This window comes from Wolbachia endosymbiont (group B) of Eupithecia inturbata (assembly GCF_964030915.1).
Taxonomy (GTDB): domain Bacteria; phylum Pseudomonadota; class Alphaproteobacteria; order Rickettsiales; family Anaplasmataceae; genus Wolbachia.
Genome location: NZ_OZ034987.1, coordinates 230,686 through 287,233 on the forward strand (window position 1 = coordinate 230,686; position 56,548 = coordinate 287,233).

The 56,548-nt window shown below is 34.7% G+C and carries 58 protein-coding genes, 7 tRNA genes and 10 pseudogenes (1 of these 75 cut by a window edge); 39 read left to right on the top strand and 36 right to left on the bottom strand.

The features are described 5' to 3' along the window. The 11 genes and pseudogenes from ACQH21_RS01035 to ACQH21_RS01085 all read left to right on the top strand — a co-directional run. On the top strand, positions 1 to 350 hold the 3' portion of the coding sequence (locus tag ACQH21_RS01035) for a head decoration protein (protein ID WP_264376981.1). The gene continues 19 nt to the left of window position 1, outside the view; only the last 350 of its 369 coding nucleotides appear in the window; its start codon lies beyond the left edge, outside the window; its stop codon occupies positions 348 to 350. A 42-nt stretch (positions 351 to 392) separates the two neighbouring features. Further along, on the top strand, positions 393 to 1,397 hold the full coding sequence (locus tag ACQH21_RS01040) for a major capsid protein (RefSeq protein ID WP_264704940.1): 1,005 nt from the start codon (positions 393 to 395) through the stop codon (positions 1,395 to 1,397). Positions 1,398 to 1,414: 17 nt separating this feature from the next. Next, the gene (locus ACQH21_RS01045) at positions 1,415 to 1,708 is read left to right on the top strand and encodes a head-tail joining protein (protein ID WP_425384314.1); all 294 of its coding nucleotides are present in this window, start codon (positions 1,415 to 1,417) and stop codon (positions 1,706 to 1,708) included. A gap of 19 nt (positions 1,709 to 1,727) precedes the next feature. Beyond that, entirely contained in the window at positions 1,728 to 2,210 is a 483-nt protein-coding gene (locus tag ACQH21_RS01050; RefSeq protein WP_425384557.1) for a phage tail protein, read from the top strand. Continuing rightward, the gene (locus tag ACQH21_RS01055) at positions 2,207 to 2,683 is read left to right on the top strand and encodes a hypothetical protein (protein WP_264704942.1); all 477 of its coding nucleotides are present in this window, start codon (positions 2,207 to 2,209) and stop codon (positions 2,681 to 2,683) included. The genes ACQH21_RS01050 and ACQH21_RS01055 overlap by 4 nt, the downstream gene beginning before the upstream one ends. Next, positions 2,670 to 3,134 (top strand): phage baseplate assembly protein V, encoded by a 465-nt coding sequence (locus ACQH21_RS01060; protein WP_425384315.1) that lies wholly within the window; start codon positions 2,670 to 2,672, stop codon positions 3,132 to 3,134. The genes ACQH21_RS01055 and ACQH21_RS01060 overlap by 14 nt, the downstream gene beginning before the upstream one ends. Then, positions 3,131 to 3,385 (top strand): PAAR domain-containing protein, encoded by a 255-nt coding sequence (locus ACQH21_RS01065; RefSeq protein WP_264375431.1) that lies wholly within the window; start codon positions 3,131 to 3,133, stop codon positions 3,383 to 3,385. The genes ACQH21_RS01060 and ACQH21_RS01065 overlap by 4 nt, the downstream gene beginning before the upstream one ends. A 2-nt stretch (positions 3,386 to 3,387) precedes the next feature. Further along, positions 3,388 to 3,723, top strand: coding sequence for a GPW/gp25 family protein (locus tag ACQH21_RS01070; protein WP_264375260.1), 336 nt, complete (start codon positions 3,388 to 3,390; stop codon positions 3,721 to 3,723). A 2-nt stretch (positions 3,724 to 3,725) separates the two neighbouring features. Continuing rightward, complete coding sequence (locus ACQH21_RS01075) at positions 3,726 to 4,526, top strand: baseplate assembly protein (protein ID WP_425384316.1); 801 nt, start codon at positions 3,726 to 3,728, stop codon at positions 4,524 to 4,526. After that, a pseudogene (locus ACQH21_RS01080) lies at positions 4,526 to 5,128 on the top strand (phage tail protein); the annotation flags it as partial. The gene ACQH21_RS01075 and the pseudogene ACQH21_RS01080, both read left to right, overlap by 1 nt. Positions 5,129 to 5,191: 63 nt before the next feature. Beyond that, a pseudogene (locus tag ACQH21_RS01085) lies at positions 5,192 to 5,305 on the top strand (helix-turn-helix domain-containing protein); the annotation flags it as partial. A gap of 14 nt (positions 5,306 to 5,319) precedes the next feature. On the opposite strand, the pseudogene ACQH21_RS01090 reads toward ACQH21_RS01085, so the two are convergent. The 4 genes and pseudogenes from ACQH21_RS01090 to ACQH21_RS01105 all read right to left on the bottom strand — a co-directional run. Next, positions 5,320 to 5,415 (bottom strand): annotated as a pseudogene (locus ACQH21_RS01090) (IS982 family transposase); the annotation flags it as partial. A 34-nt stretch (positions 5,416 to 5,449) separates the two neighbouring features. Next, positions 5,450 to 6,680 (bottom strand): annotated as a pseudogene (locus ACQH21_RS01095) (IS256 family transposase). A gap of 35 nt (positions 6,681 to 6,715) precedes the next feature. Continuing rightward, entirely contained in the window at positions 6,716 to 7,471 is a 756-nt protein-coding gene (gene surE, locus ACQH21_RS01100; RefSeq protein ID WP_425384317.1) for a 5'/3'-nucleotidase SurE, read from the bottom strand. Positions 7,472 to 7,673: 202 nt separating this feature from the next. After that, complete coding sequence (locus tag ACQH21_RS01105) at positions 7,674 to 9,113, bottom strand: hypothetical protein (protein ID WP_425384318.1); 1,440 nt, start codon at positions 9,111 to 9,113, stop codon at positions 7,674 to 7,676. A 145-nt stretch (positions 9,114 to 9,258) separates the two neighbouring features. On the opposite strand from ACQH21_RS01105, the gene ACQH21_RS01110 reads away from it, so the two are divergent. Both ACQH21_RS01110 and ACQH21_RS01115 read left to right on the top strand, forming a co-directional pair. Further along, entirely contained in the window at positions 9,259 to 10,533 is a 1,275-nt protein-coding gene (locus ACQH21_RS01110) for an APC family permease (protein ID WP_425384319.1), read from the top strand. A gap of 70 nt (positions 10,534 to 10,603) precedes the next feature. Further along, positions 10,604 to 11,890, top strand: a complete 1,287-nt coding sequence (locus ACQH21_RS01115; protein WP_264377489.1) for an APC family permease — start codon at positions 10,604 to 10,606, stop codon at positions 11,888 to 11,890. Positions 11,891 to 11,918: 28 nt separating this feature from the next. On the opposite strand, the gene ACQH21_RS01120 is transcribed toward ACQH21_RS01115, so the two are convergent. After that, positions 11,919 to 12,344: a hypothetical protein gene (locus tag ACQH21_RS01120; RefSeq protein ID WP_264375113.1), complete on the bottom strand. Its 426-nt coding sequence runs from the start codon at positions 12,342 to 12,344 to the stop codon at positions 11,919 to 11,921. Positions 12,345 to 12,482: 138 nt separating this feature from the next. On the opposite strand from ACQH21_RS01120, the gene ACQH21_RS01125 reads away from it, so the two are divergent. Further along, a complete protein-coding gene (locus ACQH21_RS01125) occupies positions 12,483 to 13,505 on the top strand; it encodes an aspartate-semialdehyde dehydrogenase (RefSeq protein ID WP_425384320.1) in 1,023 nt (340 codons plus the stop codon). Position 13,506: 1 nt separating this feature from the next. Here ACQH21_RS01125 and ACQH21_RS01130 read toward each other — a convergent pair whose 3' ends face one another. Further along, positions 13,507 to 14,583, bottom strand: coding sequence for a 5-(carboxyamino)imidazole ribonucleotide synthase (locus ACQH21_RS01130; protein WP_264375254.1), 1,077 nt, complete (start codon positions 14,581 to 14,583; stop codon positions 13,507 to 13,509). A 106-nt stretch (positions 14,584 to 14,689) separates the two neighbouring features. Between ACQH21_RS01130 and apaG the strand changes: the two genes are divergently transcribed. Continuing rightward, the gene (apaG, locus tag ACQH21_RS01135; protein WP_010402892.1) at positions 14,690 to 15,094 is read left to right on the top strand and encodes a Co2+/Mg2+ efflux protein ApaG; all 405 of its coding nucleotides are present in this window, start codon (positions 14,690 to 14,692) and stop codon (positions 15,092 to 15,094) included. Between the two features lie 202 nt (positions 15,095 to 15,296). Here the strand turns inward: apaG and ACQH21_RS01140 are convergent, their stop codons facing one another. Continuing rightward, positions 15,297 to 16,895 (bottom strand): ABC transporter permease, encoded by a 1,599-nt coding sequence (locus ACQH21_RS01140; RefSeq protein ID WP_425384321.1) that lies wholly within the window; start codon positions 16,893 to 16,895, stop codon positions 15,297 to 15,299. A gap of 130 nt (positions 16,896 to 17,025) precedes the next feature. Between ACQH21_RS01140 and ACQH21_RS01145 the strand changes: the two genes are divergently transcribed. Continuing rightward, on the top strand, positions 17,026 to 17,871 hold the full coding sequence (locus ACQH21_RS01145) for a rhodanese-related sulfurtransferase (RefSeq protein WP_425384322.1): 846 nt from the start codon (positions 17,026 to 17,028) through the stop codon (positions 17,869 to 17,871). Here ACQH21_RS01145 and ACQH21_RS01150 read toward each other — a convergent pair. Further along, positions 17,868 to 18,269, bottom strand: a complete 402-nt coding sequence (locus ACQH21_RS01150) for a hypothetical protein (RefSeq protein WP_353278602.1) — start codon at positions 18,267 to 18,269, stop codon at positions 17,868 to 17,870. The two genes, ACQH21_RS01145 and ACQH21_RS01150, sit on opposite strands and share 4 nt — an antisense overlap. A 138-nt stretch (positions 18,270 to 18,407) precedes the next feature. Between ACQH21_RS01150 and ACQH21_RS01155 the strand changes: the two genes are divergently transcribed. After that, positions 18,408 to 18,566 carry a hypothetical protein gene (locus ACQH21_RS01155; RefSeq protein ID WP_425384323.1) on the top strand — a complete coding sequence of 53 codons (159 nt, stop codon included), beginning with the start codon at positions 18,408 to 18,410 and terminating at the stop codon, positions 18,564 to 18,566. A gap of 297 nt (positions 18,567 to 18,863) precedes the next feature. Here the strand turns inward: ACQH21_RS01155 and ACQH21_RS01160 are convergent, their stop codons facing one another. From ACQH21_RS01160 to ACQH21_RS01175, 4 genes are all read right to left on the bottom strand, one after another. Further along, positions 18,864 to 18,974, bottom strand: a complete 111-nt coding sequence (locus ACQH21_RS01160; protein WP_425384324.1) for a hypothetical protein — start codon at positions 18,972 to 18,974, stop codon at positions 18,864 to 18,866. Between the two features lie 144 nt (positions 18,975 to 19,118). Then, a complete protein-coding gene (locus tag ACQH21_RS01165; protein ID WP_425384325.1) occupies positions 19,119 to 19,361 on the bottom strand; it encodes a hypothetical protein in 243 nt (80 codons plus the stop codon). Between the two features lie 113 nt (positions 19,362 to 19,474). Beyond that, positions 19,475 to 19,750 carry a type II toxin-antitoxin system RelE family toxin gene (locus ACQH21_RS01170; RefSeq protein ID WP_064085396.1) on the bottom strand — a complete coding sequence of 92 codons (276 nt, stop codon included), beginning with the start codon at positions 19,748 to 19,750 and terminating at the stop codon, positions 19,475 to 19,477. Further along, the gene (locus tag ACQH21_RS01175; protein ID WP_425384326.1) at positions 19,741 to 19,956 is read right to left on the bottom strand and encodes a hypothetical protein; all 216 of its coding nucleotides are present in this window, start codon (positions 19,954 to 19,956) and stop codon (positions 19,741 to 19,743) included. The genes ACQH21_RS01170 and ACQH21_RS01175 overlap by 10 nt, the downstream gene beginning before the upstream one ends. A gap of 240 nt (positions 19,957 to 20,196) precedes the next feature. Between ACQH21_RS01175 and ACQH21_RS01180 the strand changes: the two genes are divergently transcribed. Both ACQH21_RS01180 and ACQH21_RS01185 read left to right on the top strand, forming a co-directional pair. Next, positions 20,197 to 20,460, top strand: a complete 264-nt coding sequence (locus ACQH21_RS01180; RefSeq protein ID WP_425384327.1) for a hypothetical protein — start codon at positions 20,197 to 20,199, stop codon at positions 20,458 to 20,460. Between the two features lie 138 nt (positions 20,461 to 20,598). Then, the gene (locus ACQH21_RS01185) at positions 20,599 to 21,246 is read left to right on the top strand and encodes a hypothetical protein (protein WP_425384328.1); all 648 of its coding nucleotides are present in this window, start codon (positions 20,599 to 20,601) and stop codon (positions 21,244 to 21,246) included. 376 nt (positions 21,247 to 21,622) lie between these two features. Here ACQH21_RS01185 and ACQH21_RS01190 read toward each other — a convergent pair. Both ACQH21_RS01190 and ACQH21_RS01195 read right to left on the bottom strand, forming a co-directional pair. After that, positions 21,623 to 21,709: transfer RNA gene (locus ACQH21_RS01190), tRNA-Ser, on the bottom strand. A gap of 31 nt (positions 21,710 to 21,740) precedes the next feature. Then, on the bottom strand, positions 21,741 to 22,538 hold the full coding sequence (locus tag ACQH21_RS01195) for a DUF2163 domain-containing protein (RefSeq protein ID WP_265022228.1): 798 nt from the start codon (positions 22,536 to 22,538) through the stop codon (positions 21,741 to 21,743). Between the two features lie 77 nt (positions 22,539 to 22,615). Here ACQH21_RS01195 and ACQH21_RS01200 point away from each other — a divergent pair, with 77 nt between their 5' ends. Then, a complete protein-coding gene (locus ACQH21_RS01200; protein WP_425384329.1) occupies positions 22,616 to 22,801 on the top strand; it encodes a hypothetical protein in 186 nt (61 codons plus the stop codon). Between the two features lie 120 nt (positions 22,802 to 22,921). On the opposite strand, the gene ACQH21_RS01205 is transcribed toward ACQH21_RS01200, so the two are convergent. After that, positions 22,922 to 24,964: a WD0745 family porin gene (locus ACQH21_RS01205; protein ID WP_425384330.1), complete on the bottom strand. Its 2,043-nt coding sequence runs from the start codon at positions 24,962 to 24,964 to the stop codon at positions 22,922 to 22,924. A 328-nt stretch (positions 24,965 to 25,292) separates the two neighbouring features. Here ACQH21_RS01205 and ACQH21_RS01210 point away from each other — a divergent pair, with 328 nt between their 5' ends. Next, complete coding sequence (locus tag ACQH21_RS01210; protein WP_425384331.1) at positions 25,293 to 26,132, top strand: lipase family protein; 840 nt, start codon at positions 25,293 to 25,295, stop codon at positions 26,130 to 26,132. Positions 26,133 to 26,267: 135 nt separating this feature from the next. Next, a complete protein-coding gene (locus ACQH21_RS01215) occupies positions 26,268 to 26,606 on the top strand; it encodes a hypothetical protein (protein ID WP_265025279.1) in 339 nt (112 codons plus the stop codon). A 42-nt stretch (positions 26,607 to 26,648) separates the two neighbouring features. Here ACQH21_RS01215 and ACQH21_RS01220 read toward each other — a convergent pair whose 3' ends face one another. From ACQH21_RS01220 to ACQH21_RS01235, 4 genes are all read right to left on the bottom strand, one after another. After that, on the bottom strand, positions 26,649 to 27,476 hold the full coding sequence (locus tag ACQH21_RS01220; RefSeq protein ID WP_425384332.1) for a 3'-5' exonuclease: 828 nt from the start codon (positions 27,474 to 27,476) through the stop codon (positions 26,649 to 26,651). Next, the gene (gene era / locus ACQH21_RS01225; RefSeq protein WP_425384333.1) at positions 27,469 to 28,353 is read right to left on the bottom strand and encodes a GTPase Era; all 885 of its coding nucleotides are present in this window, start codon (positions 28,351 to 28,353) and stop codon (positions 27,469 to 27,471) included. Before era ends, ACQH21_RS01220 begins: the two co-directional genes overlap by 8 nt. 41 nt (positions 28,354 to 28,394) lie before the next feature. Then, the gene (locus ACQH21_RS01230; protein WP_425384334.1) at positions 28,395 to 28,892 is read right to left on the bottom strand and encodes a hypothetical protein; all 498 of its coding nucleotides are present in this window, start codon (positions 28,890 to 28,892) and stop codon (positions 28,395 to 28,397) included. Positions 28,893 to 28,986: 94 nt separating this feature from the next. Then, a tRNA-Gly gene (locus ACQH21_RS01235) sits at positions 28,987 to 29,059 on the bottom strand. A 159-nt stretch (positions 29,060 to 29,218) separates the two neighbouring features. Between ACQH21_RS01235 and ACQH21_RS01240 the strand changes: the two genes are divergently transcribed. The 4 genes from ACQH21_RS01240 (at position 29,219) to ACQH21_RS01255 (ending at position 31,168) form a co-directional block, all read left to right on the top strand. Continuing rightward, the gene (locus tag ACQH21_RS01240) at positions 29,219 to 29,839 is read left to right on the top strand and encodes a ribonuclease D (RefSeq protein WP_425384335.1); all 621 of its coding nucleotides are present in this window, start codon (positions 29,219 to 29,221) and stop codon (positions 29,837 to 29,839) included. Between the two features lie 79 nt (positions 29,840 to 29,918). Then, on the top strand, positions 29,919 to 30,245 hold the full coding sequence (trxA, locus tag ACQH21_RS01245) for a thioredoxin (RefSeq protein ID WP_064085368.1): 327 nt from the start codon (positions 29,919 to 29,921) through the stop codon (positions 30,243 to 30,245). A 39-nt stretch (positions 30,246 to 30,284) separates the two neighbouring features. Further along, a tRNA-Ile gene (locus ACQH21_RS01250) sits at positions 30,285 to 30,361 on the top strand. Between the two features lie 525 nt (positions 30,362 to 30,886). Then, entirely contained in the window at positions 30,887 to 31,168 is a 282-nt protein-coding gene (locus tag ACQH21_RS01255; RefSeq protein WP_425384336.1) for a hypothetical protein, read from the top strand. 15 nt (positions 31,169 to 31,183) lie between these two features. Here ACQH21_RS01255 and ACQH21_RS01260 read toward each other — a convergent pair whose 3' ends face one another. Genes ACQH21_RS01260 through ACQH21_RS01270 form a run of 3 tightly spaced genes read right to left on the bottom strand, consistent with a single transcriptional unit; the run spans position 31,184 to position 33,295 of the window. After that, complete coding sequence (locus ACQH21_RS01260) at positions 31,184 to 31,438, bottom strand: hypothetical protein (protein ID WP_425384337.1); 255 nt, start codon at positions 31,436 to 31,438, stop codon at positions 31,184 to 31,186. A 54-nt stretch (positions 31,439 to 31,492) separates the two neighbouring features. Next, complete coding sequence (locus ACQH21_RS01265) at positions 31,493 to 32,365, bottom strand: IS982 family transposase (RefSeq protein WP_425383942.1); 873 nt, start codon at positions 32,363 to 32,365, stop codon at positions 31,493 to 31,495. Between the two features lie 36 nt (positions 32,366 to 32,401). Beyond that, entirely contained in the window at positions 32,402 to 33,295 is an 894-nt protein-coding gene (locus ACQH21_RS01270) for an alpha/beta hydrolase family protein (protein WP_425384338.1), read from the bottom strand. Between the two features lie 180 nt (positions 33,296 to 33,475). On the opposite strand from ACQH21_RS01270, the gene ACQH21_RS01275 reads away from it, so the two are divergent. The 4 genes from ACQH21_RS01275 to ACQH21_RS01290 are packed head-to-tail and all read left to right on the top strand — an operon-like array spanning position 33,476 to position 36,270. Beyond that, positions 33,476 to 34,135 carry a CADD family putative folate metabolism protein gene (locus ACQH21_RS01275; RefSeq protein ID WP_353281585.1) on the top strand — a complete coding sequence of 220 codons (660 nt, stop codon included), beginning with the start codon at positions 33,476 to 33,478 and terminating at the stop codon, positions 34,133 to 34,135. A 22-nt stretch (positions 34,136 to 34,157) separates the two neighbouring features. Next, the gene (locus ACQH21_RS01280) at positions 34,158 to 34,544 is read left to right on the top strand and encodes a dihydroneopterin aldolase (RefSeq protein ID WP_143689820.1); all 387 of its coding nucleotides are present in this window, start codon (positions 34,158 to 34,160) and stop codon (positions 34,542 to 34,544) included. Next, a complete protein-coding gene (gene folP, locus ACQH21_RS01285; RefSeq protein WP_425384339.1) occupies positions 34,541 to 35,794 on the top strand; it encodes a dihydropteroate synthase in 1,254 nt (417 codons plus the stop codon). Before ACQH21_RS01280 ends, folP begins: the two co-directional genes overlap by 4 nt. After that, positions 35,791 to 36,270, top strand: a complete 480-nt coding sequence (locus tag ACQH21_RS01290; RefSeq protein WP_064085991.1) for a dihydrofolate reductase — start codon at positions 35,791 to 35,793, stop codon at positions 36,268 to 36,270. The genes folP and ACQH21_RS01290 overlap by 4 nt, the downstream gene beginning before the upstream one ends. Positions 36,271 to 36,329: 59 nt before the next feature. On the opposite strand, the pseudogene ACQH21_RS01295 reads toward ACQH21_RS01290, so the two are convergent. Together ACQH21_RS01295 and purF are read right to left on the bottom strand one after the other, a co-directional pair. Continuing rightward, a pseudogene (locus ACQH21_RS01295) lies at positions 36,330 to 36,569 on the bottom strand (transposase); the annotation flags it as partial. A gap of 567 nt (positions 36,570 to 37,136) precedes the next feature. After that, entirely contained in the window at positions 37,137 to 38,522 is a 1,386-nt protein-coding gene (purF, locus tag ACQH21_RS01300) for an amidophosphoribosyltransferase (protein WP_425384340.1), read from the bottom strand. 249 nt (positions 38,523 to 38,771) lie between these two features. Between purF and ACQH21_RS01305 the strand changes: the two genes are divergently transcribed. Then, positions 38,772 to 40,004 carry a hypothetical protein gene (locus ACQH21_RS01305; RefSeq protein WP_425384341.1) on the top strand — a complete coding sequence of 411 codons (1,233 nt, stop codon included), beginning with the start codon at positions 38,772 to 38,774 and terminating at the stop codon, positions 40,002 to 40,004. Positions 40,005 to 40,135: 131 nt separating this feature from the next. Here ACQH21_RS01305 and ACQH21_RS01310 read toward each other — a convergent pair whose 3' ends face one another. Next, on the bottom strand, positions 40,136 to 40,663 hold the full coding sequence (locus ACQH21_RS01310) for a demethoxyubiquinone hydroxylase family protein (protein ID WP_007302313.1): 528 nt from the start codon (positions 40,661 to 40,663) through the stop codon (positions 40,136 to 40,138). A 197-nt stretch (positions 40,664 to 40,860) separates the two neighbouring features. Here ACQH21_RS01310 and ACQH21_RS01315 point away from each other — a divergent pair. Further along, a pseudogene (locus ACQH21_RS01315) lies at positions 40,861 to 42,014 on the top strand (IS3 family transposase). 235 nt (positions 42,015 to 42,249) lie between these two features. On the opposite strand, the gene ACQH21_RS01320 reads toward ACQH21_RS01315, so the two are convergent. Further along, positions 42,250 to 43,023, bottom strand: coding sequence for a uracil-DNA glycosylase (locus tag ACQH21_RS01320; RefSeq protein WP_064085643.1), 774 nt, complete (start codon positions 43,021 to 43,023; stop codon positions 42,250 to 42,252). Next, positions 43,013 to 43,552, bottom strand: coding sequence for a peptide deformylase (def, locus tag ACQH21_RS01325; RefSeq protein WP_064085644.1), 540 nt, complete (start codon positions 43,550 to 43,552; stop codon positions 43,013 to 43,015). The genes ACQH21_RS01320 and def overlap by 11 nt, the downstream gene beginning before the upstream one ends. 137 nt (positions 43,553 to 43,689) lie before the next feature. Here def and ftsA point away from each other — a divergent pair, with 137 nt between their 5' ends. Next, entirely contained in the window at positions 43,690 to 44,928 is a 1,239-nt protein-coding gene (gene ftsA, locus ACQH21_RS01330; protein ID WP_010403853.1) for a cell division protein FtsA, read from the top strand. A 296-nt stretch (positions 44,929 to 45,224) separates the two neighbouring features. Here ftsA and ACQH21_RS01335 read toward each other — a convergent pair. The 4 genes and pseudogenes from ACQH21_RS01335 to ACQH21_RS01350 all read right to left on the bottom strand — a co-directional run bounded on the left by ACQH21_RS01335 (position 45,225) and on the right by ACQH21_RS01350 (position 46,873). Further along, positions 45,225 to 46,052 (bottom strand): annotated as a pseudogene (locus ACQH21_RS01335) (IS630 family transposase). 29 nt (positions 46,053 to 46,081) lie between these two features. After that, the gene (locus ACQH21_RS01340; protein WP_264376019.1) at positions 46,082 to 46,450 is read right to left on the bottom strand and encodes a hypothetical protein; all 369 of its coding nucleotides are present in this window, start codon (positions 46,448 to 46,450) and stop codon (positions 46,082 to 46,084) included. Between the two features lie 257 nt (positions 46,451 to 46,707). Next, a tRNA-Val gene (locus ACQH21_RS01345) sits at positions 46,708 to 46,780 on the bottom strand. Positions 46,781 to 46,797: 17 nt separating this feature from the next. Continuing rightward, positions 46,798 to 46,873, bottom strand: a tRNA-Ala gene (locus ACQH21_RS01350). Positions 46,874 to 47,172: 299 nt separating this feature from the next. Between ACQH21_RS01350 and ACQH21_RS01355 the strand changes: the two genes are divergently transcribed. Beyond that, a tRNA-Lys gene (locus ACQH21_RS01355) sits at positions 47,173 to 47,245 on the top strand. 17 nt (positions 47,246 to 47,262) lie between these two features. After that, the gene (gene nuoF, locus ACQH21_RS01360; protein WP_064085745.1) at positions 47,263 to 48,516 is read left to right on the top strand and encodes an NADH-quinone oxidoreductase subunit NuoF; all 1,254 of its coding nucleotides are present in this window, start codon (positions 47,263 to 47,265) and stop codon (positions 48,514 to 48,516) included. Positions 48,517 to 48,538: 22 nt separating this feature from the next. On the opposite strand, the gene infC is transcribed toward nuoF, so the two are convergent. The 3 genes from infC to nuoI form a co-directional block, all read right to left on the bottom strand. Beyond that, positions 48,539 to 49,057, bottom strand: a complete 519-nt coding sequence (gene infC / locus ACQH21_RS01365) for a translation initiation factor IF-3 (protein ID WP_010404127.1) — start codon at positions 49,055 to 49,057, stop codon at positions 48,539 to 48,541. An 11-nt stretch (positions 49,058 to 49,068) separates the two neighbouring features. Then, the gene (gene thrS, locus ACQH21_RS01370) at positions 49,069 to 50,970 is read right to left on the bottom strand and encodes a threonine--tRNA ligase (protein WP_425384342.1); all 1,902 of its coding nucleotides are present in this window, start codon (positions 50,968 to 50,970) and stop codon (positions 49,069 to 49,071) included. A gap of 185 nt (positions 50,971 to 51,155) precedes the next feature. Then, the gene (nuoI, locus tag ACQH21_RS01375; RefSeq protein ID WP_264376017.1) at positions 51,156 to 51,638 is read right to left on the bottom strand and encodes an NADH-quinone oxidoreductase subunit NuoI; all 483 of its coding nucleotides are present in this window, start codon (positions 51,636 to 51,638) and stop codon (positions 51,156 to 51,158) included. A 131-nt stretch (positions 51,639 to 51,769) separates the two neighbouring features. On the opposite strand from nuoI, the gene mnmE reads away from it, so the two are divergent. Beyond that, positions 51,770 to 53,098, top strand: coding sequence for a tRNA uridine-5-carboxymethylaminomethyl(34) synthesis GTPase MnmE (gene mnmE / locus ACQH21_RS01380; protein WP_425384343.1), 1,329 nt, complete (start codon positions 51,770 to 51,772; stop codon positions 53,096 to 53,098). Between the two features lie 47 nt (positions 53,099 to 53,145). After that, positions 53,146 to 53,230 (top strand) — tRNA-Ser (locus ACQH21_RS01385). On the opposite strand, the pseudogene ACQH21_RS01390 reads toward ACQH21_RS01385, so the two are convergent. Then, a pseudogene (locus ACQH21_RS01390) lies at positions 53,221 to 53,358 on the bottom strand (Rpn family recombination-promoting nuclease/putative transposase); the annotation flags it as partial. The gene ACQH21_RS01385 and the pseudogene ACQH21_RS01390 sit on opposite strands and share 10 nt — an antisense overlap. After that, a complete protein-coding gene (gene ltrA, locus ACQH21_RS01395) occupies positions 53,355 to 54,650 on the bottom strand; it encodes a group II intron reverse transcriptase/maturase (protein WP_425384558.1) in 1,296 nt (431 codons plus the stop codon). The gene ltrA and the pseudogene ACQH21_RS01390, both read right to left, overlap by 4 nt. Before the next feature lie 66 nt (positions 54,651 to 54,716). Here ltrA and ACQH21_RS01400 point away from each other — a divergent pair. Both ACQH21_RS01400 and ACQH21_RS01405 read left to right on the top strand, forming a co-directional pair. Beyond that, positions 54,717 to 55,870, top strand: a pseudogene (locus ACQH21_RS01400) (IS3 family transposase). A gap of 43 nt (positions 55,871 to 55,913) precedes the next feature. After that, positions 55,914 to 56,504, top strand: a pseudogene (locus ACQH21_RS01405) (transposase); the annotation flags it as partial. Positions 56,505 to 56,548: the final 44 nt, after the last annotated feature.

Genomic DNA, 56,548 nt, shown 5'->3' on the forward strand with positions numbered 1-56,548 from the left:
AAAATAATCTAGGTGACTTATTAAAGTATGAGGCATCAAGTCTATATTCAAGAGATCAAATAACAGTAGCAAAAGGGCAGAACCTAAAGCTTGGTACAGTAGTGGCTCTTGATAAAGATAGCATGGTTAAGATAATAAATCCAACTGCCACAGATGGTACACAAACAGCAATAGGTGCAATAGTAAGTGATGTAAATGCGACAGAAAATGCTAAAGCAGTAATTATTACTCGTGTTGCAATGCTAGCTGATTGTGCGGTTGTGTGGCCAGCAAATATCACTGAAGAGCAGAAAAATGCAGCAATAAAGCAACTTGAAGGACGAGGGATCATTATCCGTAAAGCGGTGTAAAGCTATATTAAACAATAAAAAACACAAAGGGGAAAATAAAAGATGCAAAATCCATTTACAAATACAGCATTTAGTATGACGGCACTAACAAATGCGATGAATATATTGCCGATAAATTATGGACGAGTTGAAAATTTAAATTTGTTTCCAAGTAGGTCAGTAAGATTTAGACATATTACGATAGAAGAACACAACGGAGTGTTAAGTTTACTACCAACGCAAGTACCCGGAGCACCAGCAACAGTAGGAAAAAGAGGAAAAAGAAAGATAAGAACATTTACGATTCCGCACATTCCGCATGATGATGTAGTGCTGCCAGAAGAAGTACAAGGAATAAGGGCATTTGGATCAGAGAGTGAACTGAAAGCGCTTGCAGATGTAATAACTGATCATTTGCAGCTAATGAGAAACAAACATGCAATAACATTAGAGCATTTGCGAATGGGAGCGCTGAAGGGAATTATTCTTGATGCTGACGGGTCAGAATTATTAAATTTGTACAACGAATTTGAAATCACACCAAAAGTAGTAAATTTTGCCCTTGGAACAGCAACAACAGATGTCAAGCGTAAGTGTCTGGAGGTATTGCGACATATCGAAGACAACTTAAGTGGCGAATATATGACCGGAATTCATGCCTTGGTAAGCCCTGAGTTTTTTGATGCACTAACTTCGCATAGTAAAGTGAAAGAAGCATACGAGAGATGGCAAGAAGGAGCAGCGCTTCGAAATGATATGAGGTCAGGATTTACGTTTTGTGGTATAACATTTGAGGAATATAGAGGGCAAGCAACTGATCCTGAAGGAACAGTAAGAAGATTTATAGAAAAAGATACAGGGCACTGTTTTCCACTAGGAACAGCAAGTACATTTACAACATATTTTGCACCAGCAGACTTTAATGAAACAGTAAATACTCTTGGACAGCCACTCTATGCAAAACAAGAGCCAAGAAGATTTGATAGAGGAACTGATTTACATACGCAGTCAAATCCTCTGCCAATGTGCCATCGTCCGGCAGTTTTGGTAAAAATTAGTTCTAGTTGATGAATATAGGAAAATTATTGGAAGATTGTTTTGAGCATCTAGGAGTGGAAGCCATATATTGTAATAAAAATAAGGAGAGTATTCGTAAAATGAAAGTGCTAATTAAACGTCCCGATACTACGTATTCTTTAGGTGCAGATGGAGCATTAACTCAGCAAATTGCTTCTATAGAAATACGTGATCAGGACGTTACTTCCTTTAGCATAGGTAATTATATCAAGATTGAAAAAAGGTTCTACAAGATTTTTGAACCACCATTGAAAGATTCTTCAGGTAAAATATGGAAAATTGAGGCAATAGAAAGTGTTTAATATTAAAACTAGTAACAATATTAATGAAATAATCTCCAATATTGACGGAAAAGAGCAGAAAGTAAAACTGGCAGCTATAAAAGCACTAAATAGAACAGCACTATGGTTAAAAGCGCAAGCAGCTAAGGAAATCAGTGAGGAAAAGAAAAGTTTGATAAGAAAGAGATTAAGAATTTTTAAGGCGAAAACTAGCAGATTAGAAGTGTTAATTAGAGCAAATCTCTATGACATTAGAGCATCGGCAATTGGCAAAATACAAAAAACAAGAAGAGGATCGAAAGTAGGAAAGTATGAGTTTATAGGAGGATTTGCAGCAGTTATGCCAAAAGGAAATAGCGGTATGTTTAAACGTGAAGGAAGAGCAGCATTGCCAATAAAGGAAGTAAAACTACCGCTGGAACCAGAAGGCTCAAGAATAATAAAAGACCTTGTTAATTATGAGAGTGAGAGAGTGTTTGAGAAATACTTTAAGCATGAGCTAAACTATATTTTAAAGATATGACAAAGTTCTGGACAGATTTACATCAAACAATTTGCAGCACACTGAAGAAAGAAATACCGTCTATACAGACATGTGAAATTTATCCAGCAATAAGAAAAGAATTGATAGCGCCAGCGTTATTTGTAGAGCTTGTGAGTTTAGAATCGGGAAAAGATCCTGGAACAGAAGAATTAGCGCTAAAAGCAAGATTTGAAGCAAGGGTTGTAGTTGATGGAACAGTCGAGGATTCCTCGTTAGTTGTAAGGTCATTAGCAGCAGAAGTAGCAAGAGTAGTGAACAAGAATACCTGGGAAAAGAATGTATCTCCGGCTGAATTTCTTTCTGCAGAGCCTGATGGATTTAGACCCGAATTAGATGCATATTTGGTGTGGATGGTTGATTGGAATCATCAGCTTCATTTAGGTAAATCGATATGGACAGAAAATAAGATTAAGCCACATACGATTACAATAGGAGAAAATGTTAGAGAGTAATTTTGCTATTTCAGAGCTGCAAAGAAAATTAGCAAACATTGTACGAATAGGGCTTGTAAAAGAAGTAGATTATGAAAAAGCAAAAGTAAGAATTAAAATAGGCGAATTTTTAACAGATTGGGTGCCATGGATAACAAGCAAAGCAGGAAAAGATAGAAATTGGTCTCCGCCAGATATTGATGAGCAAGTAGTTATACTTTCCCCGCTGGGAGAATTATCTTTAGGAGTAGTACTTCCTGGAATATATCAACAAAAGTACTCTGCACCAGAAAATAAAAAAGAGGTGAGTAGCTTAACATTTCAAGATGGAACAAAGTTGTCATACGATAAAGATAAACATCATTTAGAGATTGAAGTAGTAGACAAAATAACACTGAAAGCTGGGGAATCGAGCATAGAAATGACAAAAAGTGGAATAAAACTGAAAGCAGAAAGGATCGACTTAAATTGAACAAAGGAATAGTAAGGTTAGGAGACTATTGTGGAAAAGCTATACCACATTTCTGCATTAGCGGAAGTAATAATGTTTTTGTAAACGGCAAGTCAATATGTAGGCAAGGAGACAGTTTTAGTGAAGGAAAAGTAATGATTCAAGGATCAAAAATAGTGTTTGCAAATGGTCTTAGTGTAGGAAGAGTAGGAGATATAGTTTCATGTGGGTTTAAAGTAATAAAAGGCAGTGAAAGCGTCTTTGCAAAATAGAAATGAAGGGTATGGATGCTAAAACAGGAAAGACGTTAGAAGGAATAGAGCACTTAAAGCAGTCGATAATTGATATACTGACCACTCCAGTAAACAGTAGAATCATGAGGAGAGATTATGGGTCTAGGCTATTTGAATTAGTGGATAAACCAATCAGTAGAGATTTAACTATGGAAATCTATGCAGCAACAGCAGAAGCTTTGGAAAAATGGGAAAAGAGATTTAAGTTAGAAAAAGTAAAAGTTGAAGGAGTAAAAGAAGGGAGAGTAACATTGAATTTAGAAGGTGTCTATCTTTCAGAAGGTAAGTTCATAAATATTAATGGAGTAGTTGTTTAAAAATGCAGCAGCCAAATATTATCGAACCACTGAACTTTGAAGAGATTTTTGCTCGGATGAAAGAAGAATTAATAAGTCGAGATAAAAGTTTTACAGCACTAATTGAAAGTGACCCAGCGATAAAGGTATTAGAAGTAGCAGCATGGAGAGAGTTGTTACTCAGAGAAAGAATAAATGAAGCTGTAAAAAGTAATTTACTAAAATTTGCAACAGGAGAAGATCTTGGTAATTTAGCTGAGTTTTATGGAGTAGAGAGGCAGAAAGAAGAAGATGATGAACGATTTAGAAAAAGAATTAAAGCAAAGATAGCAGGTTGGTCAACAGGAGGAAGTAAGGAATATTATAAATATCATGCACTGTCAGCAGATAGTAGAGTAAAAGATGCACTAGTGGAATCAACTATACCAGGGAAAGTACAAATTTCAATCTTATCAACACAATTATCCACAACTGGCATAGTGTCAGAAGAGCTACTAGAAATTGTAAAAAAGCAGGTTACTAGAGATGATATAAGGGTTTTAACAGATACAGTAACAGTAATTGGTTGCAATATTACGGAAATAGATATTCACAGCAGAATGAGCATAAGTCCTGTAATATCGAAGGAGGAAATCAAGAAGCAGTTCATCAAGAAGTTTGAAGCAAGTAGAAGGCTGGGATGGAATGTTACAAGATCATGGATAATAGCGAATTTATTTGTAGATGGTGTAGAAAATGTGGAATTAATCGAGCCAAAAGAGGATGTTGTGGTTCTGGGAAATGAATGTGCAAATTTGAGAAATTTAAAGATTGAGTTGAATTAATGTTATTGCCACCAAATGCAACAAAACAGGAAAAAGCGCTAGTAGATGCGATAGATTATAAAGTAGATCCAAGCTGTATCAGGGGATTTAAGTTTAGTCTTAAAGAAGAAACATTACCGTGGATAATAGAAGAATATGGTTTAGAAGAGATACTGCGTTGGGTAAAAGATAGAAGAAAAGCCGTAGTAGAAGGAGTAAAATTTCAAAGACTGAGAGGAACTCCAGCATCACTAAAAATAGCACTAAAATGGGCAAATATAGAAGATATTACAATTATCGAAGAACCACCTGGTAAACATTTTTTCGAGTTGCAAATAGGAATAAAAGATGTTCCAAATGACTTTTTTGTGGATGCAGTAGTAGAACTTGCAAAACTATCGTTACCAGCAAGATCGCGGCTAATGAGGATTTTCAATGATCACTATAACGTTGATAGGTTTATTTTAGATGAAAGTTTATTCGGCAGCTTATTGTCAGACTATTCAGGTAGAAAAGTTGAAAAAGATGGACCAGTACTGTCATTTGGTAGAAAGAACACATTTGAGCTAAAAAGCTTAAATCCAAATTTTAAGTTTAGCACTTTTCGGATTCATTATGAGCAAGTATAGCTCTTCTCATAATAATCCAAACAAGTTAAGATATGGATTTATGGTAGTGGGGTTTGTATGCCAGCAGCGTATAGTTATGACTTAAGGAAAAAAGCAATGGAAGCATTGGATGAAGGAGAAAGTAGAGCAAATATTGCCGAGAGATTTAAAATTGGAAAAACGACTCTATATACCTCAGTTGCGGATTAGCCAACGAAGTAAAGCTTAGAAATGCAGGGCTTTTTCGGCTGCATGGAATATGAAACAAGCGTAGAAAAAATGTGTACCAAAAAATTTATCGGGGGAATGTTCAAAAAAGTGTGTCAAAGCGAATTTTTAGTTCAACTCAATTTTTAACCTATCAGGAAAAAAGATATCAAGTTGAGATATAGTTAGAGCCCAATTAGGCAAAGCCATAGCCCATTTTTGCTCTATCTTTTTTATAGCACAATATACCAATTTGTACAAGGCATTTGTACTGGTAAATGAACCTTTGGTTTTAGTAAATTTTCTGATTTGTCTGTGCAACCCCTCAATTGGATTGGTGGTATAAATTAGCCTTCTAACAGGGCCAGAATACTTAAAATAACTAGACAAATTTTCCCAATTGTTTTGCCACGATTTTATGACTAAAGGATATTTTTCACCCCATTTTTCCTCCAGTTCAAGTAAATAATTTTCGGCGATTTCTCTACTTGTAGCACGGTATATTTTTTTCAAATCATTCATAAAAACTTTTATATCTTTGCTGGATACGTATTTTAGTGAATTTCTTATTTGGTGCACAATGCATAACTGTACCTCAGCATTGGGAAATACGCTATTTATAGCTGTAGGGAAGCTTTTCAGACCGTCAACACAAGCTATCAAAATGTCTTCTACTCCTCTCTCTTTTAAGTCATTTAATACGCCTAGCCAGAAGTTAGCTCCCTCACTTTCTGCTAAGTAAAAACCCAGTACTTCTTTTCTGCCATTTTGGTCTATTCCTAATATATTGTACATGCATTTACTTATGCAATGTCCATTCTCTTTGACCTTAAAAAACATCCCATCCATAAATACTATCGGGTATACTGATTGTAGGGGACGACTCCTCCATTCATTGATTATAGGCAGTAATTTATCTGTAATTCCAGATATCTCTGCTGCAGATATTTTATGGTCATAGATTTCTTCCACATAGGATGCTATATCCCTGTATCCCACACCGCTTGCAAACATGTTCAAGACCTTTGTTTCAAGTTCTGGATGTAAGCTTGTTTGCCTTTTTTTCACTATCTGTGGTTCGAAACTTCCCTCTCTATCTCTTGGTGTCAATAGTTCAAATACTCGTCTTCAAAGTTTTGCCATTCTTTCCGTTTCTTCGATTCTTTTCTTCTCTTTCATTGGATAAATGATGCTCTATTTCACCTTCTAGACTTGCTTCCAGCAGCCTTTTTACAAATGGTGTTAATGCTCCATCTCTCCCCATCAATGGTTTACCTTCCCTTATTGATGACAGTATATTTGCTTCCAGCTCTTTGTAATCTACCAGGCCAGTCGTTCCATTTTCTATTTTGTAACTCATATATCAAACCTCTATTTTTTGTTTCTATTTTATTTTTATTTCTCGGTTTGACACACTTTTTTGAACATTCCCGAATTTTTCATAGCATTTAATATATCATAATCTGTAAAATCTAATTTTATCGGTGTAATAGTAATAAAACCTCCTTTTATTTTATCTACACTACCACTGCCTGAGTGTTCCCGAGACCAATTTAAGCTCAAAGAACCATTTAAGTTTTCAGTAAAAGTTAAATCACCATCAATGTTATATTCACCTTGTTCAGCAAATTCGACCCCTTTCACTTTTTCTGTAGCAGGAAAATTTATACTCATCACTATATCTTTAGGCCAACCAACTTTCATTAGCTTGCTGATAACCTTTGGTGCAAAAACTTTTGTATTGTTCCAGTCTATTTTATCATGATAAACTTGGCTCAGCGCAATAGAAGGTATAGATCTTGCAGCACCTTCCATTGCAGCACCGATTGTGCCTGAATAACAAATATCATCTCCAACATTTGATCCAATATTTACTCCAGATAATATTAAGTCTGGTTTCTTATTCATAATTTTATTTAACGCGATAATAACACAATCTGCGGGAGTACCAGACACACTAAACTCCCTTTCACTATGTTGGTTTATTCTAATAGATTGTTTCACTGGGTAATCAAGAGATCTTGCAGATCCACTCCTGTCAGTATCTGGTGCCACTATCCATACTTCCGATGCAAAATTGTGTGCAATTTCTTTAAGTAGTCTTATTCCTTCACTTTCAAAACCATCATCATTTGTTATCAATATTATCATATGTAATACTCACCTATCAAAGTATACTAATGAGGTTTGAAGTTTCTTTTCATAACCATAACAAAGAATCTGCTACAAATCAATAAGGAAAAATTAGAAGACGGCCAGATTGCCATCGTTTAGTTTGCTGTGAGTTAATTGTAAATACCAATTTTAGCTTCACGCCTAACTCACAATCAAAGCTTAGGCAAGTCTCAGAGCTCTAAGCAGCAGAGAATCTTGTATGCCCTGCAAAAAATGCTTTTACTCTTTCAAGGCAAGTGGATGGTTCTGCAGGTATTGCTACCTCATCTATCTTACCAAATATTGCTGCATCTACGACTTCACCTGTGATTAATTCCCTTAGCTTTTGTTTTATCTGTCCTCTACGAATATGTTCTCCATAGTCATTATAAAACTTCACATATAACTCTTTAAATACAAATTCTTTTATAGCACTTCTCATATGAGAAATTCCATCCTTTACTTCATCATTTGCATTGCTCAAATCCACTTCAGAACCTGGCGAATATAAGTCATCAAAATTTTCTTTTAAAATTTTTATTTTAAAGTAGTGCTTATCTACAGATCTCTCAAGAAATCTTTTAGTAGCATTACCGGCCAATTCTCCTATTATCTGAGGCTCTAGTTGAGCTGCAAAATTATTTTCTGCTTTAAGGCCACTTAATGCATAAATGATACGATTAAGCATTCCAGGGCCACACTGGCGATTACTTTCCTCAAAACGAACCAGCAATATGGATTTCAACAGCTCTACATCTGCATTTTGCTTTGTTGCTGCAATTAAAACTAAATTTGTAGCCTGTGTTAATGTCAATCTGGTTTTAGAATCTACCCACCTTACCCATTCTCCTTCTCTATAATTATCTACCTTCAAATAAGGCGCTATCAGTTCTTTCTGCTGATTTGTCAAACCGCCTATATAGTTTTTAAACTCTTCATTCAGCTCATTTGACGGAGTCCCATATTCTTCCTTTAATTTTTTGGCACACTCAATAACACTTTGCTCAAAACTTCTAGTATGAACATTCTGATTACCAGTACCTACATCACTTACATTAAACAAAAAGCTCATTTGCTTTACACTTAAACCCAGAGGCGAGAAGAGCTTTATTAATGGATACTTTATTAACTCAAGAAGTGCTACTGGGATCAATAATATAGTATTAATAAGCACTAAACATATTCTAAGACCCAACGCTCTACTATTTGATAATGTTCTGCTAAGCTCTGATATCTTCGATGAACAATACAAAAATGGTAATTGGATACAATATATTGAGTATATAGAAAAAAATAAAATCTTATCTTTCAACCCTATTGTCGGGTCATTATATACTTCAGAAAAAATGTTATCATCACTATTTTCATTTTTGAAAGATTGATAGCTACTTGTAATCTTTTCTGTAAAAATAGAACAGAGCTTATGCAGTCCGTAGCACAAAACACAAGTGGCAAGTAAAACTGCAAGTGTTCCAAAAACAGCTAACACCTCACTTGAAGTTTTGGCAAGAAGGAATGCATAAAGCGCATCAATAAAGATCTCAAGTAAGTAGTCAAATAAAAAAATTGCTCCAATAGCAGCACCAACTAATAGAACATACCCACAAACAACCAAAAATGTTTTTAACCTCGGATTCATAAACCACTTCTTAATAACCTATTAATATACTTCTCATTATATGCTTAAATTAAAAAAATGCAAATTTTTATACAAAAAAGATCAATTGAAATTTTCGAGCTTCAGCTATATTGTTAATATATTCAGATAAAAATTAAACATTGTCGTGTCAAATAAAATAGGCTTTTTGGCTATTTTCGCCTTGGTGATCAGTAGCCAAATCGGCTCTGGAATTTTTATGCTCCCAATTAGCCTTGCACCATACGGCGCTTATAGCCTCATAAGCTGGGTTATATCAGGATTTGGTGCTATATCTCTTGCTTTAGTTTTTGCTTCACTCTGCGCAAAATTTCCAGAAACGGGTGGTCCTCATATTTATGTGAAACATGCCTTTGGCTCTACAGCAGCTTTTTTTGTTGGCTGGACATATTGGGTAAGCTCGTGGGTAAGCTCAACAGCTGTGACAATTGCAAGTATCGGTTATTTAGCCCCGCTTTTTCATAATGATATACAAGATATACGTTTGCTTTTAGAAATAACATTAATTTTAGCTATTATGCTAATAAACTTAAGGGGAGTAACTACTGCTGGGCATGTTGAGCTTCTGCTGACCATTGTTAAAATTATTGCACTTCTCGCAATACCTATCGCAGGGTTGTTTTTCTTTGATAAAAATAATTTTATTGTAAGCGAGGAAGTATCAAACTTTACAATATCACAAACTCTTGCTCGTTCTACACTCCTTACTCTATGGTGTTTTATTGGACTTGAATCAGCAACGGCACCTGCAGGATATGTCAATAATCCCTCTAAAACAATACCAAGGGCTATAGTGCTTGGAACAGTCTGTGTTGCTGTGATATATTTCATCAATAGTCTTTCAATTATGGGATTGATAAGTTGTAATGACCTAGCTAGTTCAAAAGCACCATATGTTGATGCGATAAAAATTATGTTTCCAGGTAATTGGCATTTTATTATTTCTGTTGTTGCCTTTATCGTTTCTGTAAGTAATTTAAATGCTTGGTTTTTAGCTGATGGACAGGTCACCTTAGGCCTTGCAAAAGACAAGTTAATGCCGCAATTTTTTGGCAAAAAAAATAAGCATGATGCTCCATTATGGGGAATAATACTCAGTACTTTGGGGGTGTTAGTTTTACTTATCCTAACGTCAAACAAAAGTTTTGCTGAGCAAGTAACTTCAATAATTGATATCTCTGTGGTGTCATTTTTGTTTATCTACTTAGCATGTAGCCTTGCTTTTCTCAAAGTTAATATACAAGACAAAAGCTACTGCAAATTTTTAATTGGAGGTGTGGCTGTATCTTTTTGCTGTTGGGTAATATACGAGACTTCTATAAAAACATTGTTAATATCAAGTCTATTCCCTTTAAGCGGAACACTTATTTATCTACTTTGGTATCATAAACTAAAAACTTAACTTAAATTTTTTATTTGCTAAAATTCTTAAGCTATACTACTGGCTTACATTAATAGAATTAAGAGGTATTGTGTCAAATAAAATAGGTTTTTGGGCTGTTTTTGCTTTAGTCATTAGTAGTCAGATCGGCTCTGGGGTTTTTATGCTTCCAATTAGCCTTGCTCCATATGGCGCTTATAGCCTTATAAGTTGGATGATATCAGGAGCTGGTGCTGTGTCTCTTGCGCTAGTTTTTGCTACGCTATGTGCAAAGTTTCCAGAAACAGGAGGTCCTCACGTTTATGTGAAACATACTTTTGGTCCTGCTGCAGCGTTCTTTGTTGGTTGGACATATTGGGTAATCTCATGGGTTAGTACAACAGCTTTAATAGTTGTGGGTGTTGGCTATCTTACACCATTTTTCCATGAAGATATCAAAAGTATGCGTTTATTTTTAGAGCTGTTGTTATTTACAATCATTACATTAATAAATTTAAGGGGAATAGCTACTGCAGGGCACGTTGAGTTTCTGCTCACGGTTGTGAAGGTTGCTGTATTGCTTGCAATACCTGTAGCAGCGTTGTTTTTTTTCGATAGAAATAATTTTATCATAAGTGAAGAAATATTAAGTCTTACAACATCGCAAATTCTTGCCCGCTCTACACTCCTTACTTTATGGTGTTTTATTGGACTTGAATTGGCAACAGCACCTGCAGGGTCAGTTGATAATCCAGCTAAAACTATACCAAAAGCTGTGGTGCTTGGCACAGTTTGTGTTGCTGTTATATATTTTATCAACAATTTTGCAATTATGGGATTGATCAATGGCAACAATTTAGCAAGTTCAAGAGCACCATATGTTGATGCGATAAAAATTATGTTTTCTGGTAATTGGCATTTAATTGTTTCTATAGTTGCATTCATTTTTTGTGTTGGCAGTCTAAACGCTTGGGTTTTATCTAGTGGACAAGTTGCTTTTGGTCTTGCAGAAGATAGACTAATGCCAAAATTCTTTGCTAAAAGGAACAAGCATGGCTCTCCTTTTTGGGGAATAACAGTTAGTTCAATTGGAACTGCAATTTTACTAATTCTCACTTCAAACAACAATTTTGCCCAGCAGATTACGTCGATTATTGACTTTTCTGTAATTTCATTTTTGTTCGTTTATCTTGCGTGCTGTTTTGCCTTTCTAAAGGTTATTATACAGGAGAGGAGTTGTTATAAGCTTTTAATTGGTAGCATAGCAACAACCTTTTGTTGTTGGGTGATATTAGAAACCCCTGTAGGTACTCTGCTGACTTCGAGCCTGTTCACTGCAAGTGGCATACCCATTTATTTATTTTGGTACTGCAAAACTTCTGTGCAACAAATTCAGTAGTGAGAGATACACTTTAAATGGTTAATATTTATGGGCCAAGATTTTTTTTCTCTTTATCTACTTGTTCAATATTACCATTCTCAAGTTTGCTACCTACTTCTTCTGTGCGTTTATTATCTATGTAGATCTCATTTTTTGCTTTATTAGAAAGACCTATTTGCGATTGCAGTTTTTTATACTCTTCTTTTTCAGGCGTGAAAATTTTCACTAAAGATCTTCCTATTATTGGTATTGAACTTAAAAAATCTCTTAATCCAAAAGATTCTTGCTTCTTGTTTGAAAGATGCTGGTCTATCTTAGAAATTTTCACACCATACTTTTTATCATCAAAATTTATCGCTGGCTTGCTTTTTTTCGAAAGAACATTTTGAATCTCTAATCTATTGATTTTTTCAGGCTTTTGAAATGCAGATACTGCAGGTTTGACCTTAGTGTCATCATGTTTTTTACTCATTTCATTCTACCATGCAATATTACTAGTGTCTTATAATTATAACTAAATTATGGTTAATTGCAAGGTAAAAATATTAAAGTAATTGTAAATTTTATCAGTAAAAATATAATATAGTTTTAAAATCAGAGGTTTATTTATATGGGATGTAAGATTGCAGTTATTGGAGCAACAGGAAAAGTAGGATATGAGGTATTGACCATGCTTGCTGAGTTTCAAAAAGAGGGAAAATTTTCGATAGATTCTGTTGTTGCTTTTGCATCGAAAAAATCAAAGGGAAAAAAGGTGAGTTTTGGTGACAAAGAGTTAACAGTTTTATGCCTTGAGGATTATGACTTCGTTGGAACTAATATAGCCATTTTCTGTGCAGAATCTCATGTTTCTGAGAGATACGTACCAATTGCAACTGAGGCTGGGTGCGTTGTGATAGATAACACTTCCTACTTTAGGATGAAAGAAGGCGTGCCACTAGTTATTCCAGAGATCAACAAAGATAAAATTACGGAATATAAAAACCATAACATAATATCTAATCCAAACTGTACTACAATACAAATGTTGCTGGCATTACATTTATTACACAAAAAAGCAAAAATAAAGAGAATCGTTGCTTCAACTTATCAATCAACTTCTGGTGTAGGTAAAGCAGCAATGGATGAGCTTTACAATCAGACAAAAAAAATCTTTATGAATGAAGCTAAAAAACCTGAAATATTTCCTAAGCAAATAGCATTTAATTGCATTCCTCATATAGGAGAGTTCATGGAAGATGGTTCTACAAAAGAGGAGTGGAAAATGCAAGAGGAGACAAAAAAAATTTTAGAAGAGGATATAAAAGTAACTGCAACTTGTGTACGAGTACCTGTTCTTGTTGGTCATGCTATAGCAGTAAATGTAGAATTTGATCAGCATATAACTGAAGAAGAAGCTCGTGAAATGCTCAGTGAAGACGATGGAGTTTTAGTGAAAGATAAGCGCGAAGATGGTGGATATATGACTCAGATTGATGTTGTGCAAGAGGATGCCGTATACATATCGCGTATTAGACAAGACGATACCGTTAAACACGGATTAAATATGTGGATAGTAGCTGATAATCTACGCAAAGGTGCAGCACTAAATATAGTGCAGATCTTGGAGATCTTGATCAAAGAGCATTTATAGCTCAATAACTTAAATCTATATTGACATGTCCCATTTTACGCTTGTCCCTAACCTCTTTTTTCCCATATATGGTTAAACTAGCTCTTTCGTTGCTCAAATATTTGTGAGAATTATATATATCATTACCTATTATATTTTTTGTCATGCAAGGAAAGCGTAATACTACTTCCTGCATAGGTAATCCGCATATTACCCTCACCAGCTGCTCGAATTGACTAACGTTGCATGCATCCAAGCTCCAGTGGCAAGAATTGTGGGGTCTTGGGGCCAGTTCATTAACTAGTAATTCATGATTTTGAGTGATGAAAAATTCAATAGCTAGAATTCCTACTACATCAAGCGCAGTTGCTATTTTCTTTGCAGTTTTTTGTACCTCTTGGGCTAATTTATTATCTATTTTAGCTGGTGCTATTGAAGTATTAAGTATTCCGTCAACGTGGTGATTCTCTGCTATAGGAAAAAAAGCTACTTTACCGTTTTTATTTCTTGCAACGACTATTGAAACCTCTTTCAGTAAATCAACACTTGCTTCAAGAATGTACTCTTTATTCCAATCGAAGGAAGCAAATTGCTTCAGTTCAGAATCATTTTCAATCACATATTGTCCTTTTCCATCATAACCCATTTCTGTTGTTTTTAGCCTCACTGGATAGCTAAAAGTTTCACTACTTTCTAGTAGCTGATTATAATTTTGTATACTTTTGTAATCAGCAGTTTTTATGCTTAAATCTCTAATAAAATCTTTCTCTCTCAGCCTATTTTGCGAAATGTGTAACGCCTTTTTGCCTGGATAAAAATCTGCGTGCAGCGACACAATATCAATTGCACTACATGGAATATTTTCAGACTCAATAGTGACTAAATCCACACTCTGTGCAAAAGATTCAAGTGCCCTCTTATCACAGAAGTCTGCTATTGTTAAATCATCAGCAACAGAACAAGCTGGATCGTTTTTAGCACTGGCAAAAATATGCGTTTTGTGCCCAAGTTTTATTGCAGCGATAGCAGTCATTTTACCTAATTGCCCACTTCCTATTATTCCTATCACTTTTTTATCCAGTGGATCTGTTTTGTTCATCATGTAGATTAATATTTCCTAGTTAGAGTACGATAATATGCTTGGAAAATCTATGAAAAAAGTGTATAATTGAAGTGTGTTAAATTTTTATCATGAACACTTTACGATGACCATGAAATACACACTTATTACTAATTCTGTTGAAGTTACAGTTTTGCCAATTTACATTGAAGAGCAATCCATTCCTTATGAAAATTGTTACGTATGGATGTATAATGTTAAGATAAAAAATAAAAGCTCATCAACCATTCAATTATTAAGTCGCTATTGGCGAATAATAGATCATAAGGGCAAAATAAATGAAATTGCCGGAGTTGGTGTTATTGGAGAACAACCTGTAATAAAATCTGGAGAGGTATTCAAATATACAAGTGGAACATACTTAAATACACCATCAGGAATAATGCAGGGTAAATATGAATTTCTGAACGAAGAGAGCATAAAAACCTTTGATGTTATGGTACCACCCTTTTCCTTAGATAGTCCATACGTTAACACTAGACCTCATTGATCATCAAGATAGTGTATTTGTTTAAGTGCATCTGAAACCAGTGCTTCTTGTTTTGTCATTTGAGCTTCCATAATGTCATCCGAGTAGCTGATACTGAGATTCAACTAAGTTGATAAACACGAAAGCACTGACCATTTGCTTCTATAGTTGTCTTTTTTCGTCTATCTTATTTTGTTACTCTGCTGAACAGATGCAAAATAGTTTATTTTTGATTCTTATCATCAAGTGTGAATAAGATTATTGTAGAGGTTAAACCTATAATAACTATCATTAACGAAAATGGGGCAGCTTCTCTGTAACGCTCATCGCTGACAAGTTCATATACTCTAGTTGATATAGTTTCAAAATTAAATGGTCTGATAATTAGTGTTGCCGTGAGTTCTTTTACCGTATCCATAAACACGAGCAGAAATCCCGATAGTATGCTTTTCTTGATAAGGGGAATATGAATATTCAGGCACGTGGAAATAGGCCCATGACCCATAGTATATGCAGTCCATTCAATTTCATTTGGTGTTTTTTTGAGTCCCGACTCTATCGCCTTGAAAGATATAGCAAAAAAACGAAATAAATATGAGTAAACTAATGCGCCAATAGTTCCTACCAAGCTAATTTCTACAATATATTGAGTAATGAAAGAAGATATTCTGCTTAAAAACATTATTATGCTAATTGCAATAATTGCATTTGGAATTGCATATCCAAGAGAAATGAGACGTGCTATATTGCTTATTACCTTATTTTTACGTGCTGTATATCCAATAATTATTGCAATGCTGATCGAGATTAGCGCGGTAATAAATGATAAACCAACACTATTTGCTATTATATTGTAAAATCTTGCTTCGTATATGAAAAAGCCTTTCTCTATGCTCCAATATATAAGTGGAATCATTGGTAAAATAAAGCCTATTAATATCGGCAATAAACACATAAGATAAGAAAAGATCAACGATATAGAACCGTTTATAATACGTTTATTGTGATAATCTGCATTAGTATTGATTGAAGAGTAAGATATTTCTCTTTTTTGTAGTTTTTTCTCGATAACTATTAGTGTTGCAACGAAAATCAGTTCTGCAACTGCCAAAACAGTAGTTGAATATTTGTCATGCAATAAAAACCAAGTACGGTATATTCCTGTCGTGAAAGTATCGATAGCAAGAAACTGTGGTGTGCCGAAATCTGTAATTACTTCCATTAGTACCAAGGATAACCCAGCTATAATTGATGGACGTATGGAGGGTATGATGACAGAAAACAGACTCTGTAATGAGGAGAACCCAAGTGTTGATGCAATAGTGACTGAGTTACTAACGCTCTTTAGACTTGAGCGGACCAACATATAAACGTATGGATATAGACTAAATCCCATTACTAATATTCCACCACCTAGGGATTTGATCTCGGGAAACCAATAGTCACCTTTGCCCAATTGAAAAGTATCTCTTAACAAGCTCTGAATCGGACCTGAAAACTCTAGCGTATTTACATAAACAAACGATACTATATATCCAGGAATTGATATCGGAAAGAATAAGGCAATCTCAAAAATTCTACTTCCGGGAAACGAAAAAAATGTAGTAAGCCAAGCTGGAATTACTCCAAATATAAAGGATATTAACCCTACTCCTACCATCAAAATTAACGTATTGAGTATATATTCAGGAAAAAGTCTACTAATTACCCATCCAGAGTTTGCTGATTCTGTAAATAGAATCGATATTAACGATAGTATAGGGCAGACAAATAATACACTTACTAAAAACAAGAATATATTTTTAAATACTCTCAGAAACATTAACTTGAATCTATATTTGATATTAAAATGTTATATGCAAAAACTAAAGATATCCAGTAATTAACAGCCGTCCTATTGAATATCTTCATAATTTTATATATTATGTTTTAAATCGATAAACTAATTAATTATGAGTTTTGTCATTGCAACTTTCTATCATTTTGTAAAACTCTCTAATTATTATGACATGAAAGATGAAATAAAAGTTGCATGCGACAACGTTGAATTAAAAGGCACTATACTCCTTGCAGAAGAGGGAATTAATGCAACCGTATCTGGTGAAAGAAACGCGATTGATAAAATATTCGATTTTCTACGTTCTGATTATAGACTAAGGGACCTTACATGGAAAGAGAGTGCAGCAGAATATCAACCATTTAGTAAGATGAAAGTGAGATTAAAAAGAGAAATTGTGAATCTTGGTGTAAGTAATCTCGATACTTCCGTTAGAGGCCAGTACGTTGATCCAGATTATTGGGATGATTTTATCTCTCAACCTGATGTTTTAGTGATAGACACACGAAATGATTACGAAGTAAAACTAGGCAAGTTTAAAAATGCAATCAATCCACATACTCAGCGTTTTCGAGATTTTCCTCAGTGGGCAGAGTCTTTCTCTGAGAGTAAAAATCTGAAAGTGGCTATGTACTGCACTGGTGGAATCAGATGTGAAAAATCTACAGCATATATGAAAAGCCTTGGATTTAACGATGTTTATCACCTTAAAGGCGGTATTCTTTCCTACCTTGAAAAAACTCACAACAAAAGTGGTAATTGGGAAGGCGAGTGTTTTGTTTTTGATGATAGAATTGCTGTTGATCACTCACTTGCCCCGAGTGATAAAATAAAATGCATATTCTGCTCAAGTAAAGTTTCAACTGATGAGCTGAAATCAGTTTCACGTGGCCAGGTAGTTTGCTCTGATTGTAAATCTTTAAGTATTGAAAGAAATTCAGAATACAACACGAACCTTTAACGACTTATTTCTCTTTGCATATTTGTAACCTTAATTTTATCAAGGCATTTACCTACAACATAGCCCGCTCCAGCTCCAAGTAATGCACCAACTATAGCAAATGCAATCAACACTACACCAGAAACACCGATAAGAGTTAAAGTTTCTTGCCCTAAATAACATGCTGCAACTAGACCAGCAACTAAACCAATTGCTGCACCTATACACCTAAGTTTCATATTATTACTAATATTTCTACCTTTCCTATATTGTATACTATGATCAGTATCATCATCTTGAAAAGCAAATTCTTTGATATCGTCTCTTGTTTTTAAACAATCGATAAGCTCACCTATTGTTTTGCTACGCAAATTATGTAAATTTATAACGCCATTTTTTATAGATTGTTCAAATGTCATTTTATTTTTCCATACTATTAGAATATGTTCTTATTACACTGAGCATCTTAATGATTGGTAAATTCCCATACAAGAATAAGTAGATAATCTTACCACTATAGGTGGGACTAAAGCGCTGTAAGATTAAATTCCTGAAAAATGTTAGTAAGAAGAGCTTTTCTAAAAACAATAAAATTAAGAGTTGAAGAAATAGTAAAGGAGCGCCTTACAGTTAACCCAATTGATTTTGGTGAATCGTTTTGTTACAAACTCAAAGGATACAGAAGACTGAGAACTCGCGATTATCGTATCATGTAAATGCTGCAAAGTATGAAGTGTTTCAATAAAACACAGAAAAGACATTTATGAATCCTAGATTAATATCCTTCCAGTATTAACTTACTGTAACCTTTCCGGTTGAGCCACTGCGATTCTTTGCAACGTTGATCTCTAATTCGTTATTAGATCCTATTTTATAGTCTGTAGAGTAGTAAAACTATAGGGGGTAGACAAAAAAATGAGTTTTTTTTGAGCTGAGCAAAGCTACCTAAGGTGAAGAGGAAAGAGGGCTGTATAATAATATATTTATAATTTCCTTACTTAACGAAACAGAGTTTATTGAAAAACATAGTTATTTAGTACTTTAAGAGCCTTCTCGTAAATAGTGTCTCTATGTCCTATTGTAACGATAGTTACTTCATGTTTTTTGGTGTCTGTATAATACATGATACGATAGTCGCCAACCCTTAGTCTTCTGAACCCTTTAAAGCTATGATATAAAGGCTCACCAATGGATCGACTGTAAGTCGCTCATTTATTGCATCTATAGCTCTTGACCGTACTTTTTTTGGAAGATTTGGAAGATCTTTTTCAAGAACACTGTCTAGGAAGATAATAGTGTATTCCAATCCACGTCCTCACTTTTAGTTTTTTTTCATTTTCAATATCATATTGATCAGCAACTACAGATAGTAAAAAATCTTCCATTTCACGATCTATTGCTTCTTTAAATAGCCTTTCTGCTAATTCTTGAGTGGGCTGCTTAGTGAGCTCAACTAGCTTAGCAAAATGCTGTAAAGTTTCTTTACTGAAAGCTAAATTAGCGTTTGCCATAAGTTTTACCGAAATCTACTAATAATTATAAAACATTTTTCTGAAATTTTCAATAAAGAATTGTTAAGGTGAAGAGGAAGGAGGGCTGTATAATGTATATTTAATGTTTATATTTATTTTTTATAAATATCACATCTATGTCCTATCTCTGTGATAGTTACTATTTGTTCTAATTGATTTACTCTATAAATTATACGGTATTCACCAACTCTTAGTCTTCTATGTCCTTTTAGGTTATGATGTAATGGTTCACCGAGGTTTATTGGATCAACTGTAAGACGTTCTTTTATAGCCTTTTGGATTCTTAGCCTTATTGTTTTTTGAAGATTTGGTAAATCTCTCTCAACAACACTTTTGAGAGACTTAACTTTATAATGCTCTAATCCCACTTAATATCTTCAAAATCGACTGTTTCTGCACCTTCAACATCACGCTCATCAGAAATTTTAGACACTAAAAAGTCTTCAATTTCAAGCTCGACTGCTTCTTTAAGTAGTTTTTCTGCTAATGCTTGAGCAGGTTGCTTAGTAAGTTCAGATAATTCAGCAAGATGCTGTAAAGTTTCTTTACTGAAAGCTAAATTAGCGTTTGCCATAAGTTTTACCAAGTTCTACTACTCTATAATTATACAACATTTTTCTAAAATTTTCAATAAAGAAAGCGAAATAATTATATCAGTATTAACATAATATTAATACTGATGTGTTAATATTATGTTAGTTTTTTAATTAAGGAGAATATTATGCTAGGAAATCTTACAAATCGGGAACATGTGTTCGGTTCTTCAAAACCAGCACAGTATGGAAAAACACATATACACCGAAATGAATCAAAATTGAATGATTTGGATCAGGACAAGGGGGTACAATCAGCTGATAAATTACATGGTTGCCATAGAGAATGCGAAGGAAAATGGCCAGGTGATGGTTGGTGGGCAACAGCAGAGCGAAATAACTGCAAGTGGTGGTGTCATCTGAGAGATACTCATGACGGATTTAGATCTGATTCACAGGAGTCAACCCCTACTGATATAAAGAGTACATTGCAAGATATTGGAGACAATTTCTATGCTCTTGCAGATTCAGCGTCTGTTCTGTAGAAGGTACAGGTTTAATATCAAAAAAGTGTGAGGCTTCTTTTGTCTTCCGAAATTTTCAATAAAAGCAATCATACTATTGTTAGTATAGTATTAATGCTTATATGTTATAATTATATTAATTTTTTAAAGGAGAATATTATGTCTTATATTCAAGAGTATAAGGAGAATTTGGAAAAATGTCTTGATGACAACACAGAAAAGATTGGTAAGTGTGATAACGAATGTCATAAAAATTTCTTTAAACATCATTGGTCAGTGCCATATTCTTCAGAGGAATGTTCTAAAGCTTTAAAAAATTTAGGTTGTGTTAAAGTTGGTATAAGGCATGATTGCCACAGGTGGTGTGAGGACAATTACCAGGGCTTACTCTCAAGACCAGGGTGCAAATTAGAATGTGATGAATATGTATCTTCTAAGAAAGAGATTATAGGCTATCCTAAAGATTATTACCAGACTTTGAAAAAATGTCTTGATGATAACACAGAAAAGATTGGTAAGTGTGATAACGAATGTCATAAAAATTTCTTTAAACATCATTGGTCAGTGCCATATTCTTCAGAGGAATGTTCTAAAGCTTTAAAAAATTCAGGTTGTGTTAAAGTTGGTGTAAGTCATGATTGCCACAGGTGGTGTGAGGACAATTACCAGGGCTTAATCTCAAGACCAGCATGCAAGGAACGTTGTAATATGCAGGATAAATTCAAATTCTCTGGTGATACAAAGAATACATCAGAAGATATTGGAGATAACTTCTATATCCTCGAAGATTTAGTGTCTGTTCTGTAGAAGGTACAGGTGTGAGGCTTCTTTATTTTTTCCTAAAATTTTCAAAAAAGAATTATATTGACAGATTATGACAGGTTGAGTATATACGGGTATTAGCTTTTGCTGAGGTTAGGGAGAAATGACACAGACTAAGTATAGTATTGCAAGACATTATTAGGAATAGGGAAGGTATGCTGGCTACTGGATGTATTTCTATGATAACAACTACTCTTCGTCATCAAAAATCAAGAAGGCTCTGCAACTTGATGAACATCAACTCTATTCTTTTATTGACGTAGATGACTCTGAAAAATTGCGGAGCTGAAGTGCTAATGCTATATGGTTATTACGTTCAAGAACAAAACGGAAAATCCTATGTTATACTAGAAATAATGTGCGGAAAAGGGGGGATTCGAACCCCCGACATATTTTCATATGTGCACGCTTTCCAAGCGTGTGCTTTAGACCGCTCAGCCACCTTTCCATACTTATTCATAATATTAAAAATTATGCTGCTAAACAACTGGTATATATGGTTCGCCACGGAAATTCACAGTATTGTTAAACTTGTTTTTGCACGTTAAAAACGCTTTATCACAACCTGCAAGTATCGAATATTTATCTCCGGTAGAAATTTGATATGGAGGAGAAGCAAATAATGTAACTACTTTATTTTTGTATTCTTTAACTACAACTTCAAATGTTGCTGAACTAAAGAATTTTACCACTCCGTGCTTATAATATCCATCGCTTTCGATTAAATTAGTGTCTTCAAATCTTCTTTCATCTATCACTTTAGTAATTGTGCTCATTCTACTAAACTTTTTAGCATCAGCTTTACATCTATCATCGCAAAATTGTGCCCTGCATACAGGAGAATATAGCTCTGTTATGCTTCTCTCAAGCTTTGTCGCAAGACCTCTAATTTCAGCGATAAACCTCCCACTATTTAATGTTACTTTACCAAAAGTTCCTGCATGCAAATTCATAATTCCCTGACTCAAATCTTTATAATTCACAAGAAATATTTCAATATTTGCAAAGTCATGCCTTCCTGATAAAACATCTTTTTCTTTAATATCAGCACTATTTAATATTCCTTCAATTTCTAGATTATCAGTTCTCAAATCGCTATTTAATATTATACTGCTGGCTATAAAACCGCTTGAAGATTTATAGAGTATATTATTGAGATTTAAATCTTTATCATAGTCAGTGAATCCCATTACCTCCCCACTTACAAGTGTTAATTTCCAGCAAGTAGCGATGGTAAGTAATTCTCCAGTTAAATGGTTTTTTAGTTTGGTTTGCATACTGCTTAATTGATTGAATTTGAAAACGTTCGATAGGTAAGGGATTATATCCATTATCTGAGTAGCCATAGGGTGTCATGCCAGCGCCCAGACATTGGCATCCAGTTAAATTTACGAGTATAAAAGTAATGTTAAAATACAACGTTTCTGATGATGATGGAAAAATGGATCCCAGTGTCAAGAACTGGGATGACACTATTTACTATGCAAATTGCCACAATTTTCGTACAGCTGTGACTGGGATGACATTACTTATTGTGTGAATAAAATAAATACTCGTAGAGTTTGTTACGCACTGGCTTATGTTTATTTGATCGATGAGTAAATGCTAACAGATAAGATACACACCACATTCAAGTTGTGGTGTGTATTACTAGAACAAATTAGAAAGAAAACTTCACACCAGTTAGTAGAAGAATTCCTTGGTTAGAAGGTACATCAGCATTATTTTTATCTTTCAGCGCACCTTTTTCATCAGTCATAAAATAATGTAAGGCTGCATAAGGAACAAACTTGCTCTTATTGCAAGAAGATAGATCATACTGAACACCAAGTGCAACATCATGAAGCATATCTTTGTCGCTCATTCTGCTACCAAAGTATGTCAAGCTTGTGTAGATATTATCATATTGATAACCAGCACCTGCAGTCCAATACATGGTGTCCTTGTCATTAAATTGCTTTAAGCCATTTTTTCTAGCAATATCAGTAGTCTCTTTATATTCTTTTGAAGTAGGGTTGAGTTCCTTGATACTCTTCGGTTGACCAGATTTGCCTAAATATGCAAAAGAAGCAGCGAATTTTATATTTTGACCTTCATCAATCTTATAATCAGCGCTTACACCCAAATTAACACCCATCAGGTCATTGTACTCTACAAATTCCTTATAAAGATGCTTATCTTTACTCGGTTGCTTTGAAACCCCATATTCACCAACTACGGAAGTTTTAACTTTTACATTATGTTTACTAAAGTCATATTCATATGATGCACCAGCACTTATTATATGCTGGTAATCTGGTCCAACATGTCTTAACGTTTCCTCATTCTTTACCCCTGTTACCTTATTACTTGAATCTTTGAGGAAATCTGGAGCTATTTCTTTTACAACGGATAAACCACTATCGTAGCGAGGTGAGTAGCTAAGACCAAATCTTGCACCCATATAATTCGGCGAGTAGTAAGCAGCTCTAAATGGCAATGTGGTCATAACCTCTTTGTTGTATTTTCCTGCCATACGGAAGGAGAGTTTTTCGCTCTCGCTCGAGAAGCTTTCAGTGTAAAGACGTGGTGTTACGTAAAATGGGAAGTTTGCAGCACTTCCTTCTAAGTTTACTTTTCTGAACCAGTCACTATCTGCAGCTCCATCAACAGTTGCAATTCTTGTTGCATCAAGTCTCATCAGAGACTCAGGACCAAACTGATAGCCAAGTTTCAGATCACCATATTTTGAATTCAAAAACACATGTGCACTTCTACCTCTTGCAGCATTCACGCCTTGTGAAGCTCCTTTACCTTCAGTAACTGGAACATGGAATTGTACATCGGCACCATAACGAAGACCAATATCCTCATTTTTATTTTCAGCTCTTAAGTGCAATATTGCATCTGAAATCATGCCCATGTTTTCACTGTAATCACCAATATTCCCTATCCCTTTAGGAAATATTGGATTTGCTCCTTTTATACTATCTGGAGTATTGTTAAAATAATCTGTAGATTTACCTGGCATAACATTATAATGGTTATAGCCACTTAGCCCATGGTTACCATAACCTTGAGAATCAACAACGCCACCGAAAGTTATTCTTAAACCATCCCCTTGATTGGTATTGATAATATCAATACCACCAACTGAAACAACAGGACTTGCCTTACCTTTTTCCTCTGTATTGCTGTTAACAACTTTTACATCCTTTTTTATATCTTTAGCTTCAATTTTAGCATTCTTAGTTTTAGAACCCTTAATTTTTGACTTTTCTACATTAGAATTTTTAGTGCTTAGAGCTTTCGCCTTTGAATCCTCTATAAGCTTTGCTTTTTTCTCTTTTGCTAGCCTAATTTCATCTTTTTTCTTTTGTTTTGCTACTAATTTTAACTCTTCTTTTTTCTTCTTTTGTTCAGCTGCTAATTTTAACTCCTCTTTTTTCTTCTGCTCAGATGCTAATCTTAATTCTTCTTTTTTCTTAAGCTCCTCAGCTTTTTTTCTTGGATCAGCATTACATATCCTGTCCATTTTTTCTTTTAGTTTCTTATTTGACGTCTTCATCACTTCCATCTTTCCAGAAGTTTTGATTGACTCGTTACTCTCTTGCTTTTTTACTTCCTTCATACTCTCGTCAGAAAAGTCAGCAGCAAAGCCACTGAAAGAACATAAAGTCAATAGAGAAGCTAGAGCAGTTCTAGTATAAATAGATTTTTTCATGAAGTGCCCCCAAAAAATTTTAAAATCATAACATAAATAGTATAAAGGTGTTGAAAATCCAACTTAAAGCAACCTTATAGCGAAAATAAAAGTAAAATGCAATACTTTAAAAGCAACTTTCTTAATACGCTCAACGTGTATATTAACCAAAATTTAGTACAGAGGTTTGCTTGTTAGTGTATTATAACTCTATACTTATTCTATGGAAGTAAAATTTACTCAAGTGAAAGTACATAAAGATTAAAATATTAATATAACTATTGACAATAATATTAGTTTATATTATAATTAGTGAATTATTATTTTATTTTTAATAATCAAGGTATTTATGGATTTTAATTTTTTACGAAATTGGTTTAGCACTACAGGTGCTGCTACAGGGTCAGAGCCAGGTAATACTGAACAGCCAGACTCTATTTCAGTAGATGATGGCAAATACGAGATGAAAGAATATGACGATGAATTTGAGATCATTGAAGATTATGAATTTATAAATCGTGCTGATCCAAATGAGCCATGTTCTTTACCTTCTGACTATAAAATAGATGAAAGTATTGTAAAAATTGCAGGATTTGATCGAGAGAAATTATTAGAAATGGGTAATTTCTGCAAGATAAGCTATGGCGATGATGATGGTAAATTAAGTAAAAAAAGATGTAACAACCTAGCTCAAAGAGTATACAAAACTGAATTTGAAATTGTAGAAGATTTTGAAATTGTTCCATCTACTGAAAAAATGTATAAAACTAGAGCTGAACTCATCAGCGAAGGTTATGAAATTATTCCATTTGGTAATAGCTTTGAAAAAGATGCTGGTCACGTTTTTATAAAAGGTAAAGAAATAACAATAGCTTACCATGGTACTCGTCTGAGCCAGAGTTTTAATGATGGAATTACTGATATAAATGTACTTTTTGCTACTTCGGAATTTTTACCTGAAGGTGGAAGAATTCATTGTGGTTTCTATAATTCATTTATGGATTCATGGCCTAATCTGTATGGCATTTTGAAATCTCATGCTGAAAAACAGGGATCAGAAATCAAGGATTTTAAAATTAATCTCACAGGTCACAGTATGGGAGGAGCTATTGCTAAGATAGCTGCTTTATGCCTCAATAAAACAGAAGGAGCTGAAGATGTTCATGTTGCAACTTTTGGTGATCCATGAGTTTTTGATCTTACTGCTAGTGAATTTTATAATGATGTTCTTCAAGAAAAAACCATTAGAGTAACTCAACATAGACAAGACCCAGTACCAGCGGTATCACCTGGTATTTGTGGTTATGCTCATGTAGGTGCACAATTGAGAATATCAGTACCTGAAGGATATTTTGTTCATCAAATAGATGGTTATCATGAAGCCATTAAAATAATGGATGAAAAAGATTTCCGATCGAACAATAACGTTTCTCTCTTTTATTACCCTTCGAGAATATTAAGTCGAATTAACTGTGCAGTTTTAGGTAATGCTCAATATTATGCTGCTAATTTAGGTAATTATATTCTTGGTGGACAAAATTTTTTCGAGAAAGTAAAAAAGGAATACCAAGATAAAAACTTAGAAAATTTTTCTAAGCTTGAACAAGCAGAAGTTAAGCAAAGGGCACATCAAAATGTCTTTTCTACTACAAGGAGTTTATAACTACTATACAGAGCAATCATTAGATTGCTCTGTAGCATCTATTCATTTAAATTCAATATAAAAATTTTCACCAGAAGTTATTTTCCATTCTTCTTTAAATTTCTTTAGGTGTGCTTTTTTTTCGCATTCTAAAAGCAGTTCTTCTATGCTCTTATTATAGCTTTCTGTAGTAATTCTTCCTTGATGATGCATAAACCTCAAATAAATCAAATAAGTGTTAATCACATCTGTTTCACAATAATCGCGAATCTCTTGTATTTTGCCACTATCATATAAGTCCATAACTTGTGAACCATCAACTCCAATCTTACCGGGAAGATTAAATGCTGCGCAAACTTCGTTCATCTTCATTCTTGCAGAAGCTCCAAAATCAGAGAGAGATTCAAGCAAATCACAATGCCAATCACTACTGTACCTCTGATTGTAACTATTCCACTTATCGCCAGCTTTGTGAAAATATTCTGCTTGAATGCCATGAACCATAGCACGGTACTTCAGTACCGGTATATCAAAAGTGCGTCCATTGAACGAAACTAGTCTTGGCTTTTTCTCTGATATGTAGTTAAAAAATCCCTTTACTAGCTCTTTTTCATTGGAGTTTACTGTGCCTCCAGATCTTATTTCTTGTAGTGTGAACATTTCATAACCGCTCTGGCGTGTTATATTACAAAGTAAAAAACTAATGACTACAACAAGGTGGAAGGGCTGACGCAGAAAAGAGTTTTGCCCGTTTGTTATTTCAAGATGATATTTTGTTAATGCGTTCCTCTTTTCTTCTACACTGCTATCATCACTAATATTTAGTAAATTCTTGCAGGAATTTACATCTGGTATAGTTTCAATATCAAATACTAACAAAGAATTAAGCATTACTTATATATTCCTCAGGGCGATCAGTCCAAGGTCGCACTTTTACGAACAAAAAGAGATGAACTTTACACTCAAATAACTTTTCCAATTCTGTACGTGCCTCGATATTAATTTTTTTTATGCTACTGCCGTCTTTTCCTAGCACTATTTTCTTATGATTATCTTTCAATACAAATATGATCTGTTTTATGACTAAACTCTTATCTTTTTTTTCCTCAAATTGTTCAGTTATAACAGCTGTAGAGTATGGCAATTCTTCACGTAGGTTCAAGAATAACTTTTCTCTCGTAATTTCCGCTGATAAAAAATCAGCTGAGGAATCAGTTATTTGATCTTTTTCATAAAACCAAGGGCCTATCGGTGCAATTTTAGACAAGTAACTAGTCAGATCAGAAAGTCCATCATTCTTCAGTGCCGAGATCGTAAAAATTTTTTCAAACTTATAAAGCAAATTTAGGTGCTCATGTGCCATCTTGAGCTCTGATTTCTTTACTAAATCAGTTTTATTGATAATCAAAATGCATCTGCCTTTTGTGCGCTCTAGTCGTGCAAATATCGTTTTTATTCTTTCTATATTTTTTAGGTAATTGTTTACATCAACAAGCAATAAAGTAATGTCACTATCCTTAACTGCTCCCCATGCAGATTTGACTAAAGCTTTTTCAAGGTTTGTTTCTGCTGAAAACACTCCCGGAGAGTCAGTAAAAACAATTTGCGCATTGTTGCATATAGCAACACCCCTTACCTGCGTCCTTGTTGTCTGCACTTTAGGGGTGACAATAGCAATTTTCTTGCCTACGATGCTGTTAATCAGCGTTGACTTTCCAGCATTTGGCAAACCAGCTATCGTTACAAATAAGCATTTTTCTTCTTTCACAAAGGAAATTATAAAGAAAACTAAATGCTAACGTCAATTGATTATTTTGCAGGTAGATCGCACTCTTCCTCTTTTGAAGAAAAACATTTTCCAACTTTTTTAACTATAGGTGATATAATATACTCATTCACTTTCTGAGCTATTGGTTGTATAATATGCTTTGTTGCAAATATAGCTGCGACTGGTGCTATTACTCCTATTACTGCACCTGCTAAAGCTGCAGATCCCATTCCAAGCGTTGCACCAGGCATTGTAGCTGCAGCAAGACCAACTCCAATTGCAGCACTTGCAAGTGCGGAAATACCAAAATAGATAGGCACATATTTTTCATTCTTTTTAATATAATCTTTTTTGCAAAATTTGTATAGTAGCTTCCGCGCACACAGAGCTGCAATCAATGCTGGAGCTATAGAACCAACAATCCCACCCATCACCAATGGTGATAAAGCTGTAAAACTGAGCTCTAAGCCTGTAAGTGCTCCTATTGCTGCTCCTATGCCTAAAACTATTAAACTGGCTACAACAACATCTTTTTTCATATAATCCCCTTATTTTCTAAAAAACTTTTAACTACTTTTAGTATAGCTGAACTAGTTGAATAGGGGAAGGAAATTTTTTATGTTAAAATTAAAGAGCGGGAGAAGGGGTTCGAACCCTCGACCTCAACCTTGGCAAGGTTGCGCTCTACCAACTGAGCTACTCCCGCAGTTAAATTCTGCTTAGGTTCTATTTCTAATTATAGGTACATATTACAATTTGTAAACCCTACATGCATGAAAATCATGAGAGCACGTTTTCTATGATCTTTTCGTATACTTAAAACTCATTTTTGATTATTGTATGTGTCATAAAACATATTAAATTTATGAGAATATTTGTATATAAAGACGACCTGCCAGCCAGTGCAATACCGAATGATATAAAATCTATAGCTGTTGATACAGAGGCAATGGGGCTACTGCATAGCAGAGATAGATTATGCCTTGTTCAGCTCTCTTTCAATGATGGCAACGCTCACTTAGTTCAATTCAAAAACGATTATACAGCTCCAAATTTGAGAAAAATATTAGAGGATAAAAATATAACCAAAATATTTCACTTTGCGCGGTTTGATGTAAGCATAATACATTATTATTTAAAAACTTGGGCACTGCCTTGCTATTGCACGAAAATAGCCTCACGTTTAGTTCGCACTTATACAGATAGTCATAGCTTAAAAGAGTTGTGCTTAGAACTACTTGATATAAAATTAAATAAGCAACAACAATCTTCTGATTGGGGAAATGAAAATTTAACAGACAAGCAAAAAAGTTATGCTGCATCTGATGTTTTATATCTTCATAGAATAAAGGAAAAGCTAGATTTAATGCTAGAACGTGAAAATAGAAAAGAATTAGCCGAAAAGTGCTTTGAATTTCTTCCTACTCGTATTGAGCTAGATTCAATGGGTTGGGGGAGTGTAGATATCTTTAATCATCATATGTAATCACTTCACTTGAATCCAGAAAAATTTAGTTGATCAGCTGTTAATTGATACGCTATATTTATAAAAATTTAGGTATTTTATGAGTGATGATATTAAAGCGGTAAATGATCAAAATTTCGAATCTGAAGTTGCTAACCACAAAGGATTTGTGCTGGTAGATTTTTGGGCAGAATGGTGTGGACCATGCAAAAGTCTGATGCCACGTATCGAGCAGTTAGCCAAGGATAGAAAAGACAAGATCAAAATCTGTAAGTTTGACATAGATGGAGAAACTGAGGTGCCAAGTAAGTATGGAGTTCAATCTATACCTACTTTAATCATATTTCAAGATGGTAAGGAAATTGCACGCAAAATTGGCGCAATAAATGATTTACACAGTTGGGTTGATAGTGAAATAAGCGAGTAGACAAATTTCCTTTTGCGTGTATTATAGGTGTTGATAAAAGGGATTGTAGCTCAGTCGGTTAGAGCAGTTCGCTCATAACGAATTGGTCGTAGGTTCGAGTCCTACCAATCCCACCACTATTGATACAATTGCAAGGCCTACTCTCTTAGATAAGCTTTTTGCCTTATTAAAGTACTTGGTTGTTAGTGTTTGAAAACTCCATGATATTAGATTCCTTGCATAACTGGAATTCAAAAGTTCCAGCGCGGTTTTCTTATTGGATCTCAGCTGGGATGACGCCTGGTTATGAAAGAAATCTATTGTCAAAAAAAATTACTTCCGCGTATTTTGAATCTGATTATAATGACAATTAGAGATATTTTAAGAGCTCAAAAATTTATCTTTGTCTGCAGACTTTCAATTAATCTTTCAATAAAAAGCGTGCTCTTCAGCTTATATCTGTCGTGTGTGCGCTGCATTTTTTTCTAATCTTTTTATACAGGAGGATTTTATGTCCAGAATTCCAGATACTTGACCTTTACTTTAGCTAATCACAGGCGCCTGTGATTTTTATAAAGAAAGTGTAGGAAAAACTGTTTCCAGCCATAAATTTGCCATGCATACCTAAAAAGTAATGATATTAGCATAATGTTCATATTTGTATGCTAATATTAATATTATTTAAATTGAAGAATATTATGGAACAACAAGCATCAAACAAAGAGAAAGGGATTGAATTTAGATATAATCAATGTAAGCAGAAATGCCATTACTACAAAACAAAACGGACAGACCAAGAATGCCTAGATAAATGCTATGAGAAGTACGTTTCTAAACTTTATCCACAAATTAGTGAGAAATTATTAGCTAGTGAAAACAATCTCTATGATGAAAGCACAGAATTATCACTTATGGCAGATACTCTAGATGCAATGTTTTTTTAATCACAAAAGAAACACTTATTTCAATATTTGCAGAGATGTTAGCTTTTTAGATATATTCTGACTTATTGAATAATTCTTTAAATTGGTAAAATACTGTTTCTTTTCCTCTATTTCTTTTTCACTATTCTTTCCACATATCGCTTCTGTTTTTATCTCTGGTTGTTTCTCTTGATTGAGAGAGCCCTTCTTTTCAAAATAATTATCTGTGAATTCTAAAAAGAGTGAAATCAGCTCAGGAAGATTGTATTTGTGTTCACTTGATGAGCACAATTCTGTAATCGAAGAAAAGTGAATATCATCTGCCTTAATAACCTCAGTTGCGGATTAGCCAACGAAGTAAAGCTTAGAAATGCAGGGCTTTTTCGGCTGCATGGAATATGAAACAAGCGTAGAAAAAATGTGTACCAAAAAATTTATCGGTGATCTATGTCTTGTATGCTCAATCTCAAAGTTGTTTTTCAGAGAGCCAAAAACTGTCTCAATAATCGATCTTTTTCTTAACAAAATCTTCTCATTTAGCGCCATTAATGAGTTTTTCATACCCTTTTTTATACTGGTTACAAGCTTTAACCCTCTATCGAATAATTCGTGAAAAAGATCTTTTTTGATATATCCTTTATCTCCAAACAATAATCCAGTCAATTTCTGAGTTAAATTTGGCACAGGTTTTCTATCATCAATGTTGCCTTTTGTCACCGTAACCCCTTGAATTTCGCCAGCTTCGTTGATTACTAGATGTAGTTTAAAACCGAAAAACCACCCATAGGTAGTCTTTCCAATCTTTGCCAACCCTTTGAAAACTTTATTTCTCGAGGTCCTTTTTGGATGGCAAACAGCGATAGATGTTGCATCTATGTACGAAATCCCTGTCACTTTTGACTGTTCGCAAAACCATTGCATTAAGAGCACTAAATACCATAAAACCCTAGATTTTAGCCTAATAAACCTACTATAGGATGGCAATTTTGGAAACGCTGATTCGTATAATAATTTCAAATAATGCACATAGAAAATTTTAAAATTGTCGCACTTGGATTGGTGATATAGCAATATTATGGTAAGAATCTCTGAATGCGTAATCTCTGGCGTCCTGGTTGGTTTTTTGCTACTTGGTAGAAGTTTTTCTGCAAAATTCTTGTCAACTGAATTGCAAAAATCGTCGATCAGGCAAAATAATTCTGTTATATTTTCATTCATTGGTAACCTCTCTATTTTGTAAATAATTTTCCGAGGTTACCCTATTTTCCTGGCTTTTTCACTGATTTCTAATCCGCAACTGGGGTTAATAGGTAGTAACGATAGAAACTTATTCCAGCATTTTTTCATTATTCCAACTTCAGGTTCAAGGTTTTTTATTTTAGCTAAGTTGGCATGCTCCATAAAAAACTCTTTATATTGCTCAAAACCTTCAAAAGTTTCTTTTTTTTGGTAGTTTTTTTTCCTATGACTTTTTTCTATGTCAGCAATTTTAGTACCTATATTTGCCTGCTTACTAATAAAGCCATCGTTCTCTAAGTTAAAACAAATTGTGTATGGAGTAATGTCGTTTACTATTGTGTGTGGCTTAAAGTGCCAACCAAAGCATTTGAGTATGAATTTTATTATAGGAGGAAATAGCCATTTAGGTTTTGATATGTGTAGTAATTTCACTACAAGTTTTTTGAATGAGCTAAAGGATTTATTGATAATGCATCTTAAATGAATATTGTCATCTTTTTTAAACTTTTTATAAACCTCCGCAGCTATTGGTCCTCCAGCACAGCTTCCATACAGTACTATATTGTCTGGGTGAATGCCTTGCTTTAGAAGATCTGAAATGACTCCAATTCCTGCATTTACTCGATTTTGACCGTTTAAAGAATGGCCTTTGCTTTTTCCAGAACCAGGAAAATTAATAAGGTGAACATCCATACCTGCTTCAGCTGCCCAATTCCATTCACTTTTGTCTTCATCTGGCTCTTTTTCAAAAGTATATGTAAGCCCTGGAAAGTAAACTATATGCTTTTTCTTTCTGCTATCTGCACTGCTCTTCGAGTTTGACATCACGATCTTTTGAATTCGCATTCCATTTTGAACTTCTACGAACTCTTCCCTAATTTTTATTGTATTTTCTTCTGTTACTTTCATTTTGCGTTTTTCACTATATTGATTTAATAATACATGAAATTTTAGAAAAAATCAATTTTACTAAAAAATTAACTTATAGCGTATCTATCTTTATATTTATTGGAATTAAAGTAGTAGTGAGAAATGCCTCTTGACATTTGATAAACCTAAACGTAGCCTAAAACAATTTACTGTTTATTTATGACATTTGTTCAATTACTTAATAATCAATTAGATAGTTTACACTTATTAAAACACCCATTTTACGAGTCATGGAATGAAGGTGGCTTAAGCCTGCAGGCTCTGCAAACCTATGCTAAGGAATATTATCACCATGTTGCTGCTTTTCCTCGTTATATCAGCGGTATACATTCCTTGTGTCCGAATTTGAAAATGCGGCAAGTTTTACTTGGTAATTTAATAGAGGAAGAACAAGGCGACGAGAATCACCCAGAATTATGGCAGCGTTTTGCTGAAGGACTGGGAGTAGCACGTTCAGAACTTTGTGAAAATGCACAAATTAAGGAGACACGAGAATTAGTTGATGGTTATTTTGACATTGTAAAATCAGATTTTGCAGCAGGTCTTGGAGCTCTGTACGCTTATGAACGTCAAACTCCAGAGGTTTCTAAGTCTAAAATTGAAGGTCTGAAAAAACACTATTCAATAAATGATGAGCGTTCTCTCAAATTTTTTACCGTTCATATGGAAGCTGATGAGTGGCATTCTGAAGAATGTGCAAACCTTATTGCAGATTTAAACGAAGAAGAACAAGAGAAAGTTATGCAAGGCGCTGAAAAAGGAGCAAAACTCTTATGGGGTTTTCTTGATGGCATGATGAATGTTGATGTTTGTCATTAATTATAAGTAGATACTAAATTCAGTGGTAGCATGTAATCTTCTTATATCTGATTTACGGCTTTGGGTTCATTTGGGATGTAGTGCAGAAGAGAAGTTTTCTCCCCAATTGGTGAGTATTGACGTTGATTTCACTTTTAAATCTCCTCCTTCAGGGCTTACAACTGATCAACTTAAAGATACTATCTGCTATTTGGAAGTAGTGCAAAATATTCAATCTCTTGTTCAGGGCAAGCAATTTAATTTAATCGAGCATTTAACTCATGAGATATACAGAGCCATTAATAACCTTTTGCTGCGAAAGAAGCATATTATTTCTTCTGTCAGGGTGACTACTCACAAAATCGCACCACCAGTTCCTGGTGTGCATGGGGGCGTTTTTTTTACTTACTGTAATGAATTGCAAGAATGATCTATATTTCTATTGGATCAAATATAGGGAATCGCCTTTCCCATTTACAAAGAGCTACTGAGTTACTAAAGAAGCGCTATTTAAAAGACTTAAAGTCTTCGATCATTCTAGAAACTAAGGCTATTTTACCAAATGGTGCTCCACCTGATTGGAACAAGCCATTTCTCAACATGATTGTCTATGGAAGTTGTTCTTCTTCTCCTGAGGATCTACTAAAAGGCTTAAAACAAATCGAATGTGATATTGGTCGTCCACAAGTCTACGAAAAATGGGCACCTCGTGTTATTGATTTAGATATTTTGTTATGGGATGATCTAACGCTTGATATACCTGACCTTAAAATTCCTCACCCAGAATTAGTAAATAGACCATTTTTGCTCCACTTGATGGCAATGGTTAACAAAACCTTTGCTTTCAATGTTCAAGACTGTTTTTCAAAGAGTTTTACGCTTTCACCAAAGCTTATGGGTATCGTCAATATTACCCCTGATTCATTTTCAGATGGTGGTCTTTATTATGATGCGAATCGAGCAACCAAGCAGGCATTGCAGCTGGTATCAGATGGTGCAAGCATAGTTGATCTTGGAGCTCAATCAACAAGGCCTGGAGCTTCAATAAAGACGCCAGAGGAAGAGTATGAACGTCTAAAACCAGTACTTGATAATCTTAGCGACTATATGAAAAATGGTGATATTGAAGTCAGCATTGATAGTTTTTGGCCAGACGTTATTTTAAACGTTTTGAAGCACTACAATATTGCCTGGGTAAATGATCAGAAGGGAGATCTGAGTAGTAATACCTTAAAAGAAGTTGCTAGCAGTGGGTGTAGTGTCGTTATTATGCATTCACTTTCGATACCACCACATAAGGACAATATTATTCCACATGACACTGACCCAATTGATATCATAAATAATTGGGCAGAGAAGAGCATTAACAAACTACTAGGCCTGGGTTTTGATGAAAATTCAATAATTATTGACCCTGGTATTGGTTTTGGCAAATCTATGTATCAGAATATTCAGATTTTACGCAGTATAGAAACTTTACAAAATTTTGGCTGCAAGGTTTTAGTTGGCCATTCCAGAAAGTCATTTATTTCCTCTTTTTCCATAGAATCTCCCTCTAATAGAGATTTAGAAACAATTGCTACATCTGCTATACTGCAAAATAAGGTTGATTTCCTTAGAGTGCATAATGTACGCGACCACATGAGATTTTTTGTAGCCCAAGCTGTCTTAAAAGGATGAAGATTATTGGAATTATGGCTGTTGACCCTAATGGGGTAATTGGAATAAATAATGATTTGCCCTGGCGTTATCCAAGTGAGTTTAAACATTTTTGTCAAGTGACCGACAAACAAATTATTGTGATGGGAAGAAAGACATTTGAAACCGTGCCTCAAAGCATACTAAAGAATCGTACACCTATTGTTTTCTCCCGTAACAAGTGTTTTAATAGAGGTCCAAAATGTACTGTTGTCTCTTCCATGCAAGAATTTCTGTCAATTCAAAGTAGTTCTCAAGTCTTTGTGATTGGTGGGGCACAAATAGCACACCTTTTTTTAGAGCATAACCTAATCTCAGAATTTATTATAACTGAAATTCACAAGCCCTATAAGGGTGATACATACCTCAATTTAGCATTTTTTGATGGATGGAATAAAACTATTCTCGTCAGAACAGAAGACTATACTATATTCAATTGTATCCGTTCAGCAGAGTAGTAAAATTATTAGCATAAAAGTAATCAACGTTTCTAATGAAAGCTGGATCCCAGTGGGCTTTGTTGCAAATACCCTTTTATAAACCCGACTGTTTGTCTTAAACCAATTCTAAAGAAACTGACGATTATATGCACTAAAATCACAACTTTATCACTATAAATATAGTTGCCACCCTGCATTTTTGGACAATTCTCGTACCAATTTTCTATGGCGTCATTGATATAACAAAAAATGCTTCCTCTTTCTTGGAGAAATTTGTTATATTTATGGCAGTTACTGACTCTCATTTTTTGTGGCATATTTTTTCTTCAACAGTTAAATGGCTGTTTTATAATGAATTTTGTCAGTAACTGCCAGTTCTTTTCACTTGAGCGATGCAACAAAGCCCACTGGGATCCAGCCTTTCTTACCAACAAAAACCTAGCATAACTTTTGTGCTCAAAAGATTTCTGGATTCCAGCATCAAGTGCTAGCCTGAAGCTTTAGCTATAAATATTAAGAAATTTACCAAACGAAGAAAAAAGGCAGAAGAATCCCCGTGTGACGAGTTTTATAATGTAAATTGGCGCTATAATAATGTTCTAACAAGCGCGTTTTGGCTGAATGTAGAAAAAATAAAAAAAGCCGCTATAATTTTTGTGTAATTTGCCAATAAATATTTGAGTTTTTTACTGATTTTGTGATTGAGCCTGCAGGTCAAAAATAAGGATAAATACTCTTAGTATCATAGTAAAGGGAATGACGAAATTTGTAAAGTAGTTTTCACTCAAATGACGCCCAGGCAAAAACTATATGGTTATGCAAAAAATCTATTTTTAAAACTGTTAATATAACATAGAAAAAACCTCACCTTCATTAATAATAGATTACTTACCAATTGGGTAGTCACCAGTGAAACAAGCATCACAATATTGCGGTGTAGCATTGTTACGTTTTTCTGCTTTAACAGCTCTGTATAGCCCATCAATACTCAAAAAGGCTAAGCTATCTACTCCTATACTTTCCTTTATCTCTTCTATAGATTGAGTCGCAGCAATTAAATCTTTGCAATCTGGTGTATCTATTCCATAAAAACAAGAGTGCTTAATTGGTGGACTTGAAATTTTGAGGTGAATCTCTTTTACTTCTGCATCCTTTAGCATAACTATTATATTTCTGAGCGTACTACCACGCACTATACTATCATCTATTAAAATTATGTTTTTGCCTTTCAAAGTGTGCTTATTAGCATTGAATTTTAATTTTATTCTAACTTTACGTACTTCAGCGGTGGGTTGTATAAAAGTTCTTCCTATGTAATGATTACGAATTATCCCCAGTTCCATAGGTAATCCTGAATGCTTTGCATATCCAATAGCTGCAGGTATTCCAGAATCAGGTATTGGTACAACCATATCTACATTGTTTTTTGGTGGGCTCTCTTCTGCAAGTATTCTTCCTATTTCTTTTCTTATATCATATATGGACCTCTTCTCCATTATGCTGTCTGGTCTCGAGAAGTAAACGTATTCAAAAATACAAAAACTTGATTTTTGCTGTGGGAAAGGAAACATTGAGGCTAGCTTACTATCCGAACTGATGGTAACTAATTCGCCTGGTTCTATTTCTCTAATAAACTCTGCATTTATTATATCAAGAGCACAAGTTTCAGATGCAAGAACGTAAGAACCGTTTAACTTTCCTAAAACAAGAGGCCTGATTCCAGATGGATCACGTACTCCAATAACTACTTCTTGATTGATTGCCACAAAAGAATAAGCACCTTGTATTTGCTTTAATGCATATATAAAACTCTCTAAAAAGCTATCTTTTTCACCGCTTGCTGTCAGATGCACTACTACTTCTGTATCAATATCTGACTGAAAAACGCACTCTTGTTTAATTAATTGTTCGCGTATCGGAGAAATATTAATTAAATTACCATTATGTGCTATGGCAAAATCCCCAAATTTGCCACTTTTGCCAAACATGGGCTGCACTCCAAATTTACTACCACTTGTTGAGTATCGAACATGACCTATTGCACAATCTCCAGGTAAGGATTTCTTTATTTCATCTATATCATCAAATACACTGCTCACTTGGCCTTGAAAGTGATAAGAGAGCAGCTTATCGTTGTTACTGGTTACTACGCCAAAAGACTCTTGACCTCTATGCTGCAAAGCGTGGAGAGCAAGTATAGAGTTAAAAGCAGCACTTTGGTTGTAACTTATGCCAAATACCCCGCACTCCTCATGTACTTCATCAAGCATGAAAAATATTAAATAAAGCCTGATTGTACTTTAGTAGAGGCAAAGTACAAGAATTTTATTTGTTAATCCCTTTCAAAGTTGAAGCTTTCTACGGTAGTTTTGATGTATACCAGAAAGTAGGTTATATGCAATTAACCAATTTTGAGATTTTTGACAATTTTTTAGCACTGAAGAGAAAAAGATATTTTTATTGACTTATCTATGTATTGAAGTAATCACTAAAAAGTTTTAGTGGTTATGGTATATAATATGTCTAAGCAAGTAGGTAAACAAGGTGAAAGTAATCTTATTTTAGAGCCTGAACAGTTCTCTAACAGCTTCTTCAATAGTCAACAGAGTAGTTCATCAAATCCAAAATTACCGACTATAAGTCGTAAAGATAGGCATATGGATTTAATCAAGAAAAGGTACGCAAAAAACAAAGATGTTGCAGAATATCTAAGAAGTTATGACTTTATTAAAAGAGCAGAAGAATTGTCAATAATTTATCTTTTTGAGCGAGACTCATCTTCTACGAAATTGCAAATACCATTGACTACAGATGAACAAATTCTAGTTAAAAAATTTTGTGATGAGATGATAAAAGGTATAACAGAACACGATGAGCAAGAAAGCGTTTTAAAGTACATGGAACGCATAATAGAGGGTTATTTAAATCAAGGAATAAGATTAAACTCATATTACGGTAAGGATAATAAGACTGTAACAAATTTTATATTTGAAAAAATGGAAGAATTAATTAATCGCTTTCATGCAAATCCACACAATTCAACTACAAAAAATATCATACAAAAGATCACTCGTAATTTAGTGTTAAAAGGTGGGGTAGAAAAAGGATTATCTTTTTATAGCGATATTGAAGGCGGATATTACGGCTCTAATTATTTAAATGATCTTAACGAACAATGTAAGAGTAAGAAAGAAATGCTAGAGGGTCTAGCATATGAAGGTATTGTGAAAGAAAATAACAAGCAAATTGATAAATATGATCTTGAAGTAGAAGTAGATAATAAATATTTTTATATTAAGTATCCACAAGGTAGTATTGTTGAAACTGCGAGAACTTTAAATAATGAAAAAGCTAAGGATTTAGAAGTTGGCATATTTCAGATTGAGGAAAGTATAGTAAAAGTTGAAATTACAGAAGATGGAAAAAGAAATTACACAGATATCTTAAAAGGTGGTATTGAAATATTTTTTACTACTAAAATAGGAGAGATTAGTATTTATCTACGGAAAGATGGTAACAAAATGGTAGTAGAAATTGATGAGAAAAGCAAAATAAGGTTTAGCAAGTTAGAAAACAAATCAAGCTTTGGAGGGAATTGTCTTATACAGGGGAAAAGTGTTTTAGAAGTTATGGGCAAGAGTTTTGAAAATATTCCTGAGGAGTTAACTCAGACTATTAAAAACGTTCCATCTACTAGTCTTATGCAAACATGTTTACAACAACAAGAAAACTCTAATAGGGAATTAAATTAATGTATTTTTAGGATAATAATTAAGAAATTAATTATAAACATTCATACGCATTCGATTGTAGTAGAGGATATGGGGCAGCAATTAGCACAAGAACTAAAGGCAAATGTGGTTGGTTGTCAAATAGTGATTGATTAAATCAATTTAGAGAGGTAAATAGCAGCTTTGCAGCTTGTTTTTATGAACAAAGATAAAACGTTGTAGCCAAGTGCGCTTTCGGCATTGTGCTGAATTGCAATATCTCTGTGCTCTAATTCCTCATCGCGAAATTTACTTATAGTTTCTCTTAATTCCCCATCTTCTAAATGTAAGACTTGCTCCTTGTAGTGCTCTCCGATCACTTCTTCAACTGCAGCAGTGCAAGCCATAGCGGCTTTTTTACCCATCATGGCAGTTACAACACCAAGTGATACCCCTAAAGCACCCCAAACTGGCAACAAAACAGTAGGACGAACTCTTTGCTCCTTGATTTTCTCATTAAAATAGTGGAAATGTTTTTTTTCCTGCTCCTCCATTTCAATTATTTTGTCAATTATGGAAGATTTTTTAAGAATAAATTTTTGACCGGAATAAATGCAAATGGCTCCATATTCGCCAGCATGATTTACTCTAATTGCTTGTTCTAAAAAATTTCCTTTCAATTTTTTTATATTGCTTTCCAATGTCTCCTCCCTTTATTTCTGCATTAGTACTACTATAAACCAACATATTATAGAGTAAATAAAATTCCATGCGTGCATTGCACCAACATTGTGATTACAGGAACTCAAGCAGCTATAGTGACCTTACCCAGAAAAAGTAGACAGAAAGTTAAGACGTTTTTGAAGTAAAATAAAACGTTTTTTCAAAGAGGTGTGGTATGACAAAAAGAAAAGAATATACAGCAGAATTCAAAATTGAAGCTATAAGACTAGTAAAAGAAACAGGTCAATCATCAGCAAAAATAGCAAGAGATTTGGGTATTAGCGGTGATTCATTAAGCAGATGGGTAAAAACATACAATGATAGAATGTCTGGAGTAGATGCGTTTCCAGGAAAAGGGAAAGTAGCTCATTGTGACAAAGAAAAGTTTGATTTAAAGAAAGAGCTGGCAAGAGTAACGAGGGAAAGAGACATTTTAAAAAAAGCCCTGGGATATTTTGCAAACCAAAAAGAGTAAAATATTCTTTTATAAAAGAACATGAAAACTGCTATAAAATACGGGAATTATGCAGATTTTTGAACGTATCTGCTTGTGGTTATTATAAATGGATTACTAAGGAAAAAAACAACAAAAAATCAATAAGAGAAGAGCTCATACAAGATATTCAGAAGGTATATCGAGCATCACAATGCAGATACGGAGCTCCTAAAATTCACGCTGAATTAAAGGCTTTAGGTAAAAATTATAACATCAAAACAGTGCAAAATGTTATGCAGAAAAATGGCATTCAAGCTAAGCTTAGACGAAAGTTTAAAAGTAAAAAACCACAAATAGACAATAGAGTTATAACTCCTAACATATTAAATCAGAATTTCATCGCTGATCAACCTAACAAGATATGGGTAACTGATATTACGTACATAAAAACTAATGAAGGATGGTTATATTTGGCAGCAATAATAGATTTATATTCACGCATGGTGATTGGCTGGTCAATGAGTAATGCAGTAAATAGGCAATTAGTTATAGATGCGTTATTCATGGCTATTGGTAGGCGCAAATCTGCTAAAAATCTACTATTTCATAGCGATCAAGGATCGCAATACACCTCTAAAAATTATCAATTTTTACTAAGTACAAAAAATATTACTTCTAGTATGAGTCACAAAGGTTGTTGTTATGATAATGCTGTTTCAGAGAGCTTTTTTAGTTCACTTAAGAGAGAGTTACTCATTGATACTTCACAACACTCTGCACAACAAGCTAAAACCGCAATATTTGAATATATAGAAATTTTTTATAATAAACAGCGTAGACATTCTACTATTAACTATTGCATTCCTGAGCTTTTTGATTCATCATTCTCATAGCAAAAACGTCTTAACTTTCTGTCTACTTTTTCTGGGTAAGGTCACTCTATGTCTTTATAAAACTTTTACCCACATAAGCTAAAATGCGCTTATCAAAGCATTTAATACAATGAAAAACGCCAATTAAAAAAAATAGGTAGTAGCTGATAGATTTTCTTGTGCCTTTTTCTCTGTTTAGTAAATTTTTCAATATTTAATGCAATTAGCCGGCACTGGGATGACAACGAGTAGTGAGCTAAACGTCCGTGTGGTTATTGGTATTATCAAGATATTCTCTAATCTTCTTTAAATCTTCCCAAGCTAAGCGTTTTTGTGCTGGTTGACGAAGTAGATAGGCTGGATGAAATATAGCGGCTGTGGTAATTGCATGAGATAAATATTGGTTAGTATAAGTATGAAATTTGCCACGCAAGTTCGATATAGTCTTTGTGTTATCAAGAAGGCTATAACATGCAATTCCTCCAACTAAAATTAGAATCTGCGGTAAAACAAGAGCAATATGCTTCTCAACAAATGGTCTGCACATATCAAGCTCTAGATCAGTTGGTTTTCTATTACCTGGTGGACGCCAAAACACGGTGTTGCTTATATATACCTTAGTGCGGTCCAGATTAATTGCACCGAGCATCTTATCGAGCAGCATTCCGCTTGCACCACAAAATGGTATGCCTTTCAGGTCTTCATTTGCTCCTGGTGCTTCACCAATAAGCATGATTTTTGCATTCGGATTACCATCAGAAAAAACAGTATTAGTTGCAGTTTTTTTTATTTCACAACCCTCAAATGACTTAACTGCACTTCTTAGTTCATCTACACTACCACATTCACTTGCAAGCTTCCTTGCTTCAATGATCCAGTCACTTGGGAACATGGCTTTTTTCTGCTCGATGACAGAAGACTGTGCAGCTCTCTCATTTTCCACTTTTTTTTCCTCTTCACCTTCAGTTAGCGTGCAGTCAACACCCACTTCATGATAGAACTTCAACAATTCTAGATCTTCATTGTTCATAGTGCCTCTTAACCTTTTGAGCTTTTTTCATAGCCATATCGTACTTCAATTTAGACAAATGTCTAACGTATAATATACCATTTAAATGATCTAACTCATGCTGAATACACCTTGCAAGCCAACCACTAGCTTTTAGCGTCTGTTCTTCGTGATTTAAATTTTTATATTTCACAGTTAAATATTTTGGACGCTTAATTTCATGGCTTTGCTCTGGAATTGAAAGGCACCCTTCTTTGAGAATTACTTGTTCACCCGATAATTCTGTAATTTCAGGATTAATCATGCAAAATTTGCCAGTTGATTCATATCCTGCTGGCCCATCTTCAGCCTTCTCTGGCTGAACGTCCATGACAAAAACTCTCTTCATCACTCCAATTTGCACTGCAGCAAGGCCAAGACCATCTTCATGGTACATAGTTTCGAACATGTCGTTTACTAATTCTTTAATTTTATCGTTTATATCTGTTACTTCACTGGCACGTGTAGTTAACCTTTCATCAGGGGCAATTACAATTGGCAATTTAGACATAAAATTAAAATTTTATGTTTTATTTTTTCCTTTGTACAGTATTTTGGGTATATTAAAATGTTGCTGTATTTTTAATAGAAATATAAATTATTAAAGGAAGCTACAATTTGAATGGAATTGTGTCATAAGGTCAACTAATGTACTCTGCAGTAATAATAAAACCAAAGCGAAATGTTTTTGCCGTTTTAGACGTAGGTACAACAAAAATTATCTGTCTCATTGTTAAGATCAATAGCAACTTCAGCTATAAAATAATAGGAACGGGTTATAAAAGTGCAGAAGGTATAAGCGGTGGATCAATAACTGATGCAAAGCATGCAAGTTACTCTATTTCATCAACTATAGGTTTAGCTGAGCAAGTATCAGAAGAGACTATAGACCAGATATATGTGAATGTAGCCGGATGTGGAGTCTCATCTTTTAACGTATATAACGAAATTATTGCAGCTAATCACGAAATTTCAGACCGAGATATAAAACGTGTAGTCTTTCAGACGTTTGAGAAATATATCGAAGAAAATGTTATCATTCACAATATACCACTGAAATATCACTTGGATGACATGACTGATATAAAAGAGGTTGGTGGATTGTACGGAAAAAGACTATCTGCTGATGTTAATGTCGTCACTGCTTCGCGTCCAGCGCTTACCAACATTGAAAATTGTATAACTAATAATAGCGGGATAAGTATGGCTGGTTGTATTGCTTCCGCATATTCTGCAGGCCTTGCCTGTCTAAGTGAAGATGAAAAAGAGCTAGGAACTGCCATTGTTGACATAGGGGGTGGGTGTACTGCAATTGGAATTTTTAAGAGAGGAAAGCTTATATACACAAGCAGCATTCCAATTGGCGGCATTCACATCACTCGAGATATAGCTTATGGACTATGCACAAGTATAGAGCATGCTGAACGCATAAAAATACTATACGGTAGCACTGTCGTAACTTCAATAGATGAGAACGAATATATTACACTGCAAAACAGTGAAAATGATGAACCGACTCGAGTACCCAAGTCCGAACTTATTGACATCATAAGACCTAGAGTTGAGGAGATATTTGAACTGGTAAGAGAACAATTTCAAGAACAAAAAGATCCAATCAATAAAGTAGTGCTCACAGGTGGAACCAGTCAACTCACAAGCATGAAAGAGATTGCAAGCTATATATTCAACAAACAAGTCCGCATTGGATGCCCTGAGTCTCTCAGTGGCCTTGATGGCGAGTATGATAAAAATCCCGTATTTTCTGCTGCCATAGGCTCTATCAAGCTAATAGTTGACACTTTTTATAAAAATAACTCTGGAATGCTCGGTCAAGATGGTAAAATGAGTAAATTGTATAATTGGGTTAAATCGAAAGTCACGGTTTGATTTTACCAAATAAAGTTTTGATATCCGTCAAAGGAAGTATAAAGAAAATTATTTCAAGATTGATAAATTGATTCGTGATCATACACCTGAAATTATGCGCTCCCATGGAATGATTGTTTATGATATGGTAATGGAAAAAGATGAATATGCTGAACGTCTCATTCTATGATAAAAGATAAAACAGGCTGGATCCCAGTGGGCTTTGTTGCATCGCTCAAGTGAAAAGAACTGGCAGTTACTGACAAAATTCATTATAAATAGCCATTTATAGCTCTTTTCATAATAGTCCGAAAAGCTTATAGAAAAGCGGAATCAACAGCATGACGAAAAGATGTGAATAGAGGGATGTTTTTCCTAGCTCTGTTTTTTATAGCAAACCAATGATGCTCAATTTTGTTAAAATCGGGAGAATAAGGCGGTAGATATAAAATTTCTGCGCCAACTCCTTTAGCAAATCTTATTAGACTTATGAAAAGTAGCATTATCAAGGATAACAGTTTGTCCAGGTTTCAAAATCGGTGTCAGAAACTGCTCAAACCATTTATTAAAGATATCCATATTACAGTGGCCTTCAAATGTTAACGGAACAACTATTTTTCTGCCGTTTAAGGCTGCAATCATACTGATTTGTTGAATTTTTTTACCAGATTTTAGAGCATAAAACCTCTGTCCCTTCTGGCAATATCCATAACTCGGTGTTATCAATGCCAGACTCATCTATATAAACTAAGTTTTGAGGTTCTTTTGTTGCTATAATTTTCAAAAATTCAGCGCGTTTTTCTTCGTTTCTTTCTTTGTATCCATATGTCTTTTTTTGCGTGTGAGTCCAATTTTTTTAAGAGCTCGATGGATCGTTGGGATACTAACATTGCTCCAAAGCTTAGCCATTTCCGATACCACCATATTTTTTAGCAAATTCAGTAAATTTATTCCAGTCAGTAATTTTGTGATTATAACCTCCATTTCCAAGTTTTTTTGACTGAAAATCTCCTGTTTCTTTTCTTCTTTGCTGCCACTCCCATAACGTAGTTCTTCCAATTTTAAATCTTGCTGCCACCGTTTCCCTGCTTTCTCCTTCTTCTAGTGCTTCCATTGCTTTTTTTATAACTATATGCTGCTGGCATCCTTACCTTCACTACTATAAAACCTTATTTTACCTCGTTTGGACTATTATGAAAAGAGCTATACTTTTAGAGTTTATTTCTTGCTCGTTTACAATATAATGAGTTCTTATAAAATCTATGCATGTTTGATACCCTGACCGAGCATTTCTTCCTTCGTCGCCATCTTTAGGAGCTTCTAATAGACAAAGCAAATTATTGAGTGGAAGTTCTAAAATAATATTCTCATCAATATCACTGCTTTCATAAGCTGAATTAAGACTTGCTCTAGGTTCTGGAAGATTTTGCAGTTCTGATGCTAGAGTTTTTGATGAGTATTTTTCTTGTGTAATCCCTGTCACTACTAGTACCTTAGTGTTATTACAGTATACTGTTAAAAAAAGATTTTTGCAACTTAGCACTAATTTTTCTCAATCTAAAATATTTTTCAAAACAAACCTCTCTCTACTGTCAAATTAAATTCTTTTATTGACTTGTTTACTCTATCTAAATTGTTGAAAAATACCCTATATTGTAGAGAAATAGAGAGTATTCTTAATAGATTATGTAAAATATAGAGTTTTTATGGGTAAATATTGACAGTGAGATACCGTGTTTATTTGATTAGTTTTTAGTGTATTTTTGTATTTTAAATTTTGGCTAAAAACTCTCCATTTAATGGGCGATGACAGGTTCGAACTGCCGACCCCCTCGGTGTAAACGAGATGCTCTACCAACTGAGCTAACCGCCCTTTTCTTGTTTGTGGATTGGTGGAGGCAAGCGGGATCGAACCGCTGACCTTCTGCGTGCAAAACAGATGCTCTACCAGCTGAGCTATGCCCCCAACTTTTGCTTAAAGCATAAATCACTCAGGCTGAAATGCAAGAAATATTTATTTGTGAGGCTATTGCTAAATAGTGCACAAATTCTGCATTTATGTATAATTCTCTATCTTTTTAGAGTTGTACGTCAGCTTTACCAAATGAATCTTTGAATTAACAAGAAGTTTTCCTTCAAAAATTTTTAATTAAATTATCACTAATACAGTACATTATATAATTTATTTAACCACACATGAAAATTTTAGTTTGATTAAAATGGATAAAAACTATATTACTGTTTAGTATAGCTGAAAAATAAAATGATCCCGTAGCTCAGCCGGTAGAGCAACTGACTTTTAATCAGTGGGTCACGCGTTCGAATCGCGTCGGGATCACTTAGAATCTTAAAAGCATGCTAAAAGAACAGGACAAAATATTCACAAACTTAAATGGTAAAGAAACACCACTACTTGAGGGTGCAAAAAAACGTGGTAGTTGGCAAAAAACAAAGGAATTACTGGATTTAGGATCAGAAAAAATCATTGATGAAGTAAAGAAATCTGGCTTGAGAGGTCGAGGGGGTGCAGGATTTTCTACTGGCCTTAAGTGGAGCTTTATGCCTAAAAATCCTCCAAAAGCATATTTAGTAGTCAATGCAGATGAGTCAGAACCTGGTACATGTAAAGACAGAAACATATTACGATATGAGCCACACAAGCTACTTGAGGGAATTCTTCTGGCTGGCAGAGCGATCAGCGCATCAGCTGCGTATATTTATATCAGGGGTGAATTTTATAATGAACATTTAGTTCTAAAAAAAGCACTTGAGGAAGCCTATAAAGAAAACTTAATTGGAAAAAATGCCTGCAAGTCAGGTTATGATCTTGATGTGTTTATCCATAGGGGTGCAGGAGCTTACATATGTGGGGAAGAAACAGCTCAACTCGAATCCATTGAAGGAAAAAAGGGCTTTCCTCGCATGAAACCTCCATTTCCCGCAGGTGTTGGACTTTTTGGCTGCCCCACTACAATAAACAACGTTGAAACTATATCTATGGTTCCAGATATCCTAAATCGCGGAGGAGAGTGGTTTGCATCTCTTGGTAAACCAAATAATACTGGCACTAAGGTCTTTTGTATTTCAGGGCATGTAAATAATCCATGTAATGTTGAAGAAGAGCTAGGAATTTCACTACGTGAATTAATTGAAAAATATGCAGGTGGAGTGCGAGGAGGTTGGGATAACTTACTTGCTGTAATACCTGGTGGGTCTTCAGTACCATTAATTCCAAAATCTATATGCGATACTATTGAAATGGATTTTGATTCATTGAGAGCTGTACAATCAGGGCTTGGTACTGCTGCTGTGATAGTGATGGATAAATCAACTGACATAATAGCTGCAATAGAAAGATTATCACATTTCTATATGCATGAGTCCTGTGGGCAATGTACACCATGTCGTGAAGGTACTGGATGGATGTGGAGAATTATGAGAAGAATGGTAGCAGGAAATATTAAACCTGGTGAAGTAGATAAGCTACTTGACCTTACAACTCAAATAGAAGGACATACAATTTGTGCGCTTGGCGATGCTGCAGCTTGGCCAGTGCAAGGGCTAATCAGACATTTTCGTCATGTAATTGAAGATAGGGCAGTAACTTAACTTACACTTTTAAGTCGTTTTACTACTTAGCAACCAGAGTTAGAAAATATTGATTTCCTTCCCTTTTAGGCGCTAGCTCTACCTTTGCAATATCTTCAGTATCTCGAATTAGCCGTTCTAATTTTTCCACTCCAACCTCAGTATTTATAAGCTCTCTACCTCTAAATTTCATTGTGCACTTGATTTTATGCCCAGATATAAGAAAATCTCTTGTTTGACGCAATTTTGTTTCATAGTCATGATTATCAATATTGGGGCCCAGCTTAATTTCCTTTATAGTTAATGCTCTTTGTTTCTTTTTTGCCTCGCTTGCCTTCTTTTTTGCATCATATTTTTGTTTACTGTAGTCGAGTATTTTACATACTGGAGGAGTTGAATCAGGTGCAATTTCTACCAAGTCTAAATTGACACCTTGTGCAACTTCCAAAGCTTGTCTTAATGGCACAATTCCAACCATTTCACCATTATGATCAACTAAGCGTACTTCCTTAGCTGTAATGAATTCATTAATTTTGTTTTTATTATTCTTTTGAACTTGCAAGTTTTTCTCCCTTAACTCAAATTAATACTTTTTAAAAGCAATTCAGTAGCCTTTTCCAAAGGAAAAGACTCTTGTTCTTCTGACCCTAAATTTCTCACTGACACAGTTCTATTGATGATCTCATTTTTACCTATAACCCATAATATAGGTACCTTATTTGAACTATGCAAGCGTATCTTATAACTAATTTTTTCATTGGTCAAATCGGTCTTAATTCTAACACCTTGTTCTTTTAAAATATTGCTGATTTCAGTAGCATAACCATCAGCTTCATTTATAATGGTCAGAATAGCAAGTTGCGTTGGAACAAGCCAAATTGGAAATTTTCCTGCATAATTTTCTATCAAAATCCCAATAAAACGTTCAAAAGTTCCAAGAATTGCTCTATGTAGCATAACAGGGTGGTGCTTTTGTCCGTCTGCTCCTATATAAAAAGCTCCAAGCCGCTCCGGTAAAATAAAATCAACTTGCAACGTTCCACATTGCCAATTTCTACCTATTGCATCTTTCAAAACAAACTCTAACTTTGGACCATAAAATGCACCTTCACCAGGATTAAGTTCATAACTAAGCCCTGCTTCTTTAACTGCTTCAAGCAGTGCTCTTTCAGCTCTATCCCACACTTCATCATTACCTGATCTAGTATCTGGACGGTCTGAAAATTTCACAGAAATTTCATTGAACCCAAGTTCTGAATATACTTCTTTTAAAAGGTCACAAAACTTTACAGTTTCAGAATTCACTTGTTTTTCCATACAAAAAATATGTGCATCGTCTTGCGTAAAACCACGCACTCGCATCATTCCATGCAATGAGCCTGAGCTTTCATTTCTATGGCATGTGCCAAACTCTGCCATACGTATCGGTAAATCACGATAGCTTCTGGTGTGAGAATTAAAAATCTGCACATGACAAGGGCAATTCATGGGTTTTATTGCTAGCTTTTTACTTTCAGATTCATCAATAATGAACATATTTTCACGAAACTTATCCCAATGTCCCGATTTTTCCCACAGCTCTTTGCTTACTAAAATAGGTGTTTTTACCTCAAAGTAGCCATTGTTCATTAACTTTTTTCTGATGTAAGACTCAAGAACATTATATAAAGTATATCCCTGTTCATGCCAAAAAATCTGCCCAACAGCTTCCTCTTGAATGTGAAATAAGTCCATATCCTTAGCAATTTTGCGGTGGTCGCGTTTTTCTGCTTCCTCCAGACGTTTAAGATAAGTATTTAATTCATCCTTATTTCTCCACGCGGTGCCATATATTCTTTGCAACATTGGGCCCTTAGAATCGCCACGCCAGTATGCACCTGCTACTTTCATAAGTTTAAACGCTTTAACTCTGCCAGTTGATGGTGAGTGCGGACCACGACATAGGTCTACAAAGTTGCCTTGTTTATAAACAGTTAGGTTTTCGTTTTCTGGTATTGATGAGACAATATCAACCTTGTATCTTTCACCTATATCACTAAAGAAATCAATTGCCTGCTTACGAGTCCAAACTTCTCGGACGAATCTGTGGTTACTTTTTATAATTTCCTTCATTTTTTTTTCTATTGCAGTAAGATCGTCCGTGGTAAAGGCACGATCTGTAGCAAAATCATAGTAGAAACCATCTTGAATTGTTGGCCCGATAGTAATCTGAGTATTAGGAAAGAGCTCTTTTACTGCCTGCGCCATTATATGAGCAGCATCATGCCTTATTATATCTAAACCCGCTTCGTCACTCAGTTGTATTACCTCTATCTCTGTATCAGATTCAATTTCACGTGAGAGATCATACAACTCACCATTTACCTTAAAGGCAATTGCTTCTCTCAAAGCATCCGGTTGTAATATATCAAAGCCAGTGACTCTACCACTGTATTCTTTTACTTTTTGTTCGGATAAAAAGGTAACTTTTATCATTCATTAGACCTTTTGTCATCCCAGTGCTTGACACTGGGATCCATGTTTCTTTCTTTTCTAGATTCCAGCGTCACGCGCTGGAATGACACCAAAAGGTGAGCTACTGATCTTTCAGTTAAATAACAGTTGTACAAGAGATCTATTACATACTTGCTGTAAGAAATTTTAATTGTTGACATACCTAGTTAATAATACGGCCTGTTCTTTTTTAACCTGAGTGCAATTGCTTCTTCCCAAACTTCACCATTACGCAATAGCTTTTCTTTATTGTACATTAGCTCCTCTCTTGTTTCAGTAGCAAATTCAAAGTTAGGACCCTCCACAATTGCGTCAACTGGACATGCTTCTTGGCAAAGTCCGCAATATATGCATTTTGTCATGTCAATATCATAGCGTGTGGTGCGGCGACTACCGTCTTCTCTTTCCTCTGCTTCAATAACTATTGATTGAGCAGGGCAGATAACTTCGCATAACTTACAAGCTATGCATCGTTCTTCACCATTTGGATACCTACGCAACGCATGCTCACCACGAAACCTTGGACTTAAAGGGCCCTTCTCTATAGGATACCTCAAAGTAACCTTTGGCTTAAACATATATTTTAATGTAATAACAAACCCTTTAATTAACTCTACAAAAGACCAGTACCAAGCTAATTTCTTGAGCATAAAATATTTAAAACTTGTGTCAGCCATTATAAATCATATTATCAGTTTTCAAAATAAATATTTTCACCTGGGTGACTTTTTAGGTATTTTGGTTTCTTAAGTGTAATATTGCTAAGTAGTTTATATCAATAATGACAAACACAAATGAAACTATTTTCGCTTTATCGACCGTATTTGGTAAGTCAGGAGTTGCAGTAGTCAGAATTTCAGGCAACTACGCGCTTAAAGCTTTAAATCATTTTCATATTAAGAAAGAAATTAAACCAAGATTTGCTACTTTAGTTGATCTATATGATGATTCCAGTCAATTGATAGATAATGGAATAATCATCTATTTCCCTGCTCCAAACAGTTTCACTGGCGAGGATGTTATAGAGTTACAAGTGCATGGAAGCAAGGCCGTCATAAAAATCATCTTGGAGGAATTATCAAAAATTTTCGTTATGGCCAGGCCTGGAGAATTCTCACTTAGGGCTTTTCTAAATGGTAAATTTGACTTAACGCAAATAGAAGGGATTGCAGACTTAATTGATGCTGAGACGAAAATGCAAGCTAAACAAGCGATTAAGCAGATATCAGGAGAATTGGAGAGACTATACAGCAATTGGAGGCAAAGATTAATAACGATACAATCCAAAATCGAAGCATATATAGACTTTCCAGAGAACATTTGGGCAGAAAAAAGTGAATTGGAAAAAATTAATAATGAAGTGCAATCTCTCGTGCAGTTGATACAAGAGCATTTAAATGATAATAGACGGGGCGAAAGGTTGCGTGAGGGTTTACATATTGTAATAACTGGTGAACCAAATGTCGGTAAATCAACGCTGTTTAATTTCTTAGCCAAGCGTGATATTGCTATTGTTTCTGAATATGCAGGCACAACAAGAGATATACTTGAAGCTCATATTGACATTGGTGGATACCCAATCATTCTCTCTGATACTGCTGGAATTCGTGAGAGTTCAGATCCAATAGAATCAGAAGGTATAAGTCGAGCGAAAAAAAGGTCTTTTGAAGCTGATTTAAGAATAGAACTATTTCCTTTTGAACAGCGTCATAATATCAATTGCAACGTTGTAAATAGCGATACTATTTATGTATTGAGCAAAGCTGACGATGTTATCAATAATCACAATATAAAAATTAATGGCATAGATCTTTTACCCATTTCTATTCTAAAGGGAATAGGTACAAACAAATTGATCTCTCTCATAAAAGAGAAGGCAAAGGAAAAATTTGGGCATGATAGAGACACTCCTGTGATTACTCGGCAAAGACATAGGAATCACATACAGAAAGCACTGGAACATTTACAGCGTTTTAATATCTATAATCCAATTGAGTTAATATCTGAAGATTTGAGGCTTGCTGCATTTGAACTTGGTGCAGTAATTGGAATTATTAATGTTGAGGAAATATTGGATAGTGTGTTTAGTAGCTTTTGTGTAGGCAAGTAAGATTTTTATAGATTGCTTGAAATTAAATATTGTGGTAAAAAAGAGGTGGACGGATGGCCGAGCGGTTTAAGGCACCAGTCTTGAAAACTGACGTACGGAAACGTACCATGGGTTCGAATCCCATTCCGTCCGCACAGGTCAGGTAAGGAAGCAGTATTACTACTACCCCCTCCCTTAGAAACGCAGCATGCAGGTTTCCCCACACTACGCTTGAGCCCCTTATCTAAGTTCTTCTTTTCTAGAACCGGCTTGTCCTTCATGATTCCTCAGGAAACATCATTCTTAATGGTGACACCAACAGTAGAGAACCTTCTCTTGAGAAAGAGCTTGCTAACATTCTTGTTCGTTTCACTCTCTCATCAAAATACTTTTTCCATTTTAAGTCAAGGGGATTTGCATCCGCTCTGATTTTAACATGTCGTCTGATAGGTATATCAATCAGCTTAAGCAGTCTTAAATACCGTATCTCTTTTGGTTTGTTCTTGCATATGGGTGCAGCAAAAACCCATTGGCGTTGACCCATTACTTTGAAGTAACGATTCTTTATCCAACGTAATCCTTTACGAGGATGTCTTTTCTTTGCCCATTTCCATAAACTATGCCAAATTTCATTGTCGATCTTTCTAAACGCTTTTTTAGCACACACATGGTGATAGTAATTTCCCCATCCTCTCAGTAGAGAGTTGAGTGACTTAATTACTATAGCCTGAGTGTTCGCTATATTTGCTTTTATCAATGTACGTGCTTTATTAAGAAGTCTTTTAATACTTTCTTTCGAAGGTTTAATAATTAACTTCTTATTATATCTACGTACATTACAACCAAGAAAGTCAAACCCTGTTGTGATAGATGTAATCTTTGTCTTCTCTTCTGACAGAATTAAACCTCGCTCATGAAGAAAAGATGATACTAAAGGCTTAACTTCCTTTTCCAGTACTTCATGTGTGAAACCTGAAATAATAAAGTCGTCTGCGTATCTGATTACATTCACTCCACTTCTGATTTTGTTTCTTTTTCTACTGCCGAGTTTACCAAATCGACTTTCCAATAACTTTTCAAGTCCGTTTAAGGCTAAATTGGCTAGTATTGGAGAAATTATACCACCTTGCGGGGTACCTGCAGTTGTGGGATACAGAGTTTTTGATTCTAGGAAGCCAGCTTTTAACCAACTATGCAGAATTTTTTTCTCCATAGGAATATGCTTCATAAGCCATTCATGATTAATGTTGTCAAAGCATCCTTTGATATCACCTTCAAGTATCCATTGTAGTTGATTACGACTTGCCAGTAACAAATGACAAGCTACTGTAGCATCTGCACAGGATCTTTTAGGTCTAAAGCCATAGGAGTGACGATCACTGATCGTTTCAGCTATCGGTTCCAGAGCAAACAGATATAATGCTTGCATGGCTCTATCTTTTATCGTGGGTATTCCAAGAGGTCTTCTTTTGCCATTAGATTTACTGATATAAATCCGTTTTAGCGGAGAAGGTTTATATCCTCTTTGCTTTAACTGCTTTATTCCTTGAAATTTAGCATTGACCTTACCCAGAAAAAGTAGACAGAAAGTTAAGACGTTTTTGAAGTAAAATAAAACGTTTTTTCAAAGAGGTGTGGTATGACAAAAAGAAAAGAATATACAGCAGAATTCAAAATTGAAGCTATAAGACTAGTAAAAGAAACAGGTCAATCATCAGCAAAAATAGCAAGAGATTTGGGTATTAGCGGTGATTCATTAAGCAGATGGGTAAAAACATACAATGATAGAATGTCTGGAGTAGATGCGTTTCCAGGAAAAGGGAAAGTAGCTCATTGTGACAAAGAAAAGTTTGATTTAAAGAAAGAGCTGGCAAGAGTAACGAGGGAAAGAGACATTTTAAAAAAAGCCCTGGGATATTTTGCAAACCAAAAAGAGTAAAATATTCTTTTATAAAAGAACATGAAAACTGCTATAAAATACGGGAATTATGCAGATTTTTGAACGTATCTGCTTGTGGTTATTATAAATGGATTACTAAGGAAAAAAACAACAAAAAATCAATAAGAGAAGAGCTCATACAAGATATTCAGAAGGTATATCGAGCATCACAATGCAGATACGGAGCTCCTAAAATTCACGCTGAATTAAAGGCTTTAGGTAAAAATTATAACATCAAAACAGTGCAAAATGTTATGCAGAAAAATGGCATTCAAGCTAAGCTTAGACGAAAGTTTAAAAGTAAAAAACCACAAATAGACAATAGAGTTATAACTCCTAACATATTAAATCAGAATTTCATCGCTGATCAACCTAACAAGATATGGGTAACTGATATTACGTACATAAAAACTAATGAAGGATGGTTATATTTGGCAGCAATAATAGATTTATATTCACGCATGGTGATTGGCTGGTCAATGAGTAATGCAGTAAATAGGCAATTAGTTATAGATGCGTTATTCATGGCTATTGGTAGGCGCAAATCTGCTAAAAATCTACTATTTCATAGCGATCAAGGATCGCAATACACCTCTAAAAATTATCAATTTTTACTAAGTACAAAAAATATTACTTCTAGTATGAGTCACAAAGGTTGTTGTTATGATAATGCTGTTTCAGAGAGCTTTTTTAGTTCACTTAAGAGAGAGTTACTCATTGATACTTCACAACACTCTGCACAACAAGCTAAAACCGCAATATTTGAATATATAGAAATTTTTTATAATAAACAGCGTAGACATTCTACTATTAACTATTGCATTCCTGAGCTTTTTGATTCATCATTCTCATAGCAAAAACGTCTTAACTTTCTGTCTACTTTTTCTGGGTAAGGTCAATGAATTGACATTAGTAAATAACCACTTAGAAAAAAAAGAGAGACTGCCTAAAGAAGTTGCAAATGCTTGGGAAGACCTTGCAATGAACATAAAACAAAAAATAGAAAGAATAAAAAACTCCTTACGTGAACTATTAAATAAACACAAAGAATTGTTGGAAAATTTTCAACTTCTATTGACCATTCCAGGAATAGGAGAAGAATCAGCAGTAGCTATTTTGGCTGAAGTTCCTAACATAAAAGCTTTCAAGGATGCCAGGCAATTGGCAGCATATGCTGGAGCTATACCACGAAATATAACGTCAGGTACGTCTGTACATGCCAAGCCCAGATTAAGTAAATCCGGTTCACGAACATTATGTAAGGCAATGTACTTTCCTGCCATAGTAGCTAAGAATCATAATCCTACTATTATGACTTTTTGCAAAAGGTTAAAAGAGAAAGGCAAGCATAACATGGCCATTGTGGGAGCTGCAATGCGTAAGTTACTCCATATTGTTTTTGGTGTTTTAAGGTCAAAGAAGGCTTTTGATCCAGATCATATCAAAAACTACAGAGCTAGGAGTTTGGCTGAAAGTTTAGTGCTTTAAAATCAAAAAACGCTCCAATTATGTAAAATAGTATCTTACACAAA

Excerpts from the sequence above, each read along its gene's own strand:
- ACQH21_RS01040 (WP_264704940.1), top strand. The coding sequence starts at position 393 with ATGCAAAATCCATTTACAAATACAGCATTTAGTATGACGGCACTAACA.
- ACQH21_RS01055 (WP_264704942.1), top strand. The coding sequence starts at position 2,207 with ATGACAAAGTTCTGGACAGATTTACATCAAACAATTTGCAGCACACTG.
- ACQH21_RS01060 (WP_425384315.1), top strand. The coding sequence starts at position 2,670 with ATGTTAGAGAGTAATTTTGCTATTTCAGAGCTGCAAAGAAAATTAGCA.
- ACQH21_RS01070 (WP_264375260.1), top strand. The coding sequence starts at position 3,388 with ATGAAGGGTATGGATGCTAAAACAGGAAAGACGTTAGAAGGAATAGAG.
- ACQH21_RS01075 (WP_425384316.1), top strand. The coding sequence starts at position 3,726 with ATGCAGCAGCCAAATATTATCGAACCACTGAACTTTGAAGAGATTTTT.
- surE (WP_425384317.1), bottom strand. The coding sequence starts at position 7,471 with ATGATAATATTGATAACAAATGATGATGGTTTTGAAAGTGAAGGAATA.
- ACQH21_RS01105 (WP_425384318.1), bottom strand. The coding sequence starts at position 9,113 with ATGAATCCGAGGTTAAAAACATTTTTGGTTGTTTGTGGGTATGTTCTA.
- ACQH21_RS01120 (WP_264375113.1), bottom strand. The coding sequence starts at position 12,344 with ATGAGTAAAAAACATGATGACACTAAGGTCAAACCTGCAGTATCTGCA.
- ACQH21_RS01125 (WP_425384320.1), top strand. The coding sequence starts at position 12,483 with ATGGGATGTAAGATTGCAGTTATTGGAGCAACAGGAAAAGTAGGATAT.
- ACQH21_RS01130 (WP_264375254.1), bottom strand. The coding sequence starts at position 14,583 with ATGAACAAAACAGATCCACTGGATAAAAAAGTGATAGGAATAATAGGA.
- apaG (WP_010402892.1), top strand. The coding sequence starts at position 14,690 with ATGACCATGAAATACACACTTATTACTAATTCTGTTGAAGTTACAGTT.
- ACQH21_RS01140 (WP_425384321.1), bottom strand. The coding sequence starts at position 16,895 with ATGTTTCTGAGAGTATTTAAAAATATATTCTTGTTTTTAGTAAGTGTA.
- ACQH21_RS01145 (WP_425384322.1), top strand. The coding sequence starts at position 17,026 with ATGAGTTTTGTCATTGCAACTTTCTATCATTTTGTAAAACTCTCTAAT.
- ACQH21_RS01150 (WP_353278602.1), bottom strand. The coding sequence starts at position 18,269 with ATGACATTTGAACAATCTATAAAAAATGGCGTTATAAATTTACATAAT.
- ACQH21_RS01155 (WP_425384323.1), top strand. The coding sequence starts at position 18,408 with ATGTTAGTAAGAAGAGCTTTTCTAAAAACAATAAAATTAAGAGTTGAA.
- ACQH21_RS01160 (WP_425384324.1), bottom strand. The coding sequence starts at position 18,974 with ATGTATTATACAGACACCAAAAAACATGAAGTAACTATCGTTACAATA.
- ACQH21_RS01165 (WP_425384325.1), bottom strand. The coding sequence starts at position 19,361 with ATGGCAAACGCTAATTTAGCTTTCAGTAAAGAAACTTTACAGCATTTT.
- ACQH21_RS01175 (WP_425384326.1), bottom strand. The coding sequence starts at position 19,956 with ATGGCAAACGCTAATTTAGCTTTCAGTAAAGAAACTTTACAGCATCTT.
- ACQH21_RS01185 (WP_425384328.1), top strand. The coding sequence starts at position 20,599 with ATGTCTTATATTCAAGAGTATAAGGAGAATTTGGAAAAATGTCTTGAT.
- ACQH21_RS01195 (WP_265022228.1), bottom strand. The coding sequence starts at position 22,538 with ATGCAAACCAAACTAAAAAACCATTTAACTGGAGAATTACTTACCATC.
- ACQH21_RS01200 (WP_425384329.1), top strand. The coding sequence starts at position 22,616 with ATGCCAGCGCCCAGACATTGGCATCCAGTTAAATTTACGAGTATAAAA.
- ACQH21_RS01205 (WP_425384330.1), bottom strand. The coding sequence starts at position 24,964 with ATGAAAAAATCTATTTATACTAGAACTGCTCTAGCTTCTCTATTGACT.
- ACQH21_RS01210 (WP_425384331.1), top strand. The coding sequence starts at position 25,293 with ATGGATTTTAATTTTTTACGAAATTGGTTTAGCACTACAGGTGCTGCT.
- ACQH21_RS01220 (WP_425384332.1), bottom strand. The coding sequence starts at position 27,476 with ATGCTTAATTCTTTGTTAGTATTTGATATTGAAACTATACCAGATGTA.
- ACQH21_RS01230 (WP_425384334.1), bottom strand. The coding sequence starts at position 28,892 with ATGAAAAAAGATGTTGTTGTAGCCAGTTTAATAGTTTTAGGCATAGGA.
- ACQH21_RS01240 (WP_425384335.1), top strand. The coding sequence starts at position 29,219 with ATGAGAATATTTGTATATAAAGACGACCTGCCAGCCAGTGCAATACCG.
- trxA (WP_064085368.1), top strand. The coding sequence starts at position 29,919 with ATGAGTGATGATATTAAAGCGGTAAATGATCAAAATTTCGAATCTGAA.
- ACQH21_RS01255 (WP_425384336.1), top strand. The coding sequence starts at position 30,887 with ATGCTAATATTAATATTATTTAAATTGAAGAATATTATGGAACAACAA.
- ACQH21_RS01265 (WP_425383942.1), bottom strand. The coding sequence starts at position 32,365 with ATGAATGAAAATATAACAGAATTATTTTGCCTGATCGACGATTTTTGC.
- ACQH21_RS01270 (WP_425384338.1), bottom strand. The coding sequence starts at position 33,295 with ATGAAAGTAACAGAAGAAAATACAATAAAAATTAGGGAAGAGTTCGTA.
- ACQH21_RS01275 (WP_353281585.1), top strand. The coding sequence starts at position 33,476 with ATGACATTTGTTCAATTACTTAATAATCAATTAGATAGTTTACACTTA.
- folP (WP_425384339.1), top strand. The coding sequence starts at position 34,541 with ATGATCTATATTTCTATTGGATCAAATATAGGGAATCGCCTTTCCCAT.
- ACQH21_RS01290 (WP_064085991.1), top strand. The coding sequence starts at position 35,791 with ATGAAGATTATTGGAATTATGGCTGTTGACCCTAATGGGGTAATTGGA.
- purF (WP_425384340.1), bottom strand. The coding sequence starts at position 38,522 with ATGCTTGATGAAGTACATGAGGAGTGCGGGGTATTTGGCATAAGTTAC.
- ACQH21_RS01305 (WP_425384341.1), top strand. The coding sequence starts at position 38,772 with ATGTCTAAGCAAGTAGGTAAACAAGGTGAAAGTAATCTTATTTTAGAG.
- ACQH21_RS01320 (WP_064085643.1), bottom strand. The coding sequence starts at position 43,023 with ATGAACAATGAAGATCTAGAATTGTTGAAGTTCTATCATGAAGTGGGT.
- def (WP_064085644.1), bottom strand. The coding sequence starts at position 43,552 with ATGTCTAAATTGCCAATTGTAATTGCCCCTGATGAAAGGTTAACTACA.
- ftsA (WP_010403853.1), top strand. The coding sequence starts at position 43,690 with ATGTACTCTGCAGTAATAATAAAACCAAAGCGAAATGTTTTTGCCGTT.
- nuoF (WP_064085745.1), top strand. The coding sequence starts at position 47,263 with ATGCTAAAAGAACAGGACAAAATATTCACAAACTTAAATGGTAAAGAA.
- thrS (WP_425384342.1), bottom strand. The coding sequence starts at position 50,970 with ATGATAAAAGTTACCTTTTTATCCGAACAAAAAGTAAAAGAATACAGT.
- nuoI (WP_264376017.1), bottom strand. The coding sequence starts at position 51,638 with ATGCTCAAGAAATTAGCTTGGTACTGGTCTTTTGTAGAGTTAATTAAA.
- mnmE (WP_425384343.1), top strand. The coding sequence starts at position 51,770 with ATGACAAACACAAATGAAACTATTTTCGCTTTATCGACCGTATTTGGT.